Raw genomic sequence first — 56,304 nt, forward strand, 5'->3', positions numbered from 1 at the left:
ACCGACAAACTCAGGCCAAGCCTGACATCCCTCCCGGGAACTAACCCGGAAAAAATAACGCGGGGTGGAGCAGCCCGTTCGACCTAAGATCGATCCACCGGATCGATCTCTTGACGGTCTCACCTCATCAGGCTACGCCTGACTTCGCTCCCGGGCACGAACCCGGAAAAAATAACGCGGGGTGGAGCAGCCCGGTAGCTCGTCAGGCTCATAACCTGAAGGCCGCAGGTTCAAATCCTGCCCCCGCAACCAAATATCCATGCGATCCCAAAAGCCCCCTCCGTGGGGGTTTTGGCGTTGAGCCGCTCGCGAAGCCAGAAATTGCCCTTTAAGCTGTGCTGAAGCAAGGGGTTGCTAAAGAGGTCTCTCCGCTGCTGAACCGGCGGCTGAATATGGCGGGCGACTCGGAGCAAGCGGAGGGCATGCTGATCAGGTGAGGAGTGACATGGATGCGCTCCGTCTGGTTTGCCCGTTGTGCGTTGAACACGCGTTACGCACCTGCCACCAAGCACTAACGTTGCCATAAGGTGACACGTCCAAGGCGGCTGATAGGCGCGGCCTGTCGGAAAACAACAGGTGCTTTTGTTTTTTGGCGAATCGGTCTCCTATCGTGCTTCCCTTCTTTGAGCGCCTGCCTAAATCACCCCTTATCTATCGTTCCGGCTAACCGGAATGCCCCTTGGGCCGTTCGGCGGCCAGCTATTGGAATGAGATCGTGAAGACCGAGACCAGGAACGGCTCCGGCGGGCAGTCAGCTTCGCGGGGGCATGTGAAGGCTGCAGGATGGGGCAAGGGGCTTTCGATCCTGACGCGCATCACCGTCATGGCGCTTCGCCATCCCTTCCAGTCGGCGCTCGCGATCGGCGCGACCTTGATTGCCTCCGGGTTCCAGCTGATGATCCCGAAGCTTCTCGGTCGCGCCATCGATGAGGCGCAGGGCATTGGCGCCGGCGGTTCTGTCGGTACCGCGGCACAGGACGCGCTGCTGGTCACCGCACTTCTGCTTCTGGCTGCGAGCATCCTGCGCGGGCTCTTTACCATGGTGCAGAACTATTACAGCGAGGCCGTCGGCCACCATATCGGCTATGAGCTGCGGCTCGCCTGCTATGAAAAGATCCAGCGCCTCTCCTTCAGTTTTCATGACAGCGTCCATTCGGGCGATCTCATCACGATCGGCCTTCTCGATCTGGAAGGCGTGCGGATGTATTTTTCCACAGCGCTGGTGCGGATGATCTTTCTGTCAGTGCTGATCGGGCTCGGCGCTTACCTGCTCCTGTCAACGGATGTGGTGCTGGGGCTTCTGGCCCTGAGCTTCGTGCCTTTTGTCGGCTGGCGCTCTTCGGTCACGCAGCTTCGCCTGCGGGCGACCTGGCTTGATCTGCAGGAACGGCTGCAGGTGCTGACAAGGGTGATGGAGGAAAATCTCGGCGGCATTCGCGTCGTCCGGGCCTTTGCGGCACAACAGCACGAGCTGGAAAAGTTCGATGCGGCGTCCAAAAGCGCGCTGGAACTTGCCCATCAGCGGGTGGGCATTCGGGTCGCCAATACCAGTGCTATGACGCTGTCCTTCTTCGCGGCCATGGGCCTCGTGCTGTATGTCGGCGGCGGCAAGGTCATGGCGGGCGAGATCACGGTTGGCACACTCGCCTCGTTCCTCACCTTCATGACCATCCTGCAGATGCCGGTGCGTCAGCTTGGCCTGATGGTGAACGCCTTTGCCCGTGCCTCCACCTGCGGCGCCCGCCTGTTTGGCCTGCTCGATCTCGACGTTGCGGTGAAAGACGCGCCGGACGCGCGTCCCCTGCAGTTGACCGAGGGCACGTTGCGCTTTGAGAACGTGGCCTTTGCCTATCCGGCAAGTCCGGACACGCCCGCCCTCGACGGCGTGTCCTTCGAGGCAAGACGGGGCCAGACGATCGGCATTGTCGGGCCGCCGGGCAGCGGGAAGTCGACGCTTGCCCATCTGATTGCGCGTTTCTACGATGTCAGTGGCGGACGCATCACGCTCGATGGGCAGGACATTCGCTCCGTGACGCTGAAGTCGCTGCGCCGCTCCGTCGTGGTCGTGCAGCAGGACAGCTTCCTCTTCACCACCACGATCGAGAACAACATTGCCTATGGCGATCCCTGGGCGAAGGAAAACCAGATCTCGCGCGCGGCGGAAAGTGCTCAGCTGCACAATTACGTCCTTGGCCTACCCGCAAGCTATGGCACGGTCGTCGGCGAGCGGGGCGTGTCGCTATCGGGCGGCCAGCGGCAGCGGTTGTCGATTGCGCGCGCCGTCATGCTGAAACCCGCCGTCATGGTGTTTGACGATTCGACGGCGGCCATCGATGCGGCAACCGAACAGCGCATTCGTCATGCCATGCGCCGCTATGCTTCCGAGCGCGTCACGATCATCGTTGCCCATCGCCTGAGTTCCCTGATGCATGCCGATCACATCCTGTTCATGGAGGATGGCCGCATCGTCGAAGAGGGAAGCCATGAGGAGCTTCTGGCGCGGAACGGACGCTACCGCGCCTTGTATGATCTCCAGGTCCGCCCTGGCGACGATGCATTGACCGGCTGAGGCGGGAGGAGACCAACATGGCGGAAGAGCTGGAAACCGAACGGGCCGATGTGCGCGAGGATGGCCGCCGGCCGCCCCGCGCCGTGGTGGGGTCCCATCGCATCGAGGAGGAAATTTTCGGCAAGGTGTTCGACAAGAACATCGTTGCCCGCATCTGGGCCTTCGTTGCGCCTTATCGTGGCAAGGTGGCGCTCGCGGTGGTGGCGGTCCTTGTGTTTACCGCCATGCAGCTCGCCATCCCGTTGATCATCCGCTACGCGATCGACCACGGCATGCAGCCGGGTGCCGGCCGAACGGCGCTCGTCTTCGCAATTTTAGCCTTTGCCGGAGCCATCCTCATCAATTTCGCTGCGAGCTATGCGCAGGAAACGCTGGTCGGCAATGTCGCCGAAGACGTGCTCTTCGATATCCGCCGCGCCATGTTTTCCCATCTGCAATATGTCTCGCTGTCTTTCATGGACAAGACGGAAGTCGGCCGCCTGATGTCGCGCCTGCAGGGCGACGTCAATTCGATGCAGGAATTTCTGGAAACCTCCGTTCTTTCAGTCGGCGACATCACGCTCCTCATCGGCATTGTCGTCGTGATGCTTTATCTCGATTTCGGGCTCGGCCTTCTGACCCTGTCGGCGCTTCCGGTTCTGTTCATCGTGCGCATCTTCTGGCTGCCGCGGGCGCGAAAATCCTTCATGGCAGCGCATGAGACGAATTCGGTGGCAAGCGGTGCGCTGGCCGAAGCCATTCACGGCGTGCGCGCCGTGCAGGGCATGGATCGCCAGTCGGTCAACTTCAACCTGTTTGATGACAAGGCGAGTGCCAATCTCAGGACGCATCTGACGGCCGCCCGCTTTGCCCAGGTCATGGTGCCGATCGTCGATACGCTCACCGGTGTCGCCATGGCGCTCGTCATCGTGGTCGGCGGCGCACGGGTGCTGAACCAGGCGCTCGATGTCGGCGTGATGGTGGCGTTCCTCTTCTATATCCAGCGATTCTTCGATCCCATCCGGTCGCTGACACTGCAATATTCGGTCATGCAGCGTGCCATGGCATCCGGCCAGCGCCTGACCGATGTTCTCGATGTTCGCATCGACATCAAGGACAAGCCGGATGCGGTGGTGCTGCCGCCGGACATGGATGGTTCGGTGGAATTCCGGGATGTCGTCTTTGGCTATAACCCGAAACATCCGGTGCTGAAGCATGTCAGCTTCCGCGTGAACCCCGGCGAGACGGTGGCCCTGGTCGGGCCGACGGGCTCGGGCAAATCGAGCTGCATGTCGCTCATCCACCGCTTCTATGAGGTGCAGCAGGGTGCCGTGCTGGTGGGTGGCCATGATGTTCGCGACCTCACGCAGGATTCGCTCGGCCGCCAGATCGCCATGGTGCTGCAGGAGCCGTTCCTGTTTACCGGCTCGGTTCTCGACAATATCCGCTATCACAAGACCGACGCCACGCGCGAAGAGGTGATCGCCGCAGCGCAGACGGTTGGAGCCCACGAGTTCATCCTGCGTATGCCGGAAGGCTATGACAGCATTCTGGGCCAGCGCGGTGGCAACCTGTCGCTCGGCCAGCGCCAGTTGATCAGCTTTGCCCGGGCGCTGGTGGCGGATGCCAAGATCCTGGTTCTGGACGAGGCCACCGCCAATATCGACAGTTATACGGAAATGTTGATCCAGAAGGCGCTCGTCAAGCTGCTGAAAGGCCGCACGGGTCTTGTCATTGCGCACCGGCTGGCCACTATCCGGGAAGCGGACCGCATCATCGTGCTGCAGAACGGCGAACTGGTGGAAAACGGCAATCATGCCGAACTGATGCGCAACGGAAAGCTCTATTCCAGGCTCTACAATCTGAACTACGCCTCGTTCGACGATATTCCAGACACCGTCGTGGAAGAGGCGACGGATCGCGGCCAGACCTGACCGACCCGTCCGTCGGACGGAACCATCTCGCTCAGGCCCCGTTCTTCTCCCCGAAAACCAAGGAGATGATGATGGACGAGAATAGCGAAGCCAAGAAGTCGGTTGAAGGCGAAAACAAGTCGGACGGCGCCTATAGCGCAACGCTGCCGGCTGGCCCCAAGGCACGGTCGAAGGTGGAAAATCACGAGAAGACGCCGGGAACCGGTGCGCTTCCGGCGACCGACGCTCAGGATGTCGATCCGGGTTCCGAGTAAGTCCGCACAGACGCAGCCCGGTTCAGCTGCGGCGCCTTGCCCGCTTGCCGCGTGGCAGGGGAAGGGCTAACACCCCTGTGACAGGCGACACGGACCGGGCACATGAGTGGCGAAACAATCACCCTTTACGAGGCAATCGGCGGCGATCAGACGATCCGGGCGCTGGTGCGCCGGTTCTATCAGCTGATGGACGAATTGCCGGAGGCGCGCAATTGCCGCGCCATCCACCCCGCCGACCTTTCGGGCAGCGAGCACAAGCTTTACGAATATCTGACCGGGTATCTTGGCGGCCCTCCGATCTACATTGAAAAATACGGTCATCCGCGGTTGCGATCGCGGCACTTTGGCGCGGCGATCGGTGTGGCCGAACGCGACGAATGGCTTTTGTGCTTTTCGCGCGCGCTCACCGACACGGTCACCAATCCGAAATTGCGCGAGATCATCTGGCCGCCGATCGAGCGGCTTGCGCACCATATGCAAAACCGTGAGGAGCAGGCGTGATGCGCGGGCTTCAACAGTTTCGTCCGCTCATCCTGATGCTTTCAGGCTTCATGGGGGCTTGCGGCGTGGTTCTGGCCGCTGCGGCAAGCCACGGCGGCGATGCGCATCTGCTCGGATCGGCGTCTACCATGTGTCTTGCCCACGCGCCGGTTCTGCTTGGTCTTTATCTTGCAAACGGCCAGATTCGCACGGCCACGCTCTCCGGGCTGGTTCTTGCATTCGGCACGCTTCTTTTCGCCACGGATCTCGTGATGCGCCATTTCGGCCATGCCGGCCTGTTTCCCATGGCAGCGCCAGCCGGCGGCATAGGCATGATCGCCGGCTGGCTTCTCCTGGCTGCCGGCACCTTCTGGCGCACGCCGCGCGCCTGATCGTCTCCGCTCTGCAATCTGGCCTTGCGTCAGCCTCAAGTCACCGAATTTGCATAGAAATTTTTGCGTAAGGCGTGACTATGAATTCGCGTGAGTTCGAATATTCTGATGCAGTTCGGAGTCGAGGATGGGCGAGCATAAAATCCAGGTGAGGGACGCCTGGTGGATGTATCTGGTACCGCGCAGGCGGCCGTCATTTCTTGTCGGTCAACTGGTTGCGCTCGCCTGTGCGGCAGTTTCCGTCGGTCTTTGGCTGGCGCTGAACCAGATCCTTCTGGGTGCGCCCTTCATTACGTTTTTCCCGTTCATCGTGCTGGCAACCGCCTGGGGCGGGCGCGCGGGCGGCACGACATTGATGCTGTGCGGCCTCGTGTTTGCCGTCGTGATCTGGGTCTATGTTCGCCCGGTGAGCTGTGCCAGCGCCCTGTTGTCGTCCACGGTGTTCACGAGTTTCGGTGCGCTGACGGTTGCGATCATGCATGCCATGCAGAGCCTGATGACGGCACTCGAACAGGCGGAAAACGAGGCGGAGGTGCTGGCCCGCGAGATGCGCCATCGGGTCGGCAACATCATGCAGCTGGTGCAGGCAATCGCGCAGATGACGGCGCGCGCCAGCGGTGACCTTGCCGAATTCATGCCGCGCTTCGAAGGACGCCTGCGGGCACTGTCTGAAGCACATCGCTTGTCGTCCGGCCACCAGTCCATGCCGAACGACGTGGAAACGCTATTGCGCATCCTGTTGTCGGCCTATGATCAGGAGCGGTTGCGCCTGAAGGGCGGGTCGCTTGCGCTGGATGTCGAAACGTCGCCGCGTCTCGCGCTCGTCATTCATGAACTGGCGACGAACGCCGCCAAATACGGCGCGCTCTCTGTCGGCCAGGGCATCGTGCGGGTGGAGTGGGAACTGCTGCCGGACATGATCGAGATCGTCTGGCGTGAGGAGGGTGGACCTGCCGTTTCGCCCCCGACGCGCAAGGGGTTCGGTTCGCGGCTGATCACGGCAGCGCTTGCGCCGGGCGGCGGCACGGCCGAACTTCACTTTGATCCGGAGGGACTGCGCTGCGTCCTGCACCTGCCGCGTCCGGGGCACGGCAAGGTGAGGGCCTAGAGCATTTCCAGGAAAAGTGTGAAACGGTTTTCCGTCCCGAAATGCGTTAAAACAAAGCGTTGGAGTATTTCGTTGTTTCCATGAAACACTGAAATACTCGTCAGCGGATCTCGATGCCGGCGATCAGGCGGTCGATATAGCTGTTGAAGATCGCCACCATGTCGATCTCGCCCGGGGTGCGCAGCCACAACATCTGCAGCCCGTCCATCATGGAAATCAGTTCTGCCGCCAGCTGGTCCGGCCGCACATCAGAACGGATCTCCCCCTTCGCAATGCCTTCGGAAAAGCATTGGGCCGCCATCCGGGAAACCGCGCGGGCGCGCTCGGCAAACCAGGTCGCGGCAGGGTGATCGCGTGTGAGGCTTTCGGCGTTCAGAATGGCGAAGGTGCGCACCACGCCGGCCGACTTCGTATTGGCCTTCACCACATCCACCAGCCCCTGCAGCAGGGCACGCCAGGACGGGTTGGAAGGGCCGATAACCTTGCCGCTTTCCGCGTCGCGCCGCGCTAGGATGGCCAGGAGCAGATCGACCTTGGACGGGAAGTAGTGAATAAGCCCCGGCAGGGACAGCCCGACCTCCTGCGCGATCGCGGCAAACGAGGCGCTCTGGTAGCCGTCATCGGCAAAGTGTTTCATGGCGGCAAGCAGAATTTGCTCGCGCCGCTCGTCCCCCTTGGGCGAGCGGCGGCGTCTTAACGCAGACGCTTCGGCCGGATCTTCGTTGCGCGAATTGCTGCGGCCCTTCATCTGGTTCTCCTTCTCCATAGCCTGCTCTTTTATTCCGAATTGCGGCCACGGCAACCGTAACCGGCCATGGTCCGCGAAAGTTCAAGCCGGCCTTGCGAACCATTGCTTCCGGGAAGCTTTTTCATTACCGATTGAACGGTAGGTTTAATGTCGGGAGGGCGGACCATGACGAGGAGCCGGCAGCAGGTTTCGCCGTTCTCGGCAGGCGCCAAATCCGCCGTCACCTGCACGCAAGCCTGCGTCGATCGGGCGTCACACCAAGTGGCCGCCGCGCCTGAACACGATCACATCATTCCCAGACCCCGGAGGACACCATGATTGATGACATCCTGAACGCCATGACGCTGGAGGAACAGGTTTCGCTTCTATCCGGTGCCGATTTCTGGACGACGGTGCCGGTAGAGCGTCTGGGCGTGCCGAAGATCAAGGTGACGGACGGCCCGAATGGCGCCCGCGGTGCGGGCTCCCTGGTCGGCGGCGTCAAGGCTGCCTGCTTTCCCGTCGCCATCGCCCTTGGCGCAAGCTGGAACCCCGAGCTGGTTGAACGCATGGGGGTCGCGCTTGCCGGCCAGGCCAAAAGCAAGGGGGCATCGGTCCTTCTGGCGCCGACCGTCAATATTCATCGCTCCGGTCTCAACGGACGAAATTTTGAGTGCTATTCGGAGGATCCTCTGCTGACGGCCGAATTGGCGGTCGCCTATATCCAGGGTGTGCAGAGCCAGGGCATTGCCGCAACCATCAAGCACTTTGTCGGCAACGAATCGGAAATCGAACGCCAGACCATGTCCTCGGATATCAACGAGCGGTCGCTGCGCGAGATCTACCTTCTGCCGTTCGAAAAGGCGGTGAAGCGGGCCGGCGTCATGGCGGTGATGTCCTCCTACAACCGGCTGAACGGCACCTATACCAGCGAGCATGGCTGGCTGCTCACCGAGGTTCTGCGCCGGGAATGGGGATTTGACGGCATCGTCATGTCCGACTGGTTCGGCTCGCATTCGACGGCGGAGACCGTCAATGCCGGGCTGGACCTCGAAATGCCCGGCCCAAGCCGGGATCGCGGCGAAAAACTGGTTCAGGCAGTCAACGACGGGGCGGTTTCGGCAGAAACCGTGCGTCAGGCGGCCCGCCGCATTCTTCAACTGCTGCAGCGCGTCGGCGCATTCGAGACGGCGCCCGATCTGTCCGAGCAGGCGCTCGATCTGCCACAAGACCGCGCGCTGATCCGTCGCCTTGGCGCGGAGGGCGCGGTTCTTCTGAAAAATGACGGCATCCTGCCGCTGCAGAAGGCCTCGCTGCAGCACATTGCCGTCATCGGCCCCAATGCAGCGGCGGCGCGCGTGATGGGCGGCGGCAGCGCGCAGATCAATGCGCATTACATCGTGACCCCGCTTGAGGGCATTCGCAACGCTCTGTCCAACGCCAACAGCATCCGCCACGCGGTGGGCTGCCGCAACAATCGGCTGACCAGCGTCATGACGGGCGAACTCACGGTGGACTATTTTGCCGGCAAGGGCTGCAAGGGTTCGCCGGTGGTGACGGAAACCGCGCAGAAGGGGGAATTCTTCTGGTTCGATCTGCCGGATCCGACGCTGTCGCTCAGGGATTTTTCGGTGCGCATCACAGGCGATTTCAGCGTCGGGGAAAGCGGCGAGCATGTGTTCGGCATGACCAATGCGGGCCTGGCCAAGCTTTACGTCGATGGCGAACTGGTGGTGAACGGCTATGACGGCTGGAAACGCGGCGAGAACTATTTTGGCACCGCCAACAGTGAGCTGCGCAAGACCTTCGCGCTCGACGCCGGCAAGACCTATCGCCTGACCGTTGAATACCTCTCGCCGCCGCCGGCGGAAGAAGGCATCAACATCACCGCTATCCGCTTTGGCCTCGAAAAGCCACTGGGCGACGCCGCGCTGGAGGAGGCGGTACAACAGGCTCGGGCCTGCGATGTCGCCGTGCTGTTTGTCGGGCGTGACGGGGAATGGGATACCGAGGGCCTCGACCTGCCGGACATGCGTCTTCCGGGACGGCAGGATGAACTGATCGAGCGCGTCTCTGCCGCAAACCCCAACACGATCGTGGTGCTGCAGACCGGCGGGCCGGTGGAAATGCCGTGGCTCTCGCAGGTGCGCGGCGTGCTGCAGGTCTGGTATCCGGGGCAGGAACTGGGCAATGCGGTGGCCGATATGCTGTTCGGCAAGGTCGAGCCGGGTGGGCGGCTGCCGCAGACATTTCCGAGGAGCCTTGGAGACAATTGCGCCATGACTGGTGACAGTGCCATCTATCCCGGCAGGGATGGCCATGTGCGCTATGCGGAAGGCGTGTTCGTCGGTTACCGCCATCACGACACGCACGATATCGCGCCGCTTTTCCCATTCGGCTTTGGCCTTGGCTACACCCGCTTTGCCTGGGCAGATGCTGTGGCTTCAGCGCAGGAGATCGGGAGCGACGGCGTCACCGTGACGGTGGAGCTCAGGAATATCGGTTCGACCCGGGGGTCGGACGTGGTGCAGCTTTACGTGTCTCCCACGGAGCCCACCCTTCCAAGACCGCACAAGGAATTGCGCGCCTTTGCCAAGCTGACGCTGGATACCGGAGAGACCGGAACCGCGCGGCTCACCATTTTTCCGCGTGACCTCAGCTATTTCGATGTGGAGCGGAAAGCCTTTTACGCAGAACCCGGGCGCTATGATCTTCTTATCGCGGCCCATGCCGGCGATATCCGTTCCCGGATCACGATTGATCTGCCGCAGTCCTGGACCGGGGCTGTCGACGATCGGTCGATTTAGACATCCTCATCACGGGAAGGGCCGCCGGTGTTGCGGGCGGCCCTTCCGCATTCTTGATCAGACCCCGGCGATGGAAAAGTAGATCGGCAGGCCGATGATCAGGTTGAATGGAAAGGTGATGCCGAGCGAGAGGCCGAGATAGATTGCCGGGCGTGCCTCCGGCGCTGCAATGCGCATGGCGGCAGGGGCGGCGATATAGGAAGAGCTGGCTGCAAGGGTGATCAGCAGCGCCGTGTTGCCGGGGGAAGCGCCCCCAATCCAGGCAATGGCTGCTGCAAGCAAGGCGCCTGCAAGCGGCATGGCAAGGGCAAAGAGCAGCAGCGGCGGCTTCATGTCATGCCAGCTCTTGCGCAGGCCGGCGGCGGCCTTGGTGCCGAGATCGAGCAGGAACAGGCAGAGCGCCCCCCGATAGGGATCGACGATGAAGCCGGACATTTCCGTCATGCCCCGCTTGCCGGTCAGAAAGCCGATCAGGAAGGAGCCGAGGAGGATGACGATGGTGACATTGAGAAACACTTCGACGAGCGCCGATTTCCGATGGGTGACCTCCCCTGCATCCGTCGGGCTGCGCCGGAAGATCAGCAGCAGGGCGCAGAAGATCGCCGGCGTTTCCATGGCAGCGGCAACGGCGACCATGAAACCATCAGAGGTGATGCCAAGCCGTGTCAGCGCGTCAGTGGCGGCTGCAAAGGTGACGACGGAAATCGAACCGTAATGGGCCGCCACGGCTGCCCGTTCTATCGGCGGCAAAGCGCTGATGCGGCCAAGCAGGCCATAGCCGAGAAGCGGCGTCAGTGCCGAAAGCGCAATGCCGGCGACAAGAAGCACGGCAAACTCCCCATGCGCGGTCGTTTCGGTCAGCGCAGCACCGCCCTTGAAGCCGATGGCCAGCATCAGATAGAGCGCCAGCATGCGCGACACCGCATCCGGCAGGCTCAGATGACCGCCGGCAAGGGTCGCGGCAAAACCCAGCACGAAGAAGAGGATCGGGGCAGACAGAATGTTCTGCTGCGCAATGGAAAAAAACACATCCATGAAAGTGATTCCTGAGTTGAGGCGTCAAAAAAGGCGAGACGATGGGATCGTCTCGCCCTTCAAGGACGGGGGAGCGTTACGGCGCTCGCACCGTCACAATTTTCAAAAAGATGTTCGCAAATCGCAGCGGCCTTAGAGGAAAGAGGGGCCCGGACGTCGTGCAGGCGTCATCGTCTTTCCATTGCTGCCGGTGCGCTGCAGGAATTCGATCTGCTCGCGCATGCGCAGCTTGATCTTCTTCAGCGCCATGATGCGCAGGCTGTCCGGTGCCGGCGATTTCTGCTCCGACTGGATGCGGTCTTCGAGGATCCGGTGGCGCGAATGCAGCGCCTTCAACAAGGGGTTCATGAGGTCGTCTCCTTTCTGAAGACGACTATGAGGAAGAATGGTCGATAGATCCAATTCATTGACAATATGAAAGCGATAGAGCATCTCTATCGTCATGGCTTTCCGACCCACCCATCGCCAGCTCGAATATCTGGTCGCCCTCGATACCTGCCGCCACTTCGGCCGAGCAGCCGAGCTTTGCCATGTCACCCAGCCGACGCTGTCGGTGCAGATCGCGCTTCTCGAAAAGCAGTTGGGTGTCAGCCTGGTTGAACGCACACCCGGCGCCATCGTGCTCTCTGCCATCGGGCTGGAGGTGGCGGCTGCGGCCAAATCGGTGCTGGCGACGCTGGATGACATCGTCACACTTGCCTCGGCCGGGCGTGACAATCTGGGCTCCCTCATCCGGCTTGGCGTGGTGCCGACCTTCGGGCCTTATTTCCTGCCGTCCTTTCTGCCGAGCCTGCACGGGCGCTATCCAGCACTTCGCCTGCATGTGCGCGAAGACCGGCCGGCTCTTCTGGAGGAGCAGGTGCGCAGCGGTGCCATCGATTGCGCCCTTGGCCAGCGGCCGCAGGACGAGGCAGCATTTGCCTTCGAGGGGATCTGTGTCGAACAGATCTTTCTCGGTGTGGCGCGCAATCATCGCCTGGCGGATCGCACTTCGGTGAGACTGAAGGATCTGAAGGGAGAACAATTGCTGACGCTTGGCCGCGGTCACCGGCTTCTGGAGAATGTGCGGGAACTGGCGGCTCTTTCGGGCGCGATCATGCTTGAAGATTACGAAGGCACCAGTCTGGATGCACTGCGCCAGATGGTGTCGATCGAGATGGGGCTGTCGCTGTTTCCCGAGTTGTATGTGCGCTCGGAATTTGCACGGGGCGCCAATATCGCGCTGCTTTCGATCGAAGATTGGCCGGCCCGGCGTGAGATCGGCTTCTTCTGGCGCCGCACCAGCGCGCGCGCTGCGCATTTTCGCCAGCTGACGGCGCTTGCATCCGCAGTTGTGGGCGCGCATCTGCCGGTTGGCGTAGAAGCGACCAGAAAGCCTGTATGAAAAGAGCCGGATTGCTGGGACAAACCGGCTCCTTCCGTTGATCCCGACCCTTCTGCCCAGCCCACCCTTGCGTGGTGGGGATCGCGCAAGGGTGAAGGTCAAAGGCTGATCAGATCGGGTAGTGCAGGTGGCCGTCCTGGATCGTCAGCCAGCGGAGTTCCGTGAACTCGTTGATGCCGGCCTTGCCACCGAAACGGCCATAACCGGAGGCTTTGGTGCCGCCGAACGGCATCTGTGCCTCATCGTGAACGGTCGGGCCATTGATGTGGCAAATGCCCGATTCGATCCGGCGGGCAACCGCCATGGCGCGGTTGACATCCTTGCCGAAGACGGCGGCCGAGAGGCCGTATTCGGTGTCGTTTGCCACGCGTATGGCCTCATCCACCGAGCCGACGCGCACGATGCTGGCGACCGGCCCAAAGCTTTCCTCGCCATAGATGCGCATGGCAGGGGTCACGCGGTCGAGCAGGATGGCATCGACGATGGTGCCGTTGAACGTGCCGCCGGCGGCAAGCACGGCACCCTTCGACACGGCATCGCGCACCAGCATGTCGAGGCGCTGGGCGGCATGGGCATCGACCACGGAGCCGAGCGGGGTTTCGCCCTTGCCCGGATCGCCGGCTTTCAGGGTTGCGACCTTGGCGGAAAGCGCGGCGACGAACTGGTCGGCGATCTTGTCGTCGACGATGACGCGTTCGGTGGACATGCAGATCTGGCCCTGGTTCATGTAGGCGCCGAAGGCCGCGGCAGCGACGGCCTCCTCCAGATCGGCATCGTCGAGCACGACGAAAGGCGCCTTGCCACCGAGTTCGAGGAGTGCCGGCTTCAGGTGGCGTCCGGCCACTTCGGCAATGATGCGGCCGACGCGGGTGGAGCCGGTGAAGTTGACACGGCGCACGGCCGGATGCGCAATCAGCGCTTCGACGATCTCGCCGGCATCTTCGGGCGCGTTCGAAATGGCGTTCAACACGCCCTCCGGCAGGCCGGCCTCATGCAGGGCATCGACGATCAGGCGATGGGTGCGCGGGCAGATTTCAGAAGTCTTCAGCACGACCGTATTGCCGCAGGCAAGCGGCAGCGCGAGCGAGCGGACGCCGAGAATGACCGGCGCATTCCACGGCGCCATCGACAGGATGACGCCCGCCGGCTGGCGCACGGCCATGGCAAGCGTGCCCGGACGGTTGGACGGAATGACTTCGCCGCCGATCTGCGTGGTCATGGAAGCGGCTTCGCGCAGCATGTCGGCGGCTAGCATCACGTTGAACATCGACCAGCCGGCCGTTGCGCCGGTTTCGGCCGCCATGGCCTCCACGAACTGCGGCGCCTTTTCCTGCAGCCGGTCGGCCGCGGCCATCAGCACCTTGCGGCGGGTGGCCGGGTTGGTGGCAGACCAGGCGGGAAAGGCCTTCGCCGCCGCATTGGCGGCTGCGCGCGCATCTTCCACGGAGGCTGCCGAAACTTCGGTCGCCACATCGCCGGAAATCGGGTTCAGGCGCTTGAAGCTGCGCCCGTCAATGGCCTCGACTTCGGCATTGTTGATCTTGAAACCCAGAATGGTCATGGTGTTCTTCCCTTTCTCTTCCCAAAATTGTTTCGCGTTCTCGCCGCCATCACCGCCATCGGACGATTCTGCCGGACCCCGTCGCCAGGGGCACAATCACCAGACGCAAGGCGCCGGCGATGCATTCGCCCGGCTGTCCTGCCATCAGGCATTTTGCCCTCTTTGGTATGGTAGCGGTGCTGACGAACCTCCCTTGCCAACCCTTGATCGGTTACCTCTCAAAAGGCGCGGCCTCACATCTCCTCCTGTGCGTCCGCTTGTTGGCAGGCTGACAGTAGCGCGAGGCGATCCGACACCAAATAGACAATTAGAGGAGAAACTTGTACTTTTCACGCGGGAGGTCATCTATTCATGCCGGAGACGATCAAGAATTCGGGAGGGGGTGCCATTTTGCACCCACAGCCACCCTCCGCCACCGATGCGCAACTGTTCGGCGGCTCGCTGTCACGTAACGAATGGACCTTGCGGGGGACCCGCAGCCGTCTGTTCGTGCTGTCATCCGGGACGGGGGATCTTGTGACCGCGCGCCGACGCCAGCCGCTGGCGGCACCGCTCATCATCTGGCTTCCGGCGGGCGAAAGTGCCACGCTTGCGCTGGAGGCCGGGGCCGATGGCGGAATGCTGGCCATACCCGACCAGATCCTGGGTGCCGCCATGCCGGCCGGTGCCGTGTTTGCGCAGGTGCGCGATACCATTTCCCGGCCGATCCTCGGCCAGCGTCTGAGCCTTGCCGCTTCGCGCCAGATCCTCGCCACGGTGCGGCTCATTGCGGAGGAAATTTCAGGCGTCCTGCCGGGTGGTGAAGAGGTCATTCGTCATCACCTGTCATTGCTACTGATTGCCCTCTGGCGCCTGGCGGCCCCCGTTGGTGACGCGCCCAAGCCCTCGCCGCGCGTCATCGTCCGGAGCTTTGTCCAGCTTGTCGATCTGCATGTGCGCGATCACTGGACGGTGCCGGATTATGCCGTAGCGCTCGGGGTGACGCCCGACAGGCTGAATACGGCCATCAAACGTGCCACGGGCCGGACGCCGCTGGATTTCATCCACGGACGCCTCGTCGCGGAGGCGGTCATCCTGCTCGAGGGGTCTTCTCTCCAGATCGCAGAAATCGCCGATGCGCTGGGCTTTACGGATGCCGCCTATTTCAGCCGCTTCTTCAAGCGTGTCGCAGGCGTTTCGCCGCGCACTCATCGCGCCGGGCCAAGGCAGAAGCGGCTGGCGACCGATACAAGCTATGCCGCCTGGCCCTGAGGAGAACCCTCTTAGACTTTTGCTCAACTTGGCCTTGCATCTGCGCTTCTCTACCCTGATACCTAAGAGGTGACATAATGACATCTTCGGCGGGTGGGATTTGCAGACGATCGAAGCGAAGGGCGGTGCCGGGGTAGAGGCTGTTGGTGTGCAGGCAGGCATTCCGGTTCGCTTTGAAGCTGCCGATGGCTACTGCCTGGCCGGCTTTCTCTGGCAGACTGGCGAGACGCGGCCGGACCGGTCCGTCGTCCTCATCGCCTGCGCCACCTCCGTGCGCTGCCGCTATTATTCGCGCTTTGCCAGCTATCTCTTCGACCATGGCTTCGACGTTCTGACGTTCGATTATCGCGGGATCGACCAGTCTCGGCCGCAGCGGATGCGGTGCCTTGACGCGGACTGGGTGGACTGGGGCGAAAAGGACGTGGAGGCGGCGCTTGCCTTTCTGGCCCTGCGATTCCCGGGCCGTCCGGTCGATGTCGTTGCCCATTCCATCGGCGGCCTTGCCATCGGTCTTGCGCCCTCAAGCCACCGTCTGCGCCGCATCGTCACCGTCGGCGCCCAATATGCCTACTGGCGCGATTATGCACCGGCAAAGAGGCGCCGCATGCTGTGGAAATGGCACGTGGTCATGCCGCTTCTCACCGCCTTGTTCGGTTATTTTCCGGCCAAGAGGCTGGGGTGGATGGAGGACACGCCGAAAGGCGTCGTGCGCAACTGGAGCCGCATGGGGGCTCGCTTCGAAGACACCGTCTGCCGCTTCGGCAAAGGCGGCACGGGGCGCAATCCGCAGGTGCTGCGCCAGAGATTGCGGCAGGTGACCGCATCGATCCTTGCGATCAGCCTGACGGACGATCCCCATGGCACCGTTCCGGCGGTGCGCCGGCTGCTTGCCTATTTTGCGGCCGCCAAGCGCCGGCACCTGCATCTTGCGCCGAGCGATATTGGTCATGCGGAGATCGGTCATTTCGCCTTCTTCCATGACCGCTTTCGGGCCACGCTCTGGCCGCTGGCGCTCTCCTTTCTGCGCGATGGCGCTGTGCCCGATGCCTTTCATCACGCCGTGATCGACCACGACTCCCTCTGACCTGCTTCTCCTGATCGAGCTGCGGCATCGCTTGTGCTTGTTCGTATGCTATTGTATGGAAGTGGATGCAATACTGGTTCGGGTTCAGTCATGACGGTCAAATCGGCTTCGGAAAGCATGGCGCACAAGGTGGAGCGACAATTGCGCGGCGATATTCTCACGCTCGTGCTGCAGCCCGGCGCGCGGATTTCCGAGCAGGAAATCGGCGAACGCTATGGTTCCTCCCGTCAGCCGGGCCGCGAGGCGTTGATTGCATTGGCCAAAAGCCGGCTTGTCGAAATCCTGCCGCAGCGCGGCGCCGTGGTCGCCAGGATTTCTGTAGCCAAGCTGATGCAGGCGGCGTTCCTGCGGGAAACCATCGAGACCGCGATCGTCAAGGCGGCCTGCAATGCCTTCCATTTTCACGCCCGCCAGCGGCTGGACGATTGCCTGAAGGAGCAGGCGCGCGCCGCAGAGCGTGGCAACCGCACCGAATTTCGCCGCTATGACGACCTCTTCCACAAGACGCTCGCAGAGGGCGCCGGGCTGCCCATGGCCTGGGCGGTGGTGGAAGACCTGAAGGCCCATATCGACCGCGCCTGTTGCCTGTCGCTGCATGCGCCCGACACGCTTTCCAAGCTCATCGACGAGCACCGCGCCATTGTTGCGGCCATCGATCAGCGCGATGAGGCCGCGGCCCGTGCCGCCATGACCACCCACCTGTCCGAACTGCTGCACGACCTGCCACGGCTTGAGGCGGAGCATCCGGACCTTTTCGAATAAGCAATACCAGGGAGTAGGAGACACAGATGACCACGACGATAGAAACCCGCCATGCGGTGCATTACACCCAGTCCGAAGCCATGACGGGTGCGCAGCTGCGCGACAATTTCATGATCGAGACCCTGTTCGCCGCAGGCGCGGTCAATGCTGCCTATACCCATTATGACCGTATGCTGATTGCCGGCGTCATGCCGACGGCAGCACCCCTCTCCTTCGGTGCCGAGATCGCCAAGACCGTGGGAACGGATTACCTTCTGGAGCGTCGAGAACTCGGCCTCATCAATATCGGGGCCAAGGGTCGGGTAATTGCCGACGGCACGGTCTATGAGCTGGATTTCCAGGACGGCCTCTATCTCGGCATGGGCGTGCGCGAGATCTCCTTCGAAAGCGCCGATGCCGCAGCGCCGGCCAAATTCTACGTCAACAGCGTGCCGGCCCATGCGGCCTTTCCCTCGCGCGTCATCGCAAAGACCGATGCGATCGAGAACAATCTCGGCGACCAGGCCACCTGCAACAAGCGCAAGCTCTACCAGTATATCCACCCCAAGGTCCTGCCCACCTGCCAGCTGCTGATGGGCCTCACGCGCCTGGAGCCCGGCAGCGTGTGGAACACCATGCCGGCCCACCTGCATGACCGGCGCATGGAAGCCTATGTCTATTTCGAAATTCCGGAAGAGGCATTCGTCGTGCACCTGATGGGCCGCCCCCAGGCCACCGGCCATCTGATCATCCGTAACGAGCAGGCGGTTCTGTCGCCGCCATGGTCGATCCATTGCGGGTCCGGCACGGCATCTTACGCCTTCATCTGGAGCATGGCGGGTGACAACCAGTCCTTCACCGACATGGATTTCGTGCCGATGAAGGACCTGAAGTGAGGGCTATGCCATGAACCTGTTTGATCTTTCCGGAAAGCGTGCGCTGGTGACCGGCGCGCGCACCGGCCTTGGCCAGGGACTTGCGCTGGCGCTCGCGCGGGCCGGCGCCGATATCGTGGCGATCGGCTCGCGCCCGATGCCGGAGACGCAGCAGAAGGTGGAGGCGCTGGGGCGTCGCTTCGAAGAGGTCGTCCACGATCTTGCCGATCCTTCAGGCCTTGACGATGTGGTGACCGCACTGACCGCGCAGGGGAATATCGATATTCTCGTCAACAATGCCGGGCAGATCCGCCGCGCCGATTTCACCGCCTTTTCCGAACAGGACTGGGATGATGTGATGAACATCAACCTGAAAAGCACCTTCCTGCTATCACAGGCGGTGGTGCGTCACATGCTGGACGAGGGGCTTGCCGGGCGCATCGTCAACATCGCCTCGCTTCTGTCCTTCCAGGGCGGCATCCGGGTGGCCTCCTACACATCGAGCAAGCATGCGGTGGCAGGTCTCACCAAGCTGATGGCCAACGAACTGGCGGCGAAGGGCATCACCGTCAACGCCATTGCGCCGGGCTACATGGAAACCGACAATACCGAGGCCCTGCGCAACGATCCGGACCGCAGTCGCTCGATCCTCGAGCGTATCCCCGTCGGCCGCTGGGGCAACCCGTCGGATCTCGATACGGCCGTGCTGTTCCTGACCGCGCCTGCCAGTGGCTATGTGACCGGCCAGGTTCTGGCCGTCGATGGCGGCTGGATGGCGCGCTGACGCGCTATGGCGCAAGCTCGGCAGCGCGCGACAGCGCTGCCGAGAGCCCTTTGAGGGAAATCCGCATCGCAACGGCATCGCCGGTAGCAAGATTGGTCGCGGCAAGCCGAAGGGCCGTGCCCGATTTCATCGTCTCGACCGCATGCGCATCGAACTTGACCGGAACGAGGCAGCCGCCGGGAAGGCAGGTTGAAAACTCGAACTGCGTTGTCTGGGCTGCCTCATCCACCGTGACCGCCACACCGCGCGACAGCGCAAGGCCGAAAGGCACCAGCAAGGCGCCATCCAAACGGCCCCGGCCGACGTTGCGCAGTTCCGCCGTCAGCATCTGCTGGCTTTTGTCTCCCTTGGTCTGAACCTGGCGAACCACGCAGCCGGTCACGCCGTTCTGCGCGCGGCAGGCGACAACCCAGTCGTCAAAATTTTCAAGGAGAAAGGGAACGCCACCGGGCAATTCGGCAGCTATGGCCCCGCCCGGTGCTGCAAGGCTTGCCAGCAGCGCCATAGGTAGCAGGCACACGAGCAACAGATGCTGGCGCAGGAGGCGGGAGAGCGCCTGGCGCCCGGACAAAAGCGTTCTGAAGAATGTCACCATGACGGCCCGCAGCTTGGCACGCCGAAAAGGCGTGCGGATATTGCGGTTGCCGTTCGCATGCCCGAAGGCCTGCTTCAAGTCCCTGAAAGCCGCCGGGGATGCGGAAACCGGAATTTTCCCTAGCGGTCTGAAGTCATGCCCGTTCGGAAGGCCATGCTGTGATCAATAAGGGTCCTGGAGGCCCTCAGTTGTCGTTGACGGCGCGCGGTCGCCGGGCGATCTGGCCAACCACCTGCTCGATCATTTCCTCGGTCAGGTCGAAGCCGCGGCGGGAACCTTCCTGGATGAACATCGACATGAAGGTCGGCAGGTCCGGGGCGCTGGCAAGCTGCGACATCGTCAACGGATCACGACGGACCGCGCCATAAAGCTCGATGACTGTGTTGGACATGCCTTTTCCCTCCGCAATGCCATTCACGCCGCGGTTGTCATGGCGGCCCCGTGTATAGTTCACGACCAGTATATGGCATGGAGATGGAAACGCTCGCAATCCGATTTAATCAACGATGAGATATTGTATAGAGTAACGATTTAGTCATAATTTCGACGACAAGCCTCGAAAACATGACAATAACTATCTTTATAATTTTCCTTCTGAAGGTTTAGTCCTTCGGGCGATACAGTCGTTTTGGTCATGTCGTTACTTTGTTACAATCTTATCGATGATGGTGTGTGCAGGGACGGCCGCGGCGGCGGCTATGCAAGGGACTGCACCTGCCGGGATAGTGCTCGGTCACCCGTCTGCAGGATGCGAAAAGGCCGCCCCGGTCCGTCAACCGGGGCGGCCCAATTGGCTGGCGGCGCGCTATCAGGCGGCCAGCTGTTCCGGAGACTTTGCTCCGGTCATGAAGGCGACCGCATCCGACATCGTGTAATCCTTTGGATCGATGACTGTGAGGCGACGGCCGAGGCGGTGGATGTGAATCCGGTCCGCTACTTCAAAGACATGCGGCATGTTGTGCGAAATGAGCACGATCGGGATGCCGCGCGAGCGCACGTCGAGGATCAATTCCAGCACGCGCCGGCTTTCCTTCACGCCGAGTGCGGCCGTCGGTTCATCAAGGATAATGACTTTCGAGCCGAAGGCCGCCGCGCGCGCCACGGCGACGCCCTGACGCTGGCCGCCGGACAGCGTTTCCACCGCCTGGTTGATGTTCTGGATGGTCATCAGGCCGAGTTCGGAGAGCTTTTCGCGGGCGAACTTTTCCATGGCCGGGCGGTCAAGCGAGCGGAAGACGCTGCCCATGATGCCAGGCTTGCGGATCTCGCGCCCGAGAAACATGTTGTCGGCGATCGACAGTGCCGGCGAGAGTGCCAGGTTCTGGTAGACGGTCTCGATGCCGGACTTGCGCGCCTCGATCGGCGAGCGGAAATTGACCGTCTTGCCCTCAAGCGTGATTTCGCCGTCATCGGGATGGATGGCACCGGAAATCGCCTTGATCAGCGAGGATTTGCCCGCGCCGTTGTCGCCGATGACCGCCAGGATTTCGCCGGGATAGAGGTCGAAATCCGCCCGGTCGAGGGCCGTTACCTTGCCGTAGCGCTTGACGAGGCCACGGGCCGAAAGAATGGGTTCGAGAGCCATTAGCCTGCTACCTTTCTGATCCACTGGTCGATGGCGACAGCTGCAATGATCAGCACGCCGATCATGAGATAGGTCCACTGCGGGTCGGTGCCGATGAGGCGAAGGCCAAGCGCAAAGACGCCGACGATGAGAGCGCCGAACAGCATGCCCATGATCGAGCCGCGTCCGCCGAACAGGGAGAGGCCGCCGATGACCACGGCCGTGATGGATTCGATGTTGGCAAACTGGCCAGCGGTGGGCGAAACGGAGCCGATGCGGCCGATCAGCGCCCAGCCTCCAAGCGCACAGATGAGGCCGGACAGCGTGTAGACGGAGACCAGCATCTTCTTGACGTTGACGCCTGCAAGCTCTGCTGCATCCGGATCGTCACCCACGGCATAAAGATGCCGGCCCCAGGCGGTGCGGTTCAGCACATACCAGAGAATGGCAACCAGCACGACGAGCGCGAGCACGCCATAGGTGAACACGGCGCCGCCGAGGCGCAGGTTCTGGCCGAAGAACTGCAGGAGCGGCGCTTTCGCTTCGAGGTCCTGCGAGCGGATCGTCTCGTTGGCGGAATAGAGGAAGTTGGTGGCCAGAACGATCTGCCACATGCCGAGCGTGACGATGAAGGGCGGCAGTTTCACCCGCGCCACCAGAACGCCGTTGATGAAGCCGCAGATCGCGCCCGTGGCAAAGCCGGCCAGGATCGCAAGCGGTGTCGGGATGCCGTAGTTGACGGCAAACTGCCCCATGATCACTGACGACAGCACCATGATGGCGCCGACCGACAGGTCGATGCCGGCGGTCAGGATGATCAGCGTCTGGGCGGCCCCGATAATGCCGGTAATGGCCACCTGCTGCAGGATGAGCGTCAGGGTGAAGGCCGAAAAGAATTTCGAGCCGAGGATCGAACCGAAGACCGCCACCGACAGAAGAAGAACGATCAGCGGCACGGCGGCCGGGCTGGAATGCAGGAAGTGCTGGAACTTCTGCAGCGGCGTCTTGTCGTTGCCGTCGAACTGCGCAACTTGGGTGGCGCTTCCGGACAATACGGTTTCGTATTCGAGATGGGGTTTCTTGCTGGCGGCTTGTGGCTCGCTCATTGATTTTCCTCCCTATTGCCTCTCCCGAGGATGCGAGGGCCGACCGGAGGAATGACATCCTGCGGCATGTCGGCGATGAAATGGATACTTTCAATCGTCAGCGAAGCGACCGGGCCGCGTTTGCGCGGTTGGCGGCTTGTCAGAAGGGCGGCCTGTCGCCGCCCTTCCTCTTTGGCAATCAAGAGTGGTTCAGGATCAACCCCAGCACTTGGCCGTGCCTTCCTTGGTGTCGATCGAAGGAACGCCGGTGGCCGGCTTGTCGGTCACGAGCGAAACGCCGGTGTCGAAGAAGTTCTTGCCGGCGGTCGGCTTCGGTTTTTCACCGCTGTCGGCGAACTTCTTGATGGCTTCGATGCCGAGGGCTGCCATCAGCAGCGGATACTGCTGCGATGTCGCGCCGATGATGCCTTCCTTGACGTTCTTGACGCCCGGGCAGCCACCGTCGACGGAGACGATCAGCACGTCCTTCTGCTTGCCGACAGCTTTCAGCGCTTCATATGCGCCGGCAGCGGCCGGTTCGTTGATGGTGTGCACCACGTTGATGTTGGGGTTCTTCTGGAGAAGGTTTTCCATGGCCGTGCGGCCGCCTTCTTCATTGCCGTTGGTGATGTCATGGCCCACGATGCGCGGGTCGCTTTCATCGCCGATCTTGTTCGGATCCTTGGGATCGATGCCGAAGCCGATCATGAAGCCCTGGTCGCGCATGACATCGACGGACGGCTGGGCCGGCGTCAGGTCAAGGAAGGCAACCTTGGCATCCTTGGCCTTGGCGCCAAGCGTTGCGGCGGCCCACTGGCCGATCAGCTTGCCGGCGAGCAGGTTGTCGGTGGCAAAGGTTGCATCGGCTGCGGTGATCGGGTCGAGGGGCGTGTCGAGGGCGATGACGAGAACGCCGGCGTCACGGGCCTGCTTGACGGCAGGAACGATGCCGGCGGTATCGGAGGCGGTCAGCAGAATGCCCTTTGCGCCGTCTGCGATGCAGGTTTCGATCGCTGCGACCTGGCTTTCGGAATCACCGTCGATCTTGCCGGCATAGGACTTCAGCGTCACGCCGAGTTCCTTGGCCTTGGCTGTGGCACCTTCCTTCATCTTGACGAAGAAGGGGTTGGTATCCGTCTTGGTGATCAGGCAGGCCGAAACGCCGGCAGCCGATGCCGGAGCGGCGAAGACGACGCCCATGGCAAGCGTTGCGAAAGCGGCGGTAATGATGCTCTTTTTCATTGGGGCTCCTCCCAGAGTGTAAGCGCTGATGGCCAAGGCACCGGACCAGATCGAGTGACCAGACGCCTCCTCCAAGTCGCCCGTGCCTTCACAGCCGCATTAAGATCAAAACCCGATGTGCCTGTCAATAATTAATTCCGATTGATTTATTAATTCGCGCTGCTACTTTCTTGTGCGAGGAGACTGGGTACCTTAGGGAGGGGTAGCCATGACAAATCATGAATATCAGCCTCCGGGATCGCCACCGTCCGTTCCGTTTGCGGGGGGATCCAATCAGGTCCGCGTGCGTGCCCACAATGAGCGGCTCGTGCTCTCGCTCGTGCGCCTGCACGGCTCCATGTCGAAGGCAGACATTACCCGTCGCACGGGCCTTTCGGCACAGACCGTGTCGGTCATCATGCGGGCGCTCGAAAAGGAAGGCCTGCTTCTGCGCGGGGATCCTATACGCGGCAGGGTGGGCCAGCCGTCCATCCCGATGCGGCTCAACCCGGATGCGGTCTTTTCCTTCGGGGTCAAGATCGGCCGGCGCAGCGCCGATGTCGTGCTCATGGATTTCGTCGGCAAGATCCGCCGACGTGTGCGCCAGACCTATGCCTATCCGCGCCCCGATGAAATCATGTCCATCATCCTCACCGGCATCGACAGTATCGAGGCGCAGATGAGCGAGGCCGAGCGGGCGCAGATTGCCGGCGTCGGCATCGCAGCCCCCTTCGAATTGTGGAACTGGGCCGAGGAAGTCGGCGCTCCGCCGGGCGCCATGGACGCCTGGCGCCAGTTCGACCTGCATGCGCAGGCTTCCGCAAAGATCCGTCATCCTGTCTATCTGCAGAACGATGCCACCAGCGCCTGCGGTGCAGAACTCGTCTTCGGCGTCGGCCCGTCCTATCCGGATTTCGTCTATTTCTTCATCGGCTCCTTCATCGGAGGCGGTATCGTGCTGAATTCCGAGGTATTCTCCGGCCGCAGCGGCACGGCCGGGGCGCTCGGGCCATTGCCTGTGCGCGGCGGGCAGGGCGAAAACCGCCAGCTTCTCGACATTGCCTCGATCTTCGTCCTCGAAAAACTGCTGCTGGAGCGCGGTATCGATCCGCAGCCGCTGTGGTATTCGGCCGATGAATGGATCGACTTCGGCGAGCCGCTCGACATCTGGATCCGCGATACGGCCGATGCGCTGGCGCAGGCCATCGTCGCGGCCGCCTCCGTCATCGATTTCGGAGCGGCCGTCATCGATGGCGGCTTTCCGCCCTGGGTGCGCGCCCGCATCGTCAAGGCTACGGTGGCAGCCGTCGCCAGGCTCGATCTGCAGGGCGTCATCATTCCCGATATCATCGAAGGCGCAGTCGGCGCGCAGGCGCGTGCCATTGGCGGCGCAAGCCTGCCGATCTTTGCCCGTTACCTCACCGATCAAAGCATATTGTTCAAGGAGCTTTCCTAACATGCTGAAAGGCATCAATCCGATTCTCAGCCCCGATCTTCTGGCGACGCTTCGGGCCATGGGTCACGGCGATGAGATTGCCATCGTTGACGGAAACTATCCGGGACTGGAGCATGCAAAGCGGCTGGTCCGTCTGGATGGCCATGGGCTGATTGCCGTTCTCGATGCCGTTCTCTGCGTTCTGCCGATCGATGATTTCGTGTCCGAAGCAATCTTCCGCTCGACGGTCGGCAAGGATCGCGATGCACTCGACCCGGTCCATGAGGAACTCATTGCCTGCTGCAAGCGGCATGAGCCGAAGCAGCCGGTGGTGCCGCTCCTCGGGCCTGATTTTTATCCGCGGGTGAAGGCGGCGCATACGGTGGTGCAGACCAGCGAGCCGCGCCTTTATGCCAATGTCATCCTGCGCAAGGGCGTCATCTATCCATGAGGGCGGGGGAGGCGCTGCTGCACTGGCGGACCGGCAGCAGCGCCCCCGAGATGCAAGCGGCAAATGCCGGACTCTTGGGAGGGCGCGTTGGCTTCCCGTGAAATTGCCAGTGCGGCGGAAGTCTGATAGGGGAGTATAACACTCAACTTTTCAGCCGCCGCCCATGACCTTCCAACCCCGGATGTCCAACACGATCGAGGGCTTTTCGCTCGGCAAGGGCGTTGCCCGTCGCGTCTGGAACGGGCTGGTCGCCGATGTCTGGGATGTGGAGTGCGCGCCTTATGCCGGCGGCCATTATGTCGCCTCCGATCCCCGCCTCTTCATCCTGCTCGATCTGCAGGGCACGGGTCGGCCAGTGGTGCGCAGCGGTAAAGGCCGGAAGGGCGAGTTGCAGAACCCGCAAAGCTCGCCGATCTCCTACGTGCCGGCCGGCATGGATCTGTGGGTGGATTTCACCGGCATCCGCACCCTTCGCCACCTCGACATTCACTTCGATGCCGAAACCATCTGCCGCCGGCTGACGGATGATCTCGACCCGCGCCGGCTGGATGATCCGAAGCTGCTGTTCTTCGATGAGCGCGCCATGAGCCTTGCGCGGCTGATCGCCGCCGAATGCCTCAATCCGCAGCCGCTGCATGATCTCTATGGCGATGGGCTGGCGCTCTCGCTGATCATTGCGGTGCTGAACCTCGACAAGGTGGAGCGGCGCAAGCGCAGCGCATTGGCTCCCTGGCAGCTGCGGCGCGCCACCGATTATCTCGACGCCCATTGCCTGCGCACGGTGCGGCTCGATGAACTGGCGGATCTGACGGGCCTGTCCGCCTCGCAGTTTTCCCATTCCTTCAAGGCATCCACCGGGCTCGCACCGCACCAGTGGCAGATGCGCGAGCGGCTGGCGCGCGCCAAGGCGATGCTTGCGGAAAAGGATCTTCCCCTCAATGCGGTTGCGGTGGAAATCGGTTTTGCCGATCAGGCGCATTTCACGCGCGTCTTCCGCCAGTATCTCGGCACCACGCCGGCGAAGTGGCGAAAAGCACACAGTTGACGGGCTGCGGGGGCTCTGCCGGACGTGCCGGCGATGTTTGCCCAAGAATGTTCAATTTTTCGTCCTGCAGGCAAGCATCGGTCTATAATTTGAGTTACGCGCTCATCTTATCAAGTGGGGTTGTCGGACCCCGGAACGAGACGTGGGGGCGCGCGCGACAATGATGACAACGAGGAACAGGCACGGTTACGCCACGCTGCTGGCCGGGATTGCGGCAGGCAGCCTCTTCGCCGCCATGCCGGCGCTGGCCGAGCCGGCAATCGAGCTGGACCCGGTGCTGGTGCAGGGCCAGTCGGCGGAGGGGACTGGGGCCAACGGCCCGGTTCAGGGTTACGTGGCGAAAAAATCCGCGACCGGTGCGAAGACCGCCGGTGATATTTCCGCCATTCCCCAGTCGGTCTCCGTCGTCGGACGCGACGAATTGAACGATCGCGGCATCACCAACAAGGTGGACGAGGCGCTGGCCTATACGGCGGGCGTGCTGTCGGCACCCTTCGGTGCGGATGCCGATACGGACTGGGTCTATATCCGCGGCTTCGATGCCACGCAGACCGGCGTGTTCTACGACGGTCTCAATCTCTATGCCTATGGTTTCGGCGGCTTCCAGACCGACCCTTACATGCTGGAGCGGATCGAGGTGCTGAAGGGGCCGGCCTCGGTTCTCTATGGCGGCGCCAATGCCGGCGGCATGGTCAATCTGGTGCGCAAGCGGCCGACCGATGAACCGCTCTACGAGACCGAGACCGGCATCAACTCGAACGGCAATGCCTTCTTCGGCTTCGATTTCTCCGACAAACTCGGCTCCAGCGACACCATGACCTATCGCCTGACCGGCAAGATTGCCGGCGGCGACAATTATTCCGACTTCTCGCATGACCTGCGCGGGTTTGTGATGCCGCAGCTGACGATTTCCCCTGACGAGGCCACCAAGCTGACCGTCTGGGGCTCGTTCGCAGCCCTCGACGAGCTGCATGTGGGCGGCGGATTTTTTCCCTATGAGGGCACGGTCGATACCTCGTCGACCAATGGCTTCCGCATTCCCCGCGACGCCTACTACGGCGAGCCGGATGTCGACACCGGCGTCTACAACCAGGAAATGGTTGGCTATGAGGTGGAGCACGAATTCGACAGCGGCTGGAAGGTCTCGCAGAACGCCCGCTACGGCCATCTCTACAAGCACGAGAACGCCCCCTATCTCTACGGCTGGTACGATATCAATACCTTGCGGCTGAACCGCATCGGCTTTGAGCAGACCTCCAAGGTGAATACCTTCCTGATCGATAATCGCCTGGAGGGCACGGTCGACACCGGGCCGCTGGAGCACAGCCTGCTGTTCGGCCTCGACTACAAATATTACCAGCTGTCCAACGACCAGGCCGCGAACACAATCAATCCGATCAGCGCCACCGATCCGGTCTATGGCCTGCCGCAGCCGGCCAACTATTCCTACAGCAACCAGCTGATCACCCAGAAGCAGGTCGGCATCTATGCGCAGGATCAGATCCGCTTCGGCGGCGGATGGCTGGTGACGCTGAACGGCCGCTACGACCACGTGGAAACCACCACCGACAACGGCCCGACCTACTGGGCGCCGACGCAGGACTTCACCTACAGCTACAGCAAGAGCGCCGCCAGCGGTCGCGCCGGCCTTGCCTATGAGTTCGACAACGGGCTGACGCCCTATGTCAGCGTGGCGAGCTTCTTCAATCCGGTGATCGCCGTCAGCAGCACACCGGACAACAAGCCGGAAGAGGGCGAGCAATACGAAGTCGGCGTCAAATACGAGCCGCACTTTATCGACGGCCTGTTCACGGCCTCGCTGTTCGATCTTACCAAGCGCAATGTGGTGGTGACGGTCCCGGGCAGCACCCTCTCCAGCCAGATTGGCGAGGTGCAGTCGCGCGGTGTGGAGCTGGAAGGCAAGGTGAACCTCAATGACAACTGGAAGCTGCTCGGCTCCTTCACCTATGCCGATCTCGAGGTGAAGAAGGATATCATGGCCGCCTCTGTCGGCAAGAGCCCCTATCTGGTGCCGGCGACTCAGGCCTCGCTGTGGCTGGATTACGCAGTGCCAGTGCCGGCGCTCGAGGGCTTGAGCATCGGCGGTGGTGTACGCTATCGCGGCGAAAGCTGGGCGGACCGGGAAAACACGCTGAAGGTGCCGGATGCCACCGTCTTCGACGCAGCACTGCGCTACAAGAAGAATGGCTGGGAAGGCTCGATCAACGTCACCAACCTGTTCGACAAGGTCTATGTCAGCGGCTGCGCCGGTGCCGACACCTGCGGCTATGGCGACGCGCGCACGGTGACCGTCAAGCTCAGCAAGAGCTGGTAGGTCGTAAAAACCTCCCGACATGTCCGAAATAGAACAAGGCCGGCGGAGCGATCCGCCGGCCTTGCTGTTGATGCGGCCCTATAATGCTTAACGGAACAGGCTCGGCAGCCAGAGCGAGAGCGCCGGGATGTAGGTGACGAGCATCAGCACCGCGATGCTGGCGCCGAAGAAGGGCCAGATCGTGCGCATGGCTTCGCGAATGCTGATGCCTCCCACCGCGCAGCCGACAAAAAGCACCGTGCCGACCGGCGGCGTGTTGAGGCCGATGCCGGCGTTCAGGATCATGACAACCCCGAAATGCACGGGATCGACGCCGAAAGCCTTTACCACCGGCAGCAGCACTGGTGTCGAGATGATCACCATTGGCGCCATGTCCATGAAGGTGCCGAGAAGAAGCAGGATCACGTTGATGACAAGCAACACGATGATCGGATTGTCGGAAATCGCCCCGATGGCGCCGATCATCAGCTGCTGCACCTGCAGGAACGCCATCAGCCAGGCAAAGGCGGCCGCGGTGCCGATGACGAGCAGCACCATCGCGGTGGTGCGCACCGCTCCCATCACCGCCTCGACGAAACCGTGCCAGTCGAGTTCGCGATAGACCAGCATGGCCACCAGGAACGCATAGAGAACCGCAATGCACGAGCTTTCCGTTGCCGTAAACACGCCCGAGCGCACGCCGCCGAAGATGATGCCGATGAGCAGAATGCCCGGAAAGGCCGACAGCAGATAGTAGCCGACCCTGGCAAAGCCCGGAAAGGGTTCCGACGGATAGCCACGGCGGCGCGCCACGACATAGGCCGTCACCATCAGGGCAGCCGCGAGCAGGATGCCGGGCAGGATGCCGGCGGTAAACAGGTCCGCCACGGAGACATTGCCGCCAGCCGCGATCGAATAGAGGATCATGTTGTGCGAAGGCGGGATCATCAGCGCGATGATGGCCGAATTGACCGTGACGTTGACGGCGTAGCCACGGTCATAGCCGCGGGCTGCCATCTGCGGGATCATCAGGCCGCCGACAGCCGAGGCATCGGCGACGGCCGAGCCCGAAATGCCGCCGAAGAGCGTGGAGGCGACGATGTTGACCTGGCCGAGCCCGCCGCGCAGATGCCCGACAATGCCGGCTGCAAAGCGGATGAGACGGGTGGCAATGCCGCCGCGCACCATGAGGTCGCCGGCAAAGATGAAGAACGGGATGGCCATCATGGCAAACACGTTCATGCCGGAATTCAGCTGCTGGAACACGACGATGGGCGGCAGGCCCATGTAAAGGATCGTGGCGACCGAGGCGATGCCGAGGCAGAAGGCGATCGGCATGCCGATCAGCATCAGGATGGTGAAGGAACCGAACAGGATCGTGTAAGCCATCAGACAACCTCCGCCACGTCGGTATGGGCCGCGATTTCTTCGCCCAGCGCCACGTCGATGAAACGCTCGGCGGCAAACAGCGCAATCATCGCGCCGCCGACGATCAGCGGGAAAAAGTCTACGCCGCCCGGCCAGCCGAGAACCGGAATGGTGGCCGTCCAGGTGCCTTTTGCCAGCAGGACGCCATAATAGGCCATGGCGATGCCGAACAGGGTCACCAGGCCGAGGCTGACGAGATCCATGGTCTTCTGCACGGAGACGGGCATGGAGTAGCGCAGGATATCGAGCCCCAGATGCACGCTTTCGCGCACGCCGACTGCAGCGCCCAGCATGATGAACCAGGACATCAGGTAGAGTGACAGCGGCTCCGACCAGCTCGGCGAATCATTGAGCACATAGCGGGCAAACACCTGCCAGCCGACGATCACCGTCATGGCAATGATGCCGGCGCCGGCGATATAGAGGGATGAACGGCTCAGCGCCGTCAGGCTTGGCCGAATGGCCTGCATCAGTTTTCTCATGTCCCGCGGATCCTTCTCGGCCTGTCCCCTTGGACAGGCGTGCATGAAAAAGGGCCGGCAGGTTTTTCCCTGCCGGCCCCGATTTCTGCTAGTGCACGGCCTGGATGCGCTCGAGCAGGCCCTTCAGCTTTTCGTCGGTGACGAACTTGTCGTAGACCGGCTTCATGGCGGCAGAAAACTCCGACTTGTCCACCTTGATGACGTTGACGCCGGCAGCCCGAACCTTCTCTTCGGACGTCTTTTCACGCGCCGTCCAGAGTTCACGCATCTTGACGGTGGATTCCTTGGCGGCCTGGCGGACGATCTTCTGGTCTTCCGGCTTCAGCTTGTCCCAGCTGATCTTGGACATGACGAGGATTTCCGGATTCAGCGAATGTTCCGTCAGCGTGTAGTTCTTGGCCACTTCGAAGTGACGCGCCGATTCGTAAGACGGCCAGTTGTTTTCAGCGCCATCGACCACGCCGGTTTCCAGCGAGGAATAGACTTCGCCCATGGGCATCGGCGTCGGGTTGGCGCCAAAGGCCTGCATCATGGCGATCCAGAGGTCGGATTGCTGGACGCGGATCTTCATGCCCTTGAGGTCGGCAAGCTTTCCGATCGGCTTTTTGGTGGTGTAGAAGGAGCGCGCGCCGGAATCGTAATAGGTCAGGCCGATCAAGCCGTGCTGTTCGAAGGCGGCAAGGATTTCGTCGCCGATCGGACCGTCGACCGTCTTGTGCATGTGTTCCGTCGAACGGAACAGGAAGGGCATGCCCAGAACAACGGTTTCCTTGACGAGATTGTTGAAAGGGGCCGCATTGACGCGGTTGAGATCGATGACGCCGAAGCGGGTCTGTTCGATCGTATCCTTTTCGGAGCCGAGTACGGCGCTTGGCATGACCTGCACCTTGATGCGGCCATTGGTGCGCTCGGAAATCAGCTGCCCCATGAATTTGACCGCCTCGACCGTCGGATAACCGTCGGGGTGGATGTCGGCGGAACGCAGGCTGATTTCCTGCGCCTGGGCAGCAAGGGTAGTGCTGAAGGCAAGGCCGAGGGCGAGCCCCAGGATCTTCGTCAGTTTCATGTTATCCTCCGCTTGGTGAAACGCCCGAGCCTCCTGCTCCGGCGGCAGTCTTTATGCAGTCGCCTCCCGGAATGCGGGCAGGGCGAACAACTCCTCCGGGTTGTCGACAAGGGCGCGCTGAAGCGCCGCCTCGTCGGGAAGCCAGCTCAGAACGGTCTCCAGCAGCGCGGCGTCGTCGGGATAATCCTTCTGCTCGCGCGCCAGGTTGTGCGGCCAGTTGGTGCCCCAGACGATGCGCTCCGGCGCATGGGCGGCAAGCAGCCGGGCAATGGCTGCCACGTCTTCATAGGCAGGGCCGCCGCTCTTTGAACTTTCATAGACGCCGGCAAACTTGAACCAGCAATTTCCGGCATCGATCAGCCGGCGCGTGGCGGCCACCTGCGGGCTGTCGGGCGTCACGCCGGCGAAGAACTTGCCGTGATGGTCGAAGACCCAGCGGGATTTGAGCGCCGCCAGGCGCGTTTCGTGCTCCAGGATTTTGCTGCCGTCGAACTGGATGGCGAGCATCAGGCCGCGGGCATATGCCTTCGCATCCAGCGTTTCGAGGGCGGAAAGATCGGTTGCGCCACCCGGCAGGTCCATGATGCGAAGGCCGACGACGCCAGCCTGTTGCAACTGGTCCAGCTCCGCATCGGAAACATCGGCGCCCACGGCTGCCACGCCGCTGGCCACATCCCCCATCTCGGCAAGGCAGGCGACGATGTTGGAATTGTCGCGCTGCTGGGCATTGCCTTGCGTGATGATGACGCGGTCGATGCCGAGCCAGGCCATCAGCTGGCGATACTGCGCAGGCGTCGGCAGATCGCCGGCGGGAAGCCCCGGGCCGCCCGGCAGCGCCGGATAGCCAGGCAGATACATATGCATTTGCGCGTCGACGCTGCCCCGCGGCAGGGAGATGGCCGGTTCTCGTCCAGACAGCGGGCGCACCAGCATCAGGCGTCTCCCATCTTGAACTCGGCGAGCGCCGCGCGGTTGATCTCGATGCCGAGGCCGGGGCCATCCGGAATGGTCACCACGCCGTTCACATGCTCGATCGGCGTCTTCACGATCGCCTGCCGGAACGGGTTGTCGGTGCGGTCGAATTCCAGGATGGGCTCGATCGGATTGACGCGTACCGGGCTTGGCACCATTGCCGCCATGAACTGCAGGGCAGCGGCAATGTGTACCGCCGTTCCCCAGACGTGCGGTACGACGCGCACGCCGTGAAGTGCCGCCAGATCCGCCACGCGCTTGGCTTCGGTAAAGCCTCCGACGCCGGCCAGATCCGGCTGCAGAATATCGACGCAGCGGCTCTCGATCGGCTCCCGCATGCCCCAGCGCGTGTGCCAGGTTTCGCCGCCGGCAACCGGGATCGGCTGGCGGGCGCGCACTTCGCGATAGGCGGCCAGCTGTTCCGGCACCACCGGTTCCTCGAACCAGTCGAGGTTGAGTTCGGCAGCTGCCTGGCCGAAGCGAATGGCCTCCACCGCATCATAGCCGTGATTGGCATCGACCATGATGCGCATGTCGGAACCCACCGCTTCGCGGGCGGCGCGCACCACGCGCAGATCCTCTTCGACGCCAAAGCCGATCTTGATCTTGGTGGCGTGAAAGCCTTCCGACCAGTAGCGCGCCACATCGCGCGCATTGTCCTCGACGCGGTCGACGCCATCCCGCTTGAAGCTGCCTGTGGCATAGGCCTTGACGCTTTCGCGAACGCGACCGCCAAGCAGGATGGAAATCGGCGCGCCAAAATGCTTGCCCTTGATATCCCACAGCGCCATGTCGATGCCGGAAAGGGCGGTCACTGTGAGGCCGCGCTGGCCCTGGTCGCGCAGGGCATTGTAAAGCCGTGCCCAGATCTTTTCGGTTTCGAGCGGGTTTTCGCCGATCAGCCAGTTGGCATAGGCCGCCACAACGGCAGCGTTCGGACGCGCCGGCCCGAGGCATTCGCCCCAGCCGGTCGTTCCGTCGGCGCATTCGATTTCCACCAGAACATGCGCACGCCGGTCAAAGCGCATGGAGGCGCTTTCAAAGGCGACATCGAGCCTGTGTTCTAGAAGATGTGTGCGAACCGCGACGATTTTCATCCTAGCGCTTCCAGGGGCCGATGAGGTCGAGCAGCATGTCTTCTTCCTCGCGGGTCAGGTCATCGAGCGGCGGGCGAACTTTACCTGCATCAAAGCCCTGCAGACGCACGCCGGCCTTGATGGCGGCCACCGCATAGCCCTTGCGGCGATTGCGAATGGCCATGAAGGGATAGAAGAAATCGCGCAGGATCTCTTCGCACCGCTCGCGGTTGCCGGCGCGCAGTGCCTTGTAGAATTCCACCGCAAGACCGGGCACGAAGTTGAACACGGCAGACGAATAGGTGGTGAAGCCGGCGCCGAGATAGGCTTCGGCAAAGAGTTCGGCCGTCGGCATGCCGCCGAGATAGGTCAGTCGATCGCCCATGGTGGCGGTGACCTGGCGCACGAGGCCGATATCGCCGGTGCCGTCCTTGAAGCCGACAAGGTTCGGGCATTCGTCACACAGGCGCTTCAGGGTGTCGACGGAGAGAACGGAATTGTCGCGGTTATAGACCATGACGCCGATGCCGACGGACTGGCAGATCTTTTTGACGTGCTGGTAAAGGCCTTCCTGCGGCGCATCGATGAGATAATGCGGCAGAAGCAGGATGCCATCGGCGCCTGCCTTTTCGACGGACTTTGCCAGCTCCACACCGACATGGCTGCCGAAGCCGCAGCCGGATACGATCGCGGTATCGCCGGCGGCTTCCTTGGCGGCGGCGACGATGCCGGGAATTTCATCGGGAGACAGCGAGAAGAACTCGCCGGTGCCGCCTGCGGCAAACAGAACGGGGGCATCATACCCCGACAGCCACTCGACATGGCGGCGATAGCTTTCCGGCTGGAACTGGCCTTCCGCATCAAAATGGGTCACGGGGAAGGACAGAAGGCCAGCGCCGAGCGCCGCCTTGATCTCTTGTGGCGTCATGATGGTATTTCCTCTGTGGACGTTCCTCCGTTATTTGTCGTACATGTTGGGTATACATGTGTCAATAATTTATCTGACGAATTGCCTTTGTTCGCGCAGAAGCGCCCGATAGCGGGCCTGGCTGCCGCGCAAATGGCGGCGCATCGCCTCGCGGGCGGCTTCTTCATCGCCTGCCGAGATCGCAATGACGATCGCGCTGTGCTCATCCGTGATAAGCTTGATATAGGCTGCCTGGTCCGCCTCGCTCTCCTCGTTGCGCAAGGCGGCGCGTGGAATGACGCTCTTGCCGATCATCGACAGGAAATCCCGGAAGCGGGCATTGTTGGTGGCCTCGGCAATGGCCAGATGCAGGGCGAAATCCGCGTCGCTGGTCGGCTTTCCGGCTTCAAGGCCCGCCTGTACTGCGTAATGACAGTCGAGGATGATCTCTTCCTGTGCCGGTGAGCGGCGCACGGCGGCAAGGCCCGCCGCCTCCACCTCCACGGCGGTGCGCAGCTCAAGGAACTCGATAACCGAGGAAACCCGGGCATGGTCGATGTTTTCGATCGACATCGGGCTTGGCGTCAGGGGGCCTGGCGGGTCGAGCACGAAGACGCCCGCGCCCTGGCGGGCTTCGACAAGCTTGTCGGCGCGAAGGGCCGCGATGGCCTCGCGCACGACGGTGCGGCTCACCCCATGCGTTTCGCCGAGTTGCGCTTCGCTTGGCAGCTTGCTGCCCGGCGCAAACTGGCCCGCGAGAATGGCCTGGCGCAACGTATCGCCAAGCTTTGCCGCAAGCGTGACGGAGCCGCCGCCGGCTCTTTCCTTGGTGGTCGTGCTCATCCGTGCCCCTTTCGTGAGATTGCCGGTGATCCCGCAGTGCTGCCTGTCTGAGATATCTGTACCGTGTTGACGACCGGCTGCCAACATGTATGATAAATTTCGTGGCAGGGTTACAAGTCCGTCCCGAGCGCCATCCAGGGAGGTTTTATTGAAACGACTGTTGATCACCGGCGCGGCCGGGGCGCTTGGCCGGGCCATGCGCACGCGGCTCGCACCGCTTGCCGAAACGCTGCGTCTGTCCGACATCAGCGATCTGGGCACAGCCGGCGAAAACGAAGAGCTTGTGCAGTGTGATCTGGGCGATGCCGATGCGGTCCACCGGCTGGTCGAAGGCTGCGATGGCATCGTGCATCTCGGTGGCATTTCGGTCGAGGACAAGTTTTCCAAGATCCTCAATGCCAATCTGCTCGGGCTCTTCAACCTCTATGAAGCCGCCCGCGCCAACGGCCATCCGCGCATTCTGTTTGCCAGCTCCAACCACACGGTCGGCTTTTACCGGCAGGACCAGCATATCGATACGACGGCACCGATGCGGCCTGACGGGCTTTATGGCGTGTCGAAATGTTTTGGCGAGGCGCTCGCCCGCATGTATTTCGAAAAATTCGGCCAGGAAACCGCGCTGGTGCGCATCGGCAGCTGCATGGAAAAACCCAGCAACCACCGCATGCTGGCGACCTGGATGTCCTATGACGATTTCCGCTCGATGATCGAATGCATCTTCCGCGCGCCCATGCTGGGCTGCCCGATCATCTGGGGTGTGTCCAACAATGACAGCCGCTGGTGGGACAATTCCCGTGCGGCCTATCTCGGCTGGAAGCCGAAGGACAATGCCGAGCATTTCCGCGCCGAACTGGATGCGAAGCTTGGCAAGCAGGACCCGACGGCCCCGCTCAATGTCTATCAGGGCGGCAATTTCGTGAAGGACCCTATCTTCCCGGAAACCTGACGCCTTCAGCGCATGTCAGCCGACAGGTCCATTCCGGCGCTTCTGCTCGCGCCGGAATGCCGGCGATCAATCGTCGGAGTAGCGCTGCTCGGCCCAGGGGTCGCCGCGCAGGTGATAGCCGTTCTTTTCCCAGAAGCCGGGCCTGTCCTCGCGGATGAACTCGATCCGTGTCAGCCACTTGGCGCTTTTCCAGAAGTAGAGATGCGGCACCACAAGCCGCATCGGGCCGCCATGCTCGCGGCTGATCGGCTCTCCCTCCCAGTGCGTTGCCAGAAGCGCGTCGGCGGCGGCGAAATCGGAGAGAAGAAGGTTCGTCGTATAGCCGTCGAAACTCGTCAGCATCACCGCATTTGCCTCCGGCGTCGGGTGGACGAGATCGAGCAGGTCGCGCACCATCACGCCCTGCCAGCGGTTGTCGTAGCGAGACCAGGTGGTGACGCAGTGAATGTCGGAGAGCGACTGGCTCTGCGGCAAAGACAGAAAGCCTGCCCAGTCCAGCGTCAGGGTGTTTTCCACCGCGCCGCGCACATCCAGCCGCCATTGCAGTTCGGAAATCTGCGGTTGCTGGCCAAGATCCAGCACGGGCCAGTTTTTGACGAGATGCTGGCCGGGCGGCAGGCGGTCGGTCTCCGGCCGGCTGATGCGCCCAGTCAGAAACCGCCCTTCTGCGGCCCATTTGCGCTTGGTATTCGTCAGCTTCGTGGCTTGCGGGTCTGACGTCTCGTCCGCCATGGGGGTGATCCTTGTCTCTGTTGTGTCCAGAAAACGGTGGCCTTTGCCGATCGTTCCGGGTTGACCTTCGGACACGCGGCGTGAATGTGCCCGCTCCCGGAACGGCTGTCCAGTCGAAGAGAGAGCAACGCGAATGGCTATATTTCCAGAAATATAACGCTGGCGATTTGCGGCGAATGCGATATGTTTTGACAAATATATCCAGAGGAGACGCCATGCCGACCCGCCGCCAGTGCCTTGCCAGCCTCCTTTCAGCCTTTGCCGCTCTCGGCTTCACCTGCCTTTCGGCGACCGCTCCGGCTTTGGCCGCGGAAAAGATCACCGTCTTTGCCGCCGCCAGCATGAAGAACGCGCTGGATGCGGCCAATGCCGCTTACCGCGCGGACAAGGGCGTCGAGGTGACCACTTCCTATGCGGCAAGTTCGGCGCTTGCCAAACAGATCGAAGCGGGTGCGCCGGCCGATGTGTTCATTTCAGCCGATCTCGACTGGATGGACTATCTCGCCGGCAAGCAATTGATCGCACCCGACACACGCAGCAACCTTGTCGGCAACCGCATCGTTCTCGTGGCGCCGAACGACAAGGCAAAGCCGGTCGCTATCGGGCCCGGCTTCGATCTTGCCGGACTGCTGGGCAACAGTCGCCTGGCCATGGGGTCTGTCGAAAGCGTGCCGGCCGGCAAATATGGCAAGGCGGCGCTGGAAAGGCTTGGCGTCTGGAGCACCGTCGCGTCAAAGGTTGCGGGCGCTGAAAATGTCCGCGGCGCGCTGGCGCTGGTGTCGCGCGGGGAAGCGGCCTATGGCATCGTCTACCAGACGGATGCGGCGGCCGATCCGGGCGTTTCAATCGTCGGCACTTTTCCGCAGGATACGCATCCGCCGATCATCTATCCGGTCGCAGCACTCAGCGAGTCGAATAACCCCTCCGTCGCCGCCTATCTCGATTTCCTCAAATCACCAAAGGCTGCGCCATTTTTCCAGTCGCAGGGCTTTGCCCTTCTGAAGTAGGGTGAAGCTGCAGGCGACGTGCCATTGTCATTGCCTGATGTGTTGCAGGTGCCGGATTTGGACGCATTTTCATTAAGCGCCGAGGAATGGGCGGCCATTCGCCTCAGTCTTCAGGTGTCGGTTGTCGCCATGGTCGCCAGCCTGCCGTTCGGCGTTCTCACAGCCTATGTGCTGGCGCGCGGCCGTTTCTGGGGAAAGTCGCTGCTGAACGGGCTGGTCCACCTTCCGCTCATCCTGCCGCCGGTGGTGACCGGTTATATCCTGCTCATCCTGTTTGGCCGGCGCGGACCGATCGGCGCCTTTCTCGCAGACCACTTCGGTATCGTGCTCTCCTTCCGTTGGACAGGGGCGGCCCTGGCCTGCGCCGTCATGGGCTTTCCGCTGATGGTACGCTCCATCCGCCTGTCGATCGAGGCAGTCGATGGCAAGCTGGAGGAAGCCGCCGGCACGCTTGGCGCCTCGCCGCTCTTCGTGTTCTTAACCGTCACGCTGCCGCTGATGCTGCCGGGCGTCGTGGCCGGCATGATCCTCGCCTTTGCCAAGGCCATGGGTGAGTTCGGTGCGACGATCACCTTTGTCTCCAACATTCCCGGGGAGACGCAGACGCTGTCTGCCGCCATCTATACCTTTACCCAGGTGCCGGGCGGCGATGCGGGCGCCCTGAGGCTGACGCTGGTTGCCATCGTGCTTTCCATGGCCGCCCTTCTGGCATCGGAGGCGCTCTCGCGGGTGATCGGCAAAAGGATCCATGCGCAATGACGCTGTCCGTCGACATTCGCCATCGGCAAGGGACGTTTTCACTCGATGTGTCGTTTTCCTCCGCGCGGGGCGTGACGGCCCTGTTCGGCCGGTCCGGCTCGGGCAAGACGTCGGTGCTGCGCATCGTGGGCGGGCTGGTCGCGCCTGACAGCGGGCGCGTGGTGCTCGATGGCGAGGTGCTGGTCGATACGGATGCCCGCGTGGCGGTGCCGGCGCATCGGCGTCGCTTCGGTTATGTGTTTCAGGAGCCGCGCCTCTTTCCGCATTTGAGCGTGCGCCAGAACCTCGCCTATGGCCGCTGGTTTGCAGGCGCGGGTGCAAGGCGTGACGGCATGGACCGGGTGCTCGACATGCTGGGCATCGGCGCTCTTCTCGATCGCTGGCCGGGCAATCTTTCCGGCGGCGAAAAGCAGCGGGTGGCGATTGGCCGCGCGCTGTTGTCTGCCCCGCGCATGCTGCTGATGGATGAGCCTCTGTCGGCACTCGATGAGGCGCGCAAGGCCGAAATCCTGCCCTATCTCGAGCGCCTGCGCGACGAACTCGACCTTCCCATTCTCTATGTCAGCCACTCGGTGTCTGAAGTGGCGCGCCTGGCGGACCGCGTGGTGGTGCTGGCCGAGGGTCGTGTGGCGGCAAGCGGCAGCGCGTCCGAGATGCTGAAGGGTGCCTTCGAGGCGACCGGGCGCGAGGCGGGCAGCGTGCTGTCGGGCCGGGTCCTCTCCATTGATGCCGTATCGGGCCTTGCGGTCATCGGCTTTGCCGGTGTCGAGCTGGTGGTGCCGCGCGGCGGGCTCGAAACGGGGCGTCCGCTGCGCGTCCATATTCCGGCGCGGGAAGTGCTGCTGGCAACGCAGCGGCCGGAGGGCATCAGTGCGCTCAACGTGCTGGAGGGGCGGATCCTGTCCATCGTGCCGGCTGGCGAGGGGGCTGCCGATATCGAGCTTGCCTGTGGCGAGGAACGCATCCAGTCGCGCATTACGACGCAGTCCGTCGCCCGGCTCAACCTGATGCCCGGACGCAGCGTGCATGCCATCATCAAGACCGTAGCCCTTGATCCGCATTGATCTCGAAAATGTGAATTTGAGGCTCTGCCGCAGTGCACAAGGCTCGTGATTTTCCATTTGACGAATGTCGCCGGCAGGACTACCTCGATCTGGCGCACGCTTCGTGCGTCTTTCCTTTAGAACCGACCCCCGAGGGGATCATGCCTAGCAACGATCATAGTCGATTGACCGCGCCGTTTGTGGCTGCCGCATTGAGCTGATTGGTGTCAGCCTCCTGCGACCGCCGCAAACGGCCGGTCGTCCAAGGAGGTGAGCATGAACGCAACCATCCGTTTTTTCGCAGCCCATCTGCGTCGTCCGGGCGTCAGCAAGGACCCGAACGAAATCTTTGCCGAACGCTCGACCTTCGGCGACCGTCTGGCTGACCGCGTCGCCGCCATCGGCGGTTCGTGGAGCTTCATCATCGGCTTCAGCATTTTCCTGATTGCCTGGGCAATTCTGAATTCGGTGGTTCTGGCCGCCAATGCCTTCGACCCGTTCCCCTACATCTTCCTCAACCTGATGCTGTCCATGGTGGCCGCTTTGCAGGCCCCGGTCATCATGATGAGCCAGAACCGCCAGGCCGCCAAGGATCGGCTGGCTGCACGGCTGGATTATGAAACCAACCTGCGCTCGGAAGCCGAGATCGCCAATCTGCATGCCAAGGTGGATGCGCTCTCGGGCGATCTTGCCATGCTGATCCGCCTGCAGCTGGGCACTGCAGCATCGGCAAATGACGAGCAGGCAGCCGTCAACTGAAGTGTCCTCGCCTGGACATCTGCGCAAACAGTCTCAGCGTGAGGATGTTTGCGCAGGCGCCCCGCCCGCCGGAGCGATTGTCCGGCTCATGAACCAGTCGAGGTCGTCTGCCATGGCGGCCTCGGCTTTTTGCTGCATGGTGCGGAAGCGGATGATCAGCTCCTCGCCGAAGGCCGTCAATTGGGCTCCACCGCCCTGTTTGCCACCCCGCTGCGGTTCCACGGCGGGCTGATCGAACATGTGGTTCAGCGCGTCGACCAGAAGCCAGGCGCGGCGATAGGACATGTCCATTGCCCGCCCCGCGGCGGAAATCGAGCCGGTCTCGCGGATATGCTCCAGAAGCTCGATCTTGCCGCGCCCCAGCCGGTCTGCCGGCGGAAAATCCAGCCGCAGGATGATCTTCGGGGCATTGCTGACGTCGTGCTGCATGATCCGGCGGTCCTTGCGCTCTCTCCTGCGGAGCCGACAATGGTTTATCAAGCCTGCCGGCGCCAGACCAGCGCGCTTGTCTGAAATGCCCGCGCGCATGTGGAATGAAAGTAAGTATCGCATTGACAAGCATCTTCTGACGAAAGAAGACTTCAGCCCGTCGAACGCCACGTGCCGGGGAGGACCTTCATGTCTAAGCGCGTTTCACTGGGCCTATCCGCTCTTGTCGCAGGCCTCTTGCTGGCAGTGCCGGTCTTTTCCCAGCAAAGCGAACGCCGGATCGAGACGGTGGAGGATGCCGATTATGTCGGTTTCGACCTGCGCACCGTCAAGAACGTGCCGCTTGACCAGTGTGAGACCGCCTGTCTCGCCGACAAATCCTGCCGTGCCTTCACCTACAACGTGAAAGCCAAATGGTGTTTCCTCAAATCCGATTACAGCCAGCGCAACGATTTTGCCGGTGCCGTGGCGGGCAAGGTCGTGACGGATGCCACAGATCCAGATATCGGCGCTGCCGCAAAACTCTCCTTCCTGACACCGGAGACCCTTCAGGAGGCGGCAGCCCTTCGCGATCAGCTTGAAGTCCCCTCCGAGCTTGAGGGCCAGGGGCTCGAAAGCCTGAAGGCGCTCGCCCAGGTGGAGTTTGTCGGCGGCGATGCGCAGGCTGCGGTGTCGGCCTATCTTGCAGCCCTTGCCATCGAGCCGGACGATTCATCCCTATGGAGCGAGGCGGCGCGGGCGGCCATTTCAGTCAAGGACAAGTCCGACATGACGGCCAAGGCGGTGCTTGCCGCCGTCAACGCCTATTCCGTGTCGAGCACGGCCCAGACGCGTGCGCAGGCGCTGGCGCTTCTCGCCGAGGCGCTGGAGCGGCAGGAAAACCACCGTGCCGCCATCACGGCGCTGAAAGAAAGCGTGGCGCTCGTGCCGGCGCGCACTGTCCAGGCGCGGCTCACTGATCTGCGCACTCGCTTCGGCTTCCGCGTGACCGAGCATACGATCGATGCCGATAGCGCAAGTCCGCGCGCCTGCGTCACCTTTTCCGAGCCGCTGGTAAAGGCTGGCACTGACTATGCGCCCTTCGTGACCCTGAATGGCGCTGCGCCCAAGGCGCTGGAGGCCAAGGACAGCCAGATCTGCGTCGAGGGACTTGCGCATGGTGAGCGCTACAAGCTGGTGCTGCGGCGCGGTCTTCCCTCGTCCGTCGGCGAAAATCTCGAGGCGGCGGTGGATCTCGATCTCTACGTCAAGGATCGCTCACCCTCGGTGCGCTTTACCGGCGACAGTTTTGTTCTGCCATCAACGGCCCGGCGCGGCATTCCGCTGGTGTCGGTCAACACGCCGAGCGCCAATCTGAAGCTTTACCGCATCGGCGACCGCAACATCGCGCCGCTTCTGGCCAATTCGCAGTTCCTTACTCAGATGGACGGCTATTCGACCGAGCAGATCGAGGCGAGCAGCGGCCAGCTCGTCTGGCAGGGCAGCATTGAGATCGCCCAGGATATCAACAAGGATGTCGTGACGAGCTTTCCGGTGGACGAGGCGCTACCTGAGCGCAAGCCGGGCGTCTATGTGCTGACAGCCACTGCCGGCACCGGGACCAGCAGTGAATGGGACAACCGGGCAACCCAGTGGTTCGTCGTCTCTGATCTTGGCCTGTCCACCTATGCCGGCACCGACGGGCTCAACGTGTTCGTGCGGTCGCTTGCCAGCGCCAAGCCGGTCGCCGGCGTGGATCTGCAGCTGCTTGCGAAGAACAACGAGGTTCTGGGCACGGCGAAGACGGATGACAACGGCCGCGCTACCTTCAGCGCCGGCCTCATCCGCGGCACATCCGCCATGGTGCCGGCCGTGCTGACCGCCATGAAAGCGGGCGGGGATTACGTCTTTCTCGACATGACCCGTGCCGGCTTCGATCTCTCCGACCGTGGCGTGACGGGTCGTCCGGCACCCGGCGCCATCGATCTCTATGCCTATACGGAGCGCGGCATCTACCGCCCCGGTGAAACCGTGCATGCCGCTGTCCTGGCGCGCGATGTCGAGGCACGATCGATCGACAACCTGCCGCTCACCTTCGTCTTCCTGCGCCCGGATGGCGTGGAAGACCGGCGGATGACCGACACCGGCAAGCTTGGCGGCTATGCGCTGGATCTGCCGGTTGGGGAAACCGCCATGCGCGGCACCTGGACCATGCAGGTGTTTACCGATCCCAAGGGATCGCCGATTTCGGAAAAACGCTTCCTGGTCGATGATTTCGTGCCCGATCGCATCGAATTCGACCTCACGAGCACGGCCAAGGACATCACGCTGGGCAGCGAAGTGCCCGTCGATGTCGATGGCCGCTACCTCTACGGTGCGCCGGCCGCCGGCCTGTCGCTGGAAGGCGAGATCGTTCTGAAGCAAACACGCGCGCGCGAAGCCTACAAGGGCTATCTCTTCGGTCTTGCAGATGAAGAGGCAAGCGAAGCCGAACGTCTGCCGCTGGACGGTCTTGATGTTCTCGATGACGAGGGGAAGGCGAGCTTTGATGCCGGCCTCACCGAGCTTGCCTATACGACGCAGCTCACCGACGCCGAGATCGTCGTGCGCCTCAAGGAAGGCGGCGGACGGGCGGTGGAGCGCCGTCTGACGCTTCCGGTGCGCCCCGATGGTCCACGCATCGGCATCAAGCCGGAATTTTCGGGCGATCTCACGGAAAATTCCGTCGGCAATTTCAATGTCATCATGGTCGGTGAGGACGGGCAGAAAAAGGCCGCCAGCGGCCTTGCCTGGAAGCTTGTGCGCATCGAGCGGGATTATCAGTGGTATCGCGAGGGAAGCTCCTGGCGTTACGAGCCGGTCAACCGCACCAAGCTCGTCGCAAACGGCACGGTAAACGTGGCCGCAGCCGATGGCGGCAAGGTCGCGGTGCCGGTGGAATGGGGGCGCTATCGCCTCGAAATCCAGAGCACCGAGGCGGATGGACCGGCCAGCAGCGTCGAATTCAATGCCGGCTGGTTCGTGACGGCAAGCTCCAGCGAGACGCCGGATGCGCTGGAAATCGCTCTCGACAAGGCGTCCTACAAGGTGGGCGAGACGGCGAAGCTGAAAGTCTCCAGCCGCTATGCCGGCCAGCTGATGATCACCAGCGGCGCGGAAAATCTCGTTTCTGTTCAGAATGTCGAAATCGGCGACACCGGTGGCGAGGTGGATATTCCGGTCACGGCCGCCTGGGGGGCGGGCGCTTATGTGACGGCAACGCTTTACCGGCCCGGCGATGCGCAGGAAAGCCGTATGCCGATGCGCGCCATCGGCATTACCTGGCTGACGGTCGATCCGGAGGATCGCGATCTGACCGTGACGCTCGCAGGCCCGGACAAGACCCTGCCACGCCAGCCGCTCGATATCGACATCGCGGTTGCCGGTGCGGGCGCCTCCGAAGAGGCCTATGTGACGGTGGCCGCCGTCGATGTCGGTATTCTCAATCTCACCCGCTATGAGCCGCCGGCGCCGGATATCTGGTATTTTGGCCAGCGGCAGCTGGGGTTGGAAATCCGCGATCTCTATGGTCGCCTGATCGATGGATCCCTGGGCGCCACCGGGCGTCTCAGAACCGGTGGCGATGGTGGAAGCGTTGCGCTGCAGGGCAGTCCGCCGAAGGAAAAGCTTGTCGCCTTCTTCTCGGGCCCGGTGAAGCTGGATGCGGAAGGCAAGGCGAAGGTCAGCTTCGACATTCCCCAGTTCAACGGCACGGCGCGTGTCATGGCGGTTGCCTGGACGAAATCCGGCATCGGCCACGGGACGAAGGACGTGGTGATCCGTGATCCGCTGGTGGTGACGGCGAGCCTGCCGCGCTTCCTGGCGCCGGGGGACACGGCAAACCTCAGGCTCGACATTGCCAATACCGATGCGCCGGCAGGCAAATATCGCCTGTCCGTGACGTCCAATGAGGCGGTCAGCATCGATACGCCAGCAACTGCGGTGCGGCTGGACGCCGGCGCCAAGCAGACCGTGACGTTGCAGGTGAAGGGCGAAAAGCCGGGCGACGGCAAGGTGACGCTGACGCTCGACGGGGAGGGATTGCCGAAGCTGACGCAGGGGCTCGATCTTCCGGTGCGCCCGGGCGTTCTGCCGGTGACGGAGCGACGGGTTCTGGCGCTGGCGCCCGGTCAAAGCCTGACGGTCGACGGCAATCTTCTGGCCGATGCCGAACTTGCCGGCGCGTCAGTCGCACTCAATGTCACGCGCTCGGCAGAATTCGATGTGCCGGCCCTGTTGATGGCGCTCGACCGCTATCCCTATGGTTGTGCGGAACAGACGACGAGCCGGGCCATCCCGTTGCTTTACCTGTCGGAACTCAACCGCCAGAACGGCATCGATGACGATGCGGCGGTGAAGAAGCGGGTGCAGGACGCCATCTACCGCGTGCTGTCCTACCAGTCTTCCTCGGGAAGCTTTGGTCTCTGGGGTCCCGGTGGCGGTGATCGCTGGCTGGATGCCTATGTCAGCGATTTCCTTACCCGCGCGCGCGAACAGGGTTTTGACGTGCCGGAAAAGGCGCTCGTGCAGGCGCTGGATAACCTGCAGAACGCGCTCGCCTATGACGTCAATATCCGCGACCAGGGCAGCGAGATCGCTTACGTGCTCTATGTGTTGGCGCGCAACCGCAAGGCGGCGATCAGCGACCTGCGCTATTATGCCGATACGATGCTCGGAGATTTCCCCACACCCTTGTCGAAGGCGCATCTGGCGTCCGCGCTTGCGCTCTATGGCGATGCGCAGCGGGCAAAAACCGTGTTCGCCTCCGCTTTCCAGATGGCGGAGAAGGCCTCGGTTACGAAAGTCAGCCTGTCGCGCTCCGATTATGGATCGCAGCTGCGCGATGGGGCGGCCGTGCTGGCGCTTGCCGCCGAAAGCCGGCCGGTGCCGCCGATCGTGCCCCAGCTGTCGCAGATCGTTGCCAAGGAATGGCGGACCAAGAAATATGTCAGCACCCAGGAACAGGCCTGGATGCTGCTTGCGGCACGCGCCCTGCAAAAGGGCGACGACGGGTTGAAACTTGCAGTCAACGGAGAAGCGAAATCCGGCAGCTACAGTACGCGCCTGACCGGCGAGGCGCTTCTGTCTGCCCCCGTCGTCCTCGCCAACCGCTCTGCGGATCCTGTCTCTGCCGTGGTGACGACGATTGCCTCACCGCGCCAGCCGCCCGCCGCCGGCGGCGCGGGCTTTACCATTGCCCGCAGCTATTACACACTGGACGGCGAAGAGGTCAGCGTCAGCGACGTCCAGCAGAACCAGCGTTACGTGGTGGTGCTGACGGTCAACGAGGAGAACGACTGGCCGTCGCGCATCCTCATCCAGGATCTTCTGCCGGCCGGCTTCGAGATCGACAATCCGAGCCTTGTCGACAGCGCCCAGTTGACGAATTTCGAGTGGATCGGCGAGGTCCAGCCGGCTCATACGGAATTCCGCAACGATCGCTTTGTGGCGGCCTTCGATCGTGCCCAGGGCGATGCCCGCGAGATCACGCTCGCCTATGTGGTGCGCGCCGTCACACCCGGCACCTATGACCATCCGGCAGCCGTGGTGGAAGACATGTATCGTCCGCAATTTTCCGCCCGCACGGCGGCCGGGCGCATGACGGTCGAGCAGGCGCGGTAAGGGCAGATGCGGCGGCGCTGGCGCTGGGTTTTGGCGGGCGTTACGGCAACGGTGGTTCTGGCCACCGGCGCCGCCTTTGCGCTGGTGGCCGCCGACCGGGCATTTCCGCCACCGCTTGAGGCGGCAGCGCTCGTTTCGACCGAAGTGGTCGATGCCGATGGTCAGTTGCTGCGTGCCTTTGCGACGGCCGACGGGCTCTGGCGGCTAAAGACGACGGCCGGTGATGCCGATCCGCAATTCCTGCGCATGCTGGTCGCCTATGAGGACCGGCGGTTCTACGCTCATTCCGGCATTGATCCTTATGCGCTGGCCCGCGCCGCCCTGCAGCTTGTCACCCATGGCCGCATCGTCTCGGGCGCCTCCACCCTCTCCATGCAGGTTGCCCGGCTGATCGAGCCGCGCGATGGCCGCTCGCTTGCGGCAAAGCTGCGCCAGATGGCGCGGGCCGTGCAGATCGAGCGGCGGCTCACCAAGGCGCAGATTGTGGATCTCTACCTTACCCGTGCGCCCTATGGCGGCAACCTGGAAGGTGTGCGGGCAGCAAGCCTTGCCTATTTCGGCAAGGAGCCGCGCCGGCTTTCGGTGGCTGAGGCGGCACTTCTGGTGGCGCTTCCGCAATCGCCGGAAGCCCGCCGTCCCGACCGTTTTCCCGAGGCGGCCAGAGCCGCACGGACAAAAGTGCTGGAGCGCGACGGCGTGGCGGCGGTGGTGGGGGACGGCGAGGCCGACCGGGCCGCTCTCTCTGCCGTCCCCCGCATCCGCCGCCCCTTGCCGGCCCTTGCGGCGCATCTTGCCGAGGCAGCCCGCCGCAAGGCGCCGGAGACGGTCCGGCTGTCCACCACGCTTCGCCTTCCCATCCAGCAGGGGCTGGAAGCGGTCGCCCAATCGGCTGCGGCGCATCTGCCCCCCAAAACCTCGCTTTCCATGCTGATGGCGGATTCGACAACGGGTGAGATCGTCGCCGAGATCGGTTCCGCCGGTGCCTTCGATGCGGCTCGATCCGGCTGGATCGATATGACAAGGGCGATCCGTTCGCCGGGTTCGACGCTCAAACCCTTCATCTATGGCCTTGCCTTCGAAGAGGGCGTGGTAGCGCAGGAAACCATCATCGAGGATCGCCCCTCCGATTTTTCCGGCTATCGTCCGCGCAATTTCGACATGAGCTATCAGGGCGATGTCAGCATTCGCCAGGCGCTGCAACTGTCGCTCAACGTGCCGGCAGTCAGGCTTCTGGAGGCGGTCGGGCCGAGCCGGTTGATGGTGCGGTTTCGGCGCGCCGATGTGCGCCCGATCCTGCCGGCGGGTGAGGCGCCCGGCCTTGCCATCGGCCTTGGCGGCGTCGGCCTGACGCTGAAGGATCTGGTGCAGCTTTATGCGGGCCTCGCCAATGACGGATTTGCGGTGCATCTGGGCGATGGCGTGCATGATCAGCCGGCGCGCGATATCGCCCAGCCGCTGCTTGATCCGGTCGCGGTGTGGAACGTCACCGACATCCTCTCCGGCGTGCTGCCGCCACAGGGCAGCCGGAAGTTTGGGATCGCCTACAAGACCGGCACCAGCTACGGTTACCGCGATGCCTGGTCGGTGGGCTATGACGGGCGCTATGTGCTGGGGGTCTGGGTGGGGCGGCCGGACAATGGGGCCGTGCCCGGCATTACCGGCTATGGCACGGCCGCACCCATCCTCTTCGAGGCCTTCGAGAAATCCGGGATTGCCATCACGCCGCATCCGTCTCCTCCGCCCGGTGCCCGACGCATGGCGCTTGGCGACCTGCCGCCGGGCCTTCGACGGTTTTCCACGACGGCAAATGGGCTGATGCGCATGAGTTCGCGCGAGCCGGCCCCGCAGATCGTCTATCCGCCGGAGGGCGCGCGGGTGGATCTCGGCGCCCGCGGTGGCCAGAATCTCTCGCCACTGGTGCTGAAACTGCAGGGGGGACGCGCACCGTTCCGCTGGCTTGCCAATGGCCGGCCGCTGGAGGCGCTGTCGCGCAAGCGCACCTCCGAATGGTTGCCGGATGGCGCCGGTTATTCGACGCTGACGGTGATCGACGCCATGGGACGGGCAGCGACCGTCAGGGTGTTTGTCGAGTAGGGGCGGCGTCTACAGCGTCGTCCGGGCAATCGCGTGAAAGAATGTGCCGGTGACGAAGCCGCGCCGGCCGCCGGAAAGACCGATCGGCGTGCCGGTGCCATCGGCAATTTCTGCAAACGCCTCATCCGTGCCGGGATCGGTGACACTTGCATAGTGAAACTCGTGCCCGCGGATCGTCTGGCCGGCCGCGCCAAGCGGTCCATCGCTGAGCAGCCGTGCCTGCCGGTAACCGAGGTTCATCTTGCGTTTGGCAAAACTGGTGGAATGCGACAGCAGGCCGGTCATCGCGTGGGTTGCGCCCTCGGCATCCTCCAGACGCTCGCCGAGAACCATGTAGCCGCCGCACTCGCCATGGACGGGCCGGCTCTCTGCAAACCTTGCGAGCCCTTCGCGGAACCCGGAGGCGCTGGAGAGGATACCTGCATGAAGTTCGGGATAACCGCCGGGCAGCCAGCAGGCATCGGCATCGGCGGAAGGACCTTCGTTTACCAGCGGCGAGAATGGCAGAAGTTCGGCCCCGGCCGCCCGCCAATGGCGGCCAAGATGCGGATAGAGAAAGGTAAAGGCGGCATCGGAGGCGATCGCGATGCGCTGGCCGGGCGGCGGCAGGTGGGCAGATGTCGAGCCTGACGGCGGCGCAATCTCCACCGCCAGTGCAAGGATCGCATCGAGATCGAGCGAGGTCTCCATCACATCCGCCAGCCGGTCGATATGATGCTGGATGGCCGGATGTTCGCTTGCCTGCACGAGTCCGAGATGCCGTTCCGGCAGCGACAGCGTGCCATCCCGCATTACCGCGCCGACAACGGCCAGTCCCTTGTCTTCGATCGCGGTCTTCGAGAGCCGCACGTGCCTCTCGCTGCCGGCGCGGTTCAGCACCACACCTGCCATTTTCACCGCCGGATCATAATGCTTGAAGCCGACGGCAACGGCGGCGGCCGTCTGGCTCTGGCCGGACACATCGAGCACCAGCAGCACCGGAATGCCGAGAAGACGCGACAGATCGGCGGCAGACCCGGTGCGCCCCGCACCACCGGCAATGCCGTCGAACAGGCCCATGGCGCTTTCGATGAGCAGCAGGTCGGTGTCCTCGCCCGCTTCTGCGAGAAGATGCGCGACGAGATCCGGTTCCATCGCCCAACTGTCGAGGTTGAGACCGGAAAGCCCGGTTGCGGCCTGATGGAAGCCCGGATCGATATAATCCGGCCCGGATTTGACGCCACGCACTCGAAGACCGCGCCGCGCGAATGCCCGGAGCAGGCCGATGGTGACGCTGGTCTTGCCGGAACCGGAGCGCGGGGCGCCGATGATGAGTGCGCGCGTCATGGTGTTTTCTCTTCAAGGGTCAGCAGGTCGCGCATGGTGACGATCTCTCCGACGACGATCAATGCCGGCGCTGCAAATCCCTCAGCCGCCGCCTCTTCGGCAATCGTCGACAGCGTGGCCGTCAGCAGGCGTTCCTCGCCGGTTGTTGCCGCCATGATGACGGCGGCGGGCGTTTCCGGTGCCCGGCCACCCTCGATCAGCAGGCGGCTGATGATGCCGAGATTTTTGAGGCCCATGTAGATGACGAGCGGCTCGCCGGTGCGGGCAAGCGCTGCCCAGTCGAGATCGCCGTCCTCGCCCGCCGCATGGCCGGTGACAAGCGTGATGGCCCGGCTCATGCCGCGCATGGTGGCGGGAATGCGCGAAAGGGCAAGGCCTGCCAGCGCCGACGTCATGCCGGGCAGGATGCGGCAGGATATGCCGGCCTTCACCAGCGCCTCCGCCTCTTCGCCGCCGCGCCCGAAGATGAATGGATCGCCACCCTTCAGCCGCAGAACCCGCTTTCCTTCGCGGGCGAGCCGGATCAGCGAGAGCGTGATATCCTCCTGTGCGGTCGACGGTTTTCCCCCGCGCTTTCCGGCATAGATCACCTCGGCCCCACCCGCGAAGGATAAAACGGCATCGGAAACGAGGGCATCATGCACGATCACGTCGGCCTTGGAGAGCGCGTCGATCACCTCGAGCGTCAGGAAACGCGGATCGCCGGGGCCGGCGCCGGCAAGCCAGACATGGCCCGGTTCAAACGCCGGAAGCCGGCTTTCCAGCTGCTGCAGGGCTCTTGCAATCGTCATCGGGAAACCTTTTGGCGGTGACGGAACGCGGTGTCACCGCTATAGACGGAAGGATGGAAGCCGATCCCAAACACCTGCGCCGTGGCTGGACCACGGGAACCTGCGCGGCAGCCGCCGCCAAGGCGGCCTGTCTGGCATTGATGGGCAAGGGATTTCCGGATCTGGTGGAGGTGACGCTGCCCGGCGGCCAGAGGCCCGGCTTTACGCTGGCGCTCGAGGAGGCCGGCGATGGCTTTGCCCGGGCCGGCATCATCAAGGATGCCGGCGACGATCCGGATGTCACCCATGGCGCCCTCATCGTCTGCACGCTGCGCCATGGCGAAAAGGGCGGGGGACTGCGGTTCTTTGCCGGGGAAGGTGTCGGCATGGTCACCCGTGCGGGCCTTGCCATTCCGCCCGGCGAACCCGCGATCAACCCCGTGCCGCGCCAGATGATTGCGGCGGCCCTTGCTGAAGTGGCCGGCGAAGCCTGCGATTTCGACGTGGAGATTTCCGTGCCGGGCGGGGACGTTCTGGCGGAAAAGACGTTGAACGGGCGGCTCGGCATTGTCGGCGGGCTCTCCATTCTCGGCACCACCGGCATCGTCATTCCCTTTTCCTGCTCGGCCTGGATCCATTCCATCTGGCGCGGCATCGATGTGGCGCGCGCAGCGGGCCTGACCCATGTGGCCGGCGCCACCGGCATGACGTCTGAAAACGCCGTGCAGGCGCATCACCAGTTGCCGGAAACGGCGCTTCTCGACATGGGCGATTTCGTCGGCGGCATGCTCAAATACCTGAAGAAGCATCCGGTCGAACGGGTCACGGTTGCCGGCGGCGTTGCCAAGATGACAAAGCTCGCGCAGGGCATGCTCGACGTGCATTCCAAGCGCGGTCTTGCCGATCTCGAAGCGCTGGCCAGCCTTGCGCGCGAGGCTGGCGGCAGCGAAGCGCTTTCGGACAGCATCCGTGCGGCCAATACCGTGGCCGAAGCTTTTCAGCTGGCGGAAGGCGAAAACCTGCCGCTCGGCGACCGCATTGCTGCCCTTGCCTGGAAAACGGCGGCCTCTGCCCTCGTCAACCCGGCCATCGCGCTTGAAATCCTGGTGTTCGACCGGGATGGCAGGCTGATGGGGCAAGCGCCATTCACGCCGTCCGATCATGCCTCGTCCTTGCCGCTGGCAATGGTCTCGGCCGAGCGGAACCGGCGCACGTAATCGGTGCTGTAAAGCGCGCTCTCGCGAAAATCTTCCGCCCTCAGACCCGGGCCGACAAGGATCAGCGCCGTGCGCTCAATGGGATCTTTCGCCACCTGTGCCGCAATATCTGACAGCGTACCGCGCAGGATTTTTTCGTCCGGCCAGCTGGCCTTCACCACGATCGCCACCGGGCAATCGGCGCCGTAGAAGGGCGTGAGTTCCGCCACCACCCGTTCCAGCGCGTGGATTGCCAGGTGAATGGCAAGCGTTGCGCCCGTTGCGGCAAAATTCGCCAGCGTTTCGCCCTCCGGCATCTTTGACGCGCGACCGGAAATGCGGGTGAGGATCAGGCTCTGGGCGACTTCGGGAATGGTCAGTTCGCGCTTCAGCGCGGCGGCAGCGGCGGCAAAGGAGGGAACGCCCGGGGTCAGCGTATAGTCGATGCCCAGCCGGTCGAGCCTTCGCATCTGCTCGGCCACCGCACTCCAGACGGAGAGATCGCCCGAATGCAGCCGCGCGACATCCTCGCCCGCCTCATGGGCGCGCAGATATTCTGCCTCGATGTCTTCGAGCGACAGCGAGGCCGTATCGACGATGCGGGCATTCGGCGGGCAGTAGGCCAGAAGCTCACGCGGAACGATCGAGCCGGCATAGAGGCAGACCGGAGAGCGGGCGATGATATCGCGCCCGCGCACCGTGATCAGGTCCGCAGCACCGGGTCCGGCGCCGATGAAATGGACCGTCATGCCGCCTCCTCGGCAATCGCGATGGCGCAGGTGACCCCCTGTGCAACGTGGCGCGGGCCCACGAGGCGGCCGCTCTTTCCGGCAGCGGCAAGGGCTGCAGCCTCGCAGAAGCTCGGAATGCCGACATGCGCCATGCTGTGGGTGGAGAGCGTCAGCGTGCGTGGCGATACGTCTTCCATCTCCGGATCGGAGATGATGGTGAGCGACACGCCCAGACGCTCGGCGGCTTCAAGAAGTCCAGCCTCGTCCGCTTTCAGCGCGCCGGTGGCAAGCCGCTGCGGGCGTTCGCCAGCCCGGCCGCACGCCTCAAGCGCTTCATTCAAAACGGCCAGAACCGTTTCGGCGGTCGTTCCCTTGCGGCATCCGATACCAGCAGTGATCATGTGCTAAGCTCCTTCTTGATGAAAATCCATTGGGTTACCGGCATGGCCGCACGCCAGCCGGTCATGCGGCCGACAGGCTCGGCCCGGTCGATCGAGAGCCGCGTCAACGTGCCGCCATGCGCCGCATGGGCTGCCAGCAGAACCTGCTCCATTTCCAGCGTCACCGCATTGGCGACCAGCCGCCCGCCGATCTTGAGGGTAGAAAGGGCCGCTTCCAGCACGCCATCGCCGCTGCCGCCACCACCGATGAAAATGGCATCCGGCTGCGGCAGGCCGGCCAGCGCATCGGGCGCCTTGCCTTCCACCAGTTGAAGTCCCGGCACACCGAAATTCTGCGCATTGCGGCGAATGCGGGCAGCCCGCTCGCGGTGCTGCTCGATGGCAATGGCATGAAGCGAGGGATGCGCCAGCATCCACTCAATGCCGATGGAGCCGGAGCCGGCACCGATATCCCACAACAACTGTCCCCGTTGCGGTGACAGCGCCGACAGCGTCACAGCGCGGATTTCGCGCTTGGTGATCTGGCCGTCATGCTCGAACAGATCGTCGGCAAGCCCGAAGCCGAGCGGCAGAATTCTTGCCGCCGCCTCGGCTTTGACCTCGATTGCCACGAGATTGAGCGGATCGACGTCGGTCAGGGCAAAGTCCGCGGCCTCCGCAGAGCGGATTTTCTCCTGGGGGCCGCCCAACGCCTCCAGTATCTTTAGCCGGCTTCTCCCAAAGCCGCTGTCACACAGCAGGCGGGCAATCGCTTCCGGCCCAGTGGCATCGGAGGTGAGCGCAAGAACCTGTCGGCCCGGATGGAGAAGCGGGCGGATCAGGTCGAGCGGGCGGCCATGGAGCGACACCGTATCCACATCCTGAAGCGCCCAACCCAGCCGGGATGCCGCCAGCGAAAAGGCCGACGAGGCGGGATAGGCGCGAAACTCGCCCGGTGCTACATGCCGCGCGAGCGTGACACCGACGCCGAAGAAGAACGGGTCGCCGGAGGCCAGCACGCAGGTTCTGGTCCCGGCAAGGGCAAGCACATCCGTCATGGCCGCATCGAAGGGCTGCGGCCAGGGGCGGGCTTTGCCGGTGATGGCATCGCGCGCCAGGTCCAGATGACGGCGACCGCCGAAGACGGTTTCGGCCTCTGCTATGGCACGACGTGCCTCTTCGCCGATGCCGCGCACACCATCCTCGCCAATGCCGACGATGGACAACCAGGGTGCGTGCGCTACAAGGGCTTTTTCCTGTTCAGGAGCCAAGGTCTTGCACTCCATTCTCATTCTTGGCGGCACCACGGAAGCGCGCCAGATTGCCGGGCGCCTTGCCGCACTCCACCGCTTCCGGCTGGAGCTGTCGCTGGCCGGGCGCACCAAAACGCCGGTCGAGCAGCCCGTTCCAGTGCGCACCGGTGGCTTTGGCGGCGCAGACGGGCTCGCGCATTATCTTGAGCACCAGCGGATCGACCTGATGATCGATGCCACGCATCCTTATGCGGCGCAGATCTCCGCCAACGCCGCTACGGCCGCCCGCAGGGCCGACATTCCGCTGGTGGCGCTGCGCCGGCCCGGCTGGGACAGGGTGCCCGGCGATCGCTGGCAGGAGGTGGAGAGCGTGGAGCAGGCGGTGGCGAACCTTGGGGATACGCCGCGTCTCGTGTTCCTGGCGCTCGGCCGGCAGGAGCTTTTGCCCTTCGAGGCCGCCCCTTGGCACCACTATCTGGTGCGCAGCGTCGATCCGGTCGAGCCGCCACTTGCGCTTGCCGATGTGCGCTACATCACCGCCCGCGGTCCGTTTGCCCTGGACGAGGAGGTTGCCCTGTTGCGCGACAACGGGATCGAGGTGATCGTGTCGAAGAATTCCGGCGGGTCGGCAAGCTATGGCAAGATCGCGGCAGCGCGAGCGCTTGGCCTCGACGTCATCATGATCCGCCGTCCGACTCTGCCGGATAGCTGTTCCTTCCAGACGGTGGAGACGCTTGTCGACCATGTCGCTCAGGCCTTTCCCGCCGACCAGCTGCGCGGCGAATAGACAAGCGGCGCCTTGCCTTCGCGAGCAATCAGACGGGTTTCCACCGATCCGACAATGATGCAGGTGGCCATGTCTGCCATGTCGGATCGCGCATCGGCCAGCGTCTCGATCCGGATTCTTTCGTCGGGTCTTCCCGCCGCGCGGCCAAAGATGACCGGCACAGTGCCCGGCAGATGGGCCCGCAAAATATCGAATGCGTCACCGAGCTGGTGCGGCCGCGCCTTGCTGACGGGATTGTAGAAGGCCATCACGAAGCCGGCTTCTGCAGCGGCAACCAGCCGCTTTTCGATGATGCTCCAGGGCTTCAGGTTGTCGGACAGCGAGATGGCGCAAAAATCATGGCCAAGCGGCGCGCCGGCTTTTGCCGCAACCGCCAGCATGGCCGTTATGCCGGGTACGACGGAAAAATCCACCTGTCGCCAGCTCTCAGGCCCCGTTTCCATGGCCTCGCAGACGGCGGCTGCCATGGCAAACACGCCGGCATCGCCGCCGGAGACGACGCAAACCTGTCCGCCGCGTGCGGCAAGCTGAAGCGCGGCTGCCGCGCGCGAAATCTCCTCGCGATTGTCGGAGGCGTGGCGGCGCTGGTGGGCTTTCAGCGCAAGGCGTTCGACATAGGGGCCGTAACCGAAAAAATCGGTTGCCTGTTCAACGGCAGACAGGGCCTCCGGGCTCACCTGCAACGGGCTTCCCGGCCCAAGGCCGACGACGGTGAGCCGGCCGGTCATGTCCAAAGCAGGCGTATCGCTCATGGCCGTCCCTTCCAGCCGGGCACCAGCACCAGCGAAAAATACGGGGCCGGGCTTTCGTCGCGCGCGACAAGCGGGATAACGGCGCCGTTTGCCATGGTGCCACGCTCCACATAGACCGCACCATCGAGCTTGCCGACCAGGGAGAGCGCGCGGCGGATCTTGGGCAGGTTGCGGCCGACCTTCATGATGACTGCGCCATCGGTGCCGCCAAGCCTTTGTGCCAGCACCTCTTCCGAAAGGGTGCCGGGCAG

51 protein-coding genes and 1 tRNA gene (1 of these 52 only partly in view) are annotated in these 56,304 nt (G+C 63.0%); 27 read left to right on the top strand and 25 right to left on the bottom strand.

The features are described from left to right. Positions 1-175 precede the first annotated feature (175 nt). From ACEXP3_RS10400 to ACEXP3_RS10430, 7 genes are all read left to right on the top strand, one after another. Positions 176-252: transfer RNA gene (locus ACEXP3_RS10400), tRNA-Met, on the top strand. 463 nt (positions 253-715) lie between these two features. Further along, positions 716-2,569, top strand: a complete 1,854-nt coding sequence (locus ACEXP3_RS10405) for an ABC transporter ATP-binding protein (protein WP_377297209.1) — start codon at positions 716-718, stop codon at positions 2,567-2,569. Positions 2,570-2,586: 17 nt separating this feature from the next. After that, a complete protein-coding gene (locus ACEXP3_RS10410; RefSeq protein WP_377297210.1) occupies positions 2,587-4,482 on the top strand; it encodes an ABC transporter ATP-binding protein in 1,896 nt (631 codons plus the stop codon). A gap of 71 nt (positions 4,483-4,553) precedes the next feature. Beyond that, positions 4,554-4,736 (top strand): hypothetical protein, encoded by a 183-nt coding sequence (locus tag ACEXP3_RS10415; RefSeq protein ID WP_377297211.1) that lies wholly within the window; start codon positions 4,554-4,556, stop codon positions 4,734-4,736. Positions 4,737-4,838: 102 nt separating this feature from the next. Next, positions 4,839-5,237, top strand: coding sequence for a group II truncated hemoglobin (locus ACEXP3_RS10420; RefSeq protein WP_377297212.1), 399 nt, complete (start codon positions 4,839-4,841; stop codon positions 5,235-5,237). Then, positions 5,237-5,608: a DUF423 domain-containing protein gene (locus ACEXP3_RS10425; protein WP_377297213.1), complete on the top strand. Its 372-nt coding sequence runs from the start codon at positions 5,237-5,239 to the stop codon at positions 5,606-5,608. Before ACEXP3_RS10420 ends, ACEXP3_RS10425 begins: the two co-directional genes overlap by 1 nt. 127 nt (positions 5,609-5,735) lie before the next feature. After that, positions 5,736-6,716, top strand: a complete 981-nt coding sequence (locus ACEXP3_RS10430) for a sensor histidine kinase (RefSeq protein ID WP_377297214.1) — start codon at positions 5,736-5,738, stop codon at positions 6,714-6,716. A gap of 100 nt (positions 6,717-6,816) precedes the next feature. On the opposite strand, the gene ACEXP3_RS10435 is transcribed toward ACEXP3_RS10430, so the two are convergent. After that, positions 6,817-7,482: a TetR/AcrR family transcriptional regulator gene (locus ACEXP3_RS10435; protein WP_377297215.1), complete on the bottom strand. Its 666-nt coding sequence runs from the start codon at positions 7,480-7,482 to the stop codon at positions 6,817-6,819. A 296-nt stretch (positions 7,483-7,778) separates the two neighbouring features. Here ACEXP3_RS10435 and ACEXP3_RS10440 point away from each other — a divergent pair, with 296 nt between their 5' ends. Next, positions 7,779-10,250, top strand: a complete 2,472-nt coding sequence (locus tag ACEXP3_RS10440; RefSeq protein ID WP_377297216.1) for a glycoside hydrolase family 3 C-terminal domain-containing protein — start codon at positions 7,779-7,781, stop codon at positions 10,248-10,250. A gap of 57 nt (positions 10,251-10,307) precedes the next feature. Here ACEXP3_RS10440 and ACEXP3_RS10445 read toward each other — a convergent pair whose 3' ends face one another. After that, positions 10,308-11,285 (bottom strand): sodium-dependent bicarbonate transport family permease, encoded by a 978-nt coding sequence (locus ACEXP3_RS10445; RefSeq protein ID WP_377297217.1) that lies wholly within the window; start codon positions 11,283-11,285, stop codon positions 10,308-10,310. Between the two features lie 132 nt (positions 11,286-11,417). Next, complete coding sequence (locus ACEXP3_RS10450) at positions 11,418-11,633, bottom strand: YdcH family protein (RefSeq protein ID WP_377297218.1); 216 nt, start codon at positions 11,631-11,633, stop codon at positions 11,418-11,420. Positions 11,634-11,727: 94 nt separating this feature from the next. Here ACEXP3_RS10450 and ACEXP3_RS10455 point away from each other — a divergent pair, with 94 nt between their 5' ends. Further along, complete coding sequence (locus tag ACEXP3_RS10455; RefSeq protein WP_377297219.1) at positions 11,728-12,669, top strand: hydrogen peroxide-inducible genes activator; 942 nt, start codon at positions 11,728-11,730, stop codon at positions 12,667-12,669. Positions 12,670-12,778: 109 nt separating this feature from the next. On the opposite strand, the gene ACEXP3_RS10460 is transcribed toward ACEXP3_RS10455, so the two are convergent. Then, positions 12,779-14,230: an aldehyde dehydrogenase gene (locus tag ACEXP3_RS10460; RefSeq protein WP_377297220.1), complete on the bottom strand. Its 1,452-nt coding sequence runs from the start codon at positions 14,228-14,230 to the stop codon at positions 12,779-12,781. A 351-nt stretch (positions 14,231-14,581) separates the two neighbouring features. On the opposite strand from ACEXP3_RS10460, the gene ACEXP3_RS10465 reads away from it, so the two are divergent. The 5 genes from ACEXP3_RS10465 to kduD all read left to right on the top strand — a co-directional run bounded on the left by ACEXP3_RS10465 (position 14,582) and on the right by kduD (position 18,965). Continuing rightward, entirely contained in the window at positions 14,582-15,481 is a 900-nt protein-coding gene (locus tag ACEXP3_RS10465; protein ID WP_377297221.1) for a helix-turn-helix domain-containing protein, read from the top strand. 100 nt (positions 15,482-15,581) lie between these two features. Next, positions 15,582-16,565 (top strand): alpha/beta hydrolase family protein, encoded by a 984-nt coding sequence (locus tag ACEXP3_RS10470; RefSeq protein ID WP_377297222.1) that lies wholly within the window; start codon positions 15,582-15,584, stop codon positions 16,563-16,565. A 90-nt stretch (positions 16,566-16,655) separates the two neighbouring features. After that, positions 16,656-17,327 carry a GntR family transcriptional regulator gene (locus ACEXP3_RS10475; protein WP_377297223.1) on the top strand — a complete coding sequence of 224 codons (672 nt, stop codon included), beginning with the start codon at positions 16,656-16,658 and terminating at the stop codon, positions 17,325-17,327. Between the two features lie 26 nt (positions 17,328-17,353). Next, positions 17,354-18,202 carry a 5-dehydro-4-deoxy-D-glucuronate isomerase gene (gene kduI, locus ACEXP3_RS10480; protein WP_377297224.1) on the top strand — a complete coding sequence of 283 codons (849 nt, stop codon included), beginning with the start codon at positions 17,354-17,356 and terminating at the stop codon, positions 18,200-18,202. Between the two features lie 10 nt (positions 18,203-18,212). Then, entirely contained in the window at positions 18,213-18,965 is a 753-nt protein-coding gene (kduD, locus tag ACEXP3_RS10485; RefSeq protein ID WP_377297225.1) for a 2-dehydro-3-deoxy-D-gluconate 5-dehydrogenase KduD, read from the top strand. Positions 18,966-18,969: 4 nt separating this feature from the next. Here kduD and ACEXP3_RS10490 read toward each other — a convergent pair whose 3' ends face one another. The 5 genes from ACEXP3_RS10490 to ACEXP3_RS10510 form a co-directional block, all read right to left on the bottom strand. Beyond that, positions 18,970-19,638 (bottom strand): invasion associated locus B family protein, encoded by a 669-nt coding sequence (locus ACEXP3_RS10490; protein ID WP_377297226.1) that lies wholly within the window; start codon positions 19,636-19,638, stop codon positions 18,970-18,972. 106 nt (positions 19,639-19,744) lie between these two features. Continuing rightward, positions 19,745-19,951 carry a hypothetical protein gene (locus ACEXP3_RS10495; protein WP_210106014.1) on the bottom strand — a complete coding sequence of 69 codons (207 nt, stop codon included), beginning with the start codon at positions 19,949-19,951 and terminating at the stop codon, positions 19,745-19,747. Between the two features lie 417 nt (positions 19,952-20,368). Then, positions 20,369-21,145: an ATP-binding cassette domain-containing protein gene (locus tag ACEXP3_RS10500; RefSeq protein ID WP_210106013.1), complete on the bottom strand. Its 777-nt coding sequence runs from the start codon at positions 21,143-21,145 to the stop codon at positions 20,369-20,371. After that, positions 21,145-22,230, bottom strand: coding sequence for an ABC transporter permease (locus tag ACEXP3_RS10505; protein WP_210106012.1), 1,086 nt, complete (start codon positions 22,228-22,230; stop codon positions 21,145-21,147). The genes ACEXP3_RS10500 and ACEXP3_RS10505 overlap by 1 nt, the downstream gene beginning before the upstream one ends. Positions 22,231-22,425: 195 nt before the next feature. Beyond that, the gene (locus ACEXP3_RS10510) at positions 22,426-23,451 is read right to left on the bottom strand and encodes a sugar ABC transporter substrate-binding protein (protein WP_210106011.1); all 1,026 of its coding nucleotides are present in this window, start codon (positions 23,449-23,451) and stop codon (positions 22,426-22,428) included. Positions 23,452-23,659: 208 nt separating this feature from the next. Between ACEXP3_RS10510 and ACEXP3_RS10515 the strand changes: the two genes are divergently transcribed. From ACEXP3_RS10515 to ACEXP3_RS10530, 4 genes are all read left to right on the top strand, one after another. Continuing rightward, the gene (locus tag ACEXP3_RS10515; RefSeq protein ID WP_377297227.1) at positions 23,660-24,886 is read left to right on the top strand and encodes an ROK family transcriptional regulator; all 1,227 of its coding nucleotides are present in this window, start codon (positions 23,660-23,662) and stop codon (positions 24,884-24,886) included. Position 24,887: 1 nt separating this feature from the next. Continuing rightward, the gene (locus ACEXP3_RS10520) at positions 24,888-25,316 is read left to right on the top strand and encodes an RbsD/FucU family protein (RefSeq protein ID WP_377297228.1); all 429 of its coding nucleotides are present in this window, start codon (positions 24,888-24,890) and stop codon (positions 25,314-25,316) included. A 163-nt stretch (positions 25,317-25,479) separates the two neighbouring features. Next, positions 25,480-26,361, top strand: a complete 882-nt coding sequence (locus ACEXP3_RS10525) for a helix-turn-helix domain-containing protein (RefSeq protein ID WP_210106008.1) — start codon at positions 25,480-25,482, stop codon at positions 26,359-26,361. A gap of 160 nt (positions 26,362-26,521) precedes the next feature. Next, positions 26,522-28,696, top strand: coding sequence for a TonB-dependent siderophore receptor (locus tag ACEXP3_RS10530; RefSeq protein WP_377297229.1), 2,175 nt, complete (start codon positions 26,522-26,524; stop codon positions 28,694-28,696). A gap of 87 nt (positions 28,697-28,783) precedes the next feature. Here ACEXP3_RS10530 and ACEXP3_RS10535 read toward each other — a convergent pair whose 3' ends face one another. The 7 genes from ACEXP3_RS10535 to ACEXP3_RS10565 form a co-directional block, all read right to left on the bottom strand. Beyond that, positions 28,784-30,064, bottom strand: coding sequence for a TRAP transporter large permease (locus tag ACEXP3_RS10535; RefSeq protein ID WP_377297230.1), 1,281 nt, complete (start codon positions 30,062-30,064; stop codon positions 28,784-28,786). Further along, the gene (locus ACEXP3_RS10540; protein ID WP_377297231.1) at positions 30,064-30,585 is read right to left on the bottom strand and encodes a TRAP transporter small permease; all 522 of its coding nucleotides are present in this window, start codon (positions 30,583-30,585) and stop codon (positions 30,064-30,066) included. The genes ACEXP3_RS10535 and ACEXP3_RS10540 overlap by 1 nt, the downstream gene beginning before the upstream one ends. An 88-nt stretch (positions 30,586-30,673) precedes the next feature. Continuing rightward, entirely contained in the window at positions 30,674-31,651 is a 978-nt protein-coding gene (locus ACEXP3_RS10545) for a TRAP transporter substrate-binding protein (protein WP_210106004.1), read from the bottom strand. Between the two features lie 51 nt (positions 31,652-31,702). Then, positions 31,703-32,584, bottom strand: coding sequence for an amidohydrolase family protein (locus tag ACEXP3_RS10550; protein WP_377297232.1), 882 nt, complete (start codon positions 32,582-32,584; stop codon positions 31,703-31,705). Continuing rightward, positions 32,584-33,720, bottom strand: coding sequence for a mandelate racemase/muconate lactonizing enzyme family protein (locus tag ACEXP3_RS10555; protein ID WP_377297233.1), 1,137 nt, complete (start codon positions 33,718-33,720; stop codon positions 32,584-32,586). Before ACEXP3_RS10555 ends, ACEXP3_RS10550 begins: the two co-directional genes overlap by 1 nt. A gap of 1 nt (position 33,721) precedes the next feature. Continuing rightward, on the bottom strand, positions 33,722-34,627 hold the full coding sequence (gene kdgD / locus ACEXP3_RS10560) for a 5-dehydro-4-deoxyglucarate dehydratase (RefSeq protein WP_377297234.1): 906 nt from the start codon (positions 34,625-34,627) through the stop codon (positions 33,722-33,724). Positions 34,628-34,696: 69 nt separating this feature from the next. Continuing rightward, positions 34,697-35,449, bottom strand: coding sequence for a FadR/GntR family transcriptional regulator (locus tag ACEXP3_RS10565; RefSeq protein WP_210106000.1), 753 nt, complete (start codon positions 35,447-35,449; stop codon positions 34,697-34,699). Between the two features lie 148 nt (positions 35,450-35,597). On the opposite strand from ACEXP3_RS10565, the gene ACEXP3_RS10570 reads away from it, so the two are divergent. Then, positions 35,598-36,395, top strand: coding sequence for an NAD-dependent epimerase/dehydratase family protein (locus ACEXP3_RS10570; protein ID WP_377297235.1), 798 nt, complete (start codon positions 35,598-35,600; stop codon positions 36,393-36,395). A gap of 66 nt (positions 36,396-36,461) precedes the next feature. Here ACEXP3_RS10570 and ACEXP3_RS10575 read toward each other — a convergent pair whose 3' ends face one another. Then, positions 36,462-37,127, bottom strand: a complete 666-nt coding sequence (locus ACEXP3_RS10575) for a sulfite oxidase-like oxidoreductase (RefSeq protein ID WP_377297236.1) — start codon at positions 37,125-37,127, stop codon at positions 36,462-36,464. 215 nt (positions 37,128-37,342) lie between these two features. Between ACEXP3_RS10575 and modA the strand changes: the two genes are divergently transcribed. The 4 genes from modA (at position 37,343) to ACEXP3_RS10595 (ending at position 40,695) form a co-directional block, all read left to right on the top strand. Further along, positions 37,343-38,134 carry a molybdate ABC transporter substrate-binding protein gene (gene modA, locus ACEXP3_RS10580; RefSeq protein WP_377297237.1) on the top strand — a complete coding sequence of 264 codons (792 nt, stop codon included), beginning with the start codon at positions 37,343-37,345 and terminating at the stop codon, positions 38,132-38,134. A 57-nt stretch (positions 38,135-38,191) separates the two neighbouring features. Next, positions 38,192-38,893: a molybdate ABC transporter permease subunit gene (gene modB, locus ACEXP3_RS10585; RefSeq protein ID WP_377297238.1), complete on the top strand. Its 702-nt coding sequence runs from the start codon at positions 38,192-38,194 to the stop codon at positions 38,891-38,893. After that, a complete protein-coding gene (modC, locus tag ACEXP3_RS10590; RefSeq protein WP_377297239.1) occupies positions 38,890-39,957 on the top strand; it encodes a molybdenum ABC transporter ATP-binding protein in 1,068 nt (355 codons plus the stop codon). The genes modB and modC overlap by 4 nt, the downstream gene beginning before the upstream one ends. A 255-nt stretch (positions 39,958-40,212) precedes the next feature. Beyond that, a complete protein-coding gene (locus tag ACEXP3_RS10595) occupies positions 40,213-40,695 on the top strand; it encodes a DUF1003 domain-containing protein (RefSeq protein WP_210105994.1) in 483 nt (160 codons plus the stop codon). A gap of 33 nt (positions 40,696-40,728) precedes the next feature. Here the strand turns inward: ACEXP3_RS10595 and ACEXP3_RS10600 are convergent, their stop codons facing one another. Next, positions 40,729-41,124 carry a winged helix-turn-helix domain-containing protein gene (locus ACEXP3_RS10600; protein ID WP_210105993.1) on the bottom strand — a complete coding sequence of 132 codons (396 nt, stop codon included), beginning with the start codon at positions 41,122-41,124 and terminating at the stop codon, positions 40,729-40,731. Between the two features lie 189 nt (positions 41,125-41,313). Here ACEXP3_RS10600 and ACEXP3_RS10605 point away from each other — a divergent pair, with 189 nt between their 5' ends. Then, positions 41,314-46,764: an alpha-2-macroglobulin family protein gene (locus tag ACEXP3_RS10605; RefSeq protein ID WP_377297240.1), complete on the top strand. Its 5,451-nt coding sequence runs from the start codon at positions 41,314-41,316 to the stop codon at positions 46,762-46,764. Between the two features lie 6 nt (positions 46,765-46,770). Then, positions 46,771-48,858: a penicillin-binding protein 1C gene (gene pbpC, locus ACEXP3_RS10610; protein ID WP_377297241.1), complete on the top strand. Its 2,088-nt coding sequence runs from the start codon at positions 46,771-46,773 to the stop codon at positions 48,856-48,858. A gap of 9 nt (positions 48,859-48,867) precedes the next feature. Here pbpC and ACEXP3_RS10615 read toward each other — a convergent pair whose 3' ends face one another. Both ACEXP3_RS10615 and cobA read right to left on the bottom strand, forming a co-directional pair. Further along, complete coding sequence (locus ACEXP3_RS10615; RefSeq protein ID WP_377297242.1) at positions 48,868-50,184, bottom strand: cobyrinic acid a,c-diamide synthase CobB; 1,317 nt, start codon at positions 50,182-50,184, stop codon at positions 48,868-48,870. Beyond that, positions 50,181-50,975, bottom strand: a complete 795-nt coding sequence (cobA, locus tag ACEXP3_RS10620) for a uroporphyrinogen-III C-methyltransferase (RefSeq protein ID WP_377297243.1) — start codon at positions 50,973-50,975, stop codon at positions 50,181-50,183. Before cobA ends, ACEXP3_RS10615 begins: the two co-directional genes overlap by 4 nt. A 53-nt stretch (positions 50,976-51,028) precedes the next feature. Between cobA and ACEXP3_RS10625 the strand changes: the two genes are divergently transcribed. Then, the gene (locus ACEXP3_RS10625) at positions 51,029-52,171 is read left to right on the top strand and encodes a cobalt-precorrin-5B (C(1))-methyltransferase (protein WP_377297244.1); all 1,143 of its coding nucleotides are present in this window, start codon (positions 51,029-51,031) and stop codon (positions 52,169-52,171) included. On the opposite strand, the gene cobM is transcribed toward ACEXP3_RS10625, so the two are convergent. The 3 genes from cobM to cbiE are packed head-to-tail and all read right to left on the bottom strand — an operon-like array spanning position 52,114 to position 54,547. Beyond that, positions 52,114-52,899 carry a precorrin-4 C(11)-methyltransferase gene (gene cobM, locus ACEXP3_RS10630; protein WP_377297245.1) on the bottom strand — a complete coding sequence of 262 codons (786 nt, stop codon included), beginning with the start codon at positions 52,897-52,899 and terminating at the stop codon, positions 52,114-52,116. The two genes, ACEXP3_RS10625 and cobM, sit on opposite strands and share 58 nt — an antisense overlap. Further along, the gene (locus ACEXP3_RS10635; RefSeq protein ID WP_377297246.1) at positions 52,896-53,282 is read right to left on the bottom strand and encodes a cobalamin biosynthesis protein; all 387 of its coding nucleotides are present in this window, start codon (positions 53,280-53,282) and stop codon (positions 52,896-52,898) included. Before ACEXP3_RS10635 ends, cobM begins: the two co-directional genes overlap by 4 nt. Then, a complete protein-coding gene (gene cbiE / locus ACEXP3_RS10640; RefSeq protein ID WP_377297247.1) occupies positions 53,279-54,547 on the bottom strand; it encodes a precorrin-6y C5,15-methyltransferase (decarboxylating) subunit CbiE in 1,269 nt (422 codons plus the stop codon). Before cbiE ends, ACEXP3_RS10635 begins: the two co-directional genes overlap by 4 nt. Here cbiE and ACEXP3_RS10645 point away from each other — a divergent pair. Beyond that, positions 54,480-55,301: a cobalt-precorrin-6A reductase gene (locus ACEXP3_RS10645; protein WP_377297248.1), complete on the top strand. Its 822-nt coding sequence runs from the start codon at positions 54,480-54,482 to the stop codon at positions 55,299-55,301. The genes cbiE and ACEXP3_RS10645 overlap by 68 nt on opposite strands. Here ACEXP3_RS10645 and ACEXP3_RS10650 read toward each other — a convergent pair. Next, positions 55,265-56,029 (bottom strand): precorrin-3B C(17)-methyltransferase, encoded by a 765-nt coding sequence (locus ACEXP3_RS10650; protein WP_377297477.1) that lies wholly within the window; start codon positions 56,027-56,029, stop codon positions 55,265-55,267. The two genes, ACEXP3_RS10645 and ACEXP3_RS10650, sit on opposite strands and share 37 nt — an antisense overlap. A gap of 20 nt (positions 56,030-56,049) precedes the next feature. After that, a protein-coding gene (locus ACEXP3_RS10655; RefSeq protein WP_377297249.1) for a precorrin-2 C(20)-methyltransferase crosses the window boundary here: on the bottom strand, positions 56,050-56,304 show its 3' portion. It continues 483 nt past the right edge of the window; only the last 255 of its 738 coding nucleotides appear in the window; the start codon falls outside the window, past its right edge; it ends in the stop codon at positions 56,050-56,052.

It is taken from the genome of Neorhizobium fuzhouense (genome assembly GCF_042611105.1).
Lineage (GTDB): Bacteria > Pseudomonadota > Alphaproteobacteria > Rhizobiales > Rhizobiaceae > Neorhizobium > Neorhizobium galegae_A.

Excerpts from the sequence above, each read along its gene's own strand:
- ACEXP3_RS10465 (WP_377297221.1), top strand. The coding sequence starts at position 14,582 with ATGCCGGAGACGATCAAGAATTCGGGAGGGGGTGCCATTTTGCACCCA.
- ACEXP3_RS10605 (WP_377297240.1), top strand. The coding sequence starts at position 41,314 with ATGTCTAAGCGCGTTTCACTGGGCCTATCCGCTCTTGTCGCAGGCCTC.
- ACEXP3_RS10425 (WP_377297213.1), top strand. The coding sequence starts at position 5,237 with ATGCGCGGGCTTCAACAGTTTCGTCCGCTCATCCTGATGCTTTCAGGC.
- ACEXP3_RS10430 (WP_377297214.1), top strand. The coding sequence starts at position 5,736 with ATGGGCGAGCATAAAATCCAGGTGAGGGACGCCTGGTGGATGTATCTG.
- cobA (WP_377297243.1), bottom strand. The coding sequence starts at position 50,975 with ATGACGATTGCAAGAGCCCTGCAGCAGCTGGAAAGCCGGCTTCCGGCG.
- ACEXP3_RS10625 (WP_377297244.1), top strand. The coding sequence starts at position 51,029 with ATGGAAGCCGATCCCAAACACCTGCGCCGTGGCTGGACCACGGGAACC.
- cobM (WP_377297245.1), bottom strand. The coding sequence starts at position 52,899 with ATGACGGTCCATTTCATCGGCGCCGGACCCGGTGCTGCGGACCTGATC.
- pbpC (WP_377297241.1), top strand. The coding sequence starts at position 46,771 with ATGCGGCGGCGCTGGCGCTGGGTTTTGGCGGGCGTTACGGCAACGGTG.
- ACEXP3_RS10435 (WP_377297215.1), bottom strand. The coding sequence starts at position 7,482 with ATGGAGAAGGAGAACCAGATGAAGGGCCGCAGCAATTCGCGCAACGAA.
- ACEXP3_RS10540 (WP_377297231.1), bottom strand. The coding sequence starts at position 30,585 with ATGAGAAAACTGATGCAGGCCATTCGGCCAAGCCTGACGGCGCTGAGC.
- ACEXP3_RS10545 (WP_210106004.1), bottom strand. The coding sequence starts at position 31,651 with ATGAAACTGACGAAGATCCTGGGGCTCGCCCTCGGCCTTGCCTTCAGC.
- ACEXP3_RS10575 (WP_377297236.1), bottom strand. The coding sequence starts at position 37,127 with ATGGCGGACGAGACGTCAGACCCGCAAGCCACGAAGCTGACGAATACC.
- ACEXP3_RS10500 (WP_210106013.1), bottom strand. The coding sequence starts at position 21,145 with ATGGCTCTCGAACCCATTCTTTCGGCCCGTGGCCTCGTCAAGCGCTAC.
- ACEXP3_RS10450 (WP_377297218.1), bottom strand. The coding sequence starts at position 11,633 with ATGAACCCCTTGTTGAAGGCGCTGCATTCGCGCCACCGGATCCTCGAA.
- cbiE (WP_377297247.1), bottom strand. The coding sequence starts at position 54,547 with ATGGAGTGCAAGACCTTGGCTCCTGAACAGGAAAAAGCCCTTGTAGCG.
- ACEXP3_RS10530 (WP_377297229.1), top strand. The coding sequence starts at position 26,522 with ATGATGACAACGAGGAACAGGCACGGTTACGCCACGCTGCTGGCCGGG.
- ACEXP3_RS10445 (WP_377297217.1), bottom strand. The coding sequence starts at position 11,285 with ATGGATGTGTTTTTTTCCATTGCGCAGCAGAACATTCTGTCTGCCCCG.
- ACEXP3_RS10495 (WP_210106014.1), bottom strand. The coding sequence starts at position 19,951 with ATGTCCAACACAGTCATCGAGCTTTATGGCGCGGTCCGTCGTGATCCG.
- kduD (WP_377297225.1), top strand. The coding sequence starts at position 18,213 with ATGAACCTGTTTGATCTTTCCGGAAAGCGTGCGCTGGTGACCGGCGCG.
- ACEXP3_RS10615 (WP_377297242.1), bottom strand. The coding sequence starts at position 50,184 with ATGACGCGCGCACTCATCATCGGCGCCCCGCGCTCCGGTTCCGGCAAG.
- ACEXP3_RS10410 (WP_377297210.1), top strand. The coding sequence starts at position 2,587 with ATGGCGGAAGAGCTGGAAACCGAACGGGCCGATGTGCGCGAGGATGGC.
- ACEXP3_RS10650 (WP_377297477.1), bottom strand. The coding sequence starts at position 56,029 with ATGACCGGCCGGCTCACCGTCGTCGGCCTTGGGCCGGGAAGCCCGTTG.
- ACEXP3_RS10525 (WP_210106008.1), top strand. The coding sequence starts at position 25,480 with ATGACCTTCCAACCCCGGATGTCCAACACGATCGAGGGCTTTTCGCTC.
- ACEXP3_RS10475 (WP_377297223.1), top strand. The coding sequence starts at position 16,656 with ATGACGGTCAAATCGGCTTCGGAAAGCATGGCGCACAAGGTGGAGCGA.
- kdgD (WP_377297234.1), bottom strand. The coding sequence starts at position 34,627 with ATGACGCCACAAGAGATCAAGGCGGCGCTCGGCGCTGGCCTTCTGTCC.
- modC (WP_377297239.1), top strand. The coding sequence starts at position 38,890 with ATGACGCTGTCCGTCGACATTCGCCATCGGCAAGGGACGTTTTCACTC.
- ACEXP3_RS10635 (WP_377297246.1), bottom strand. The coding sequence starts at position 53,282 with ATGATCACTGCTGGTATCGGATGCCGCAAGGGAACGACCGCCGAAACG.
- ACEXP3_RS10440 (WP_377297216.1), top strand. The coding sequence starts at position 7,779 with ATGATTGATGACATCCTGAACGCCATGACGCTGGAGGAACAGGTTTCG.
- ACEXP3_RS10420 (WP_377297212.1), top strand. The coding sequence starts at position 4,839 with ATGAGTGGCGAAACAATCACCCTTTACGAGGCAATCGGCGGCGATCAG.
- ACEXP3_RS10555 (WP_377297233.1), bottom strand. The coding sequence starts at position 33,720 with ATGAAAATCGTCGCGGTTCGCACACATCTTCTAGAACACAGGCTCGAT.
- ACEXP3_RS10535 (WP_377297230.1), bottom strand. The coding sequence starts at position 30,064 with ATGGCTTACACGATCCTGTTCGGTTCCTTCACCATCCTGATGCTGATC.
- ACEXP3_RS10415 (WP_377297211.1), top strand. The coding sequence starts at position 4,554 with ATGGACGAGAATAGCGAAGCCAAGAAGTCGGTTGAAGGCGAAAACAAG.
- ACEXP3_RS10520 (WP_377297228.1), top strand. The coding sequence starts at position 24,888 with ATGCTGAAAGGCATCAATCCGATTCTCAGCCCCGATCTTCTGGCGACG.
- ACEXP3_RS10565 (WP_210106000.1), bottom strand. The coding sequence starts at position 35,449 with ATGAGCACGACCACCAAGGAAAGAGCCGGCGGCGGCTCCGTCACGCTT.
- ACEXP3_RS10645 (WP_377297248.1), top strand. The coding sequence starts at position 54,480 with ATGGACAACCAGGGTGCGTGCGCTACAAGGGCTTTTTCCTGTTCAGGA.
- ACEXP3_RS10455 (WP_377297219.1), top strand. The coding sequence starts at position 11,728 with ATGGCTTTCCGACCCACCCATCGCCAGCTCGAATATCTGGTCGCCCTC.
- ACEXP3_RS10550 (WP_377297232.1), bottom strand. The coding sequence starts at position 32,584 with ATGCTGGTGCGCCCGCTGTCTGGACGAGAACCGGCCATCTCCCTGCCG.
- ACEXP3_RS10460 (WP_377297220.1), bottom strand. The coding sequence starts at position 14,230 with ATGACCATTCTGGGTTTCAAGATCAACAATGCCGAAGTCGAGGCCATT.
- ACEXP3_RS10515 (WP_377297227.1), top strand. The coding sequence starts at position 23,660 with ATGACAAATCATGAATATCAGCCTCCGGGATCGCCACCGTCCGTTCCG.
- kduI (WP_377297224.1), top strand. The coding sequence starts at position 17,354 with ATGACCACGACGATAGAAACCCGCCATGCGGTGCATTACACCCAGTCC.
- ACEXP3_RS10600 (WP_210105993.1), bottom strand. The coding sequence starts at position 41,124 with ATGCAGCACGACGTCAGCAATGCCCCGAAGATCATCCTGCGGCTGGAT.
- ACEXP3_RS10510 (WP_210106011.1), bottom strand. The coding sequence starts at position 23,451 with ATGAAAAAGAGCATCATTACCGCCGCTTTCGCAACGCTTGCCATGGGC.
- modA (WP_377297237.1), top strand. The coding sequence starts at position 37,343 with ATGCCGACCCGCCGCCAGTGCCTTGCCAGCCTCCTTTCAGCCTTTGCC.
- ACEXP3_RS10595 (WP_210105994.1), top strand. The coding sequence starts at position 40,213 with ATGAACGCAACCATCCGTTTTTTCGCAGCCCATCTGCGTCGTCCGGGC.
- ACEXP3_RS10505 (WP_210106012.1), bottom strand. The coding sequence starts at position 22,230 with ATGAGCGAGCCACAAGCCGCCAGCAAGAAACCCCATCTCGAATACGAA.